This window comes from Halosolutus gelatinilyticus, from assembly GCF_023028105.1.
Classification (GTDB): Archaea; Halobacteriota; Halobacteria; order Halobacteriales; family Natrialbaceae; genus Halosolutus; species Halosolutus gelatinilyticus.
In genome coordinates this window covers 173,015-230,685 of sequence record NZ_CP095492.1, presented here as the reverse complement: position 1 = coordinate 230,685, position 57,671 = coordinate 173,015, and the positions used below count along the sequence as shown (strand labels likewise).

General features: G+C 61.3%; 47 protein-coding genes and 7 pseudogenes (2 of these 54 running past the window's edge). 18 read left to right on the top strand and 36 right to left on the bottom strand.

Going from position 1 to position 57,671, the window contains the following annotated elements; translation table 11 throughout:
• Nucleotides 1–703, bottom strand: the 5' end (the start) of a protein-coding gene (locus tag MUH00_RS20160; RefSeq protein WP_247004633.1) for a cytochrome ubiquinol oxidase subunit I. 743 nt of this gene lie to the left of the window's left edge; the window shows 703 of its 1,446 coding nt (coding positions 1–703); the start codon lies at nt 701–703; the stop codon falls past the left edge of the window.
• A 438-nt stretch (nt 704–1,141) separates the two neighbouring features.
• On the opposite strand from MUH00_RS20160, the gene MUH00_RS20155 reads away from it, so the two are divergent.
• Nucleotides 1,142–2,029: a universal stress protein gene (locus tag MUH00_RS20155; RefSeq protein ID WP_247004631.1), complete on the top strand. Its 888-nt coding sequence runs from the start codon at nt 1,142–1,144 to the stop codon at nt 2,027–2,029.
• A gap of 58 nt (nt 2,030–2,087) precedes the next feature.
• Here the strand turns inward: MUH00_RS20155 and MUH00_RS20150 are convergent, their stop codons facing one another.
• Complete coding sequence (locus tag MUH00_RS20150) at nt 2,088–2,348, bottom strand: hypothetical protein (RefSeq protein WP_247004628.1); 261 nt, start codon at nt 2,346–2,348, stop codon at nt 2,088–2,090.
• A gap of 128 nt (nt 2,349–2,476) precedes the next feature.
• On the opposite strand from MUH00_RS20150, the gene MUH00_RS20145 reads away from it, so the two are divergent.
• Nucleotides 2,477–3,538 carry a CNNM domain-containing protein gene (locus MUH00_RS20145; protein WP_247004626.1) on the top strand — a complete coding sequence of 354 codons (1,062 nt, stop codon included), beginning with the start codon at nt 2,477–2,479 and terminating at the stop codon, nt 3,536–3,538.
• Between the two features lie 1,081 nt (nt 3,539–4,619).
• On the opposite strand, the gene MUH00_RS20140 is transcribed toward MUH00_RS20145, so the two are convergent.
• From MUH00_RS20140 to MUH00_RS20125, 4 genes are all read right to left on the bottom strand, one after another.
• Nucleotides 4,620–6,407 (bottom strand): archaea-specific SMC-related protein, encoded by a 1,788-nt coding sequence (locus tag MUH00_RS20140; protein WP_247004624.1) that lies wholly within the window; start codon nt 6,405–6,407, stop codon nt 4,620–4,622.
• Nucleotides 6,404–7,159: a rod-determining factor RdfA gene (gene rdfA, locus MUH00_RS20135; RefSeq protein WP_247004622.1), complete on the bottom strand. Its 756-nt coding sequence runs from the start codon at nt 7,157–7,159 to the stop codon at nt 6,404–6,406. The genes MUH00_RS20140 and rdfA overlap by 4 nt, the downstream gene beginning before the upstream one ends.
• 227 nt (nt 7,160–7,386) lie before the next feature.
• Entirely contained in the window at nt 7,387–8,481 is a 1,095-nt protein-coding gene (locus MUH00_RS20130) for an AI-2E family transporter (protein ID WP_247004621.1), read from the bottom strand.
• Between the two features lie 116 nt (nt 8,482–8,597).
• The gene (locus tag MUH00_RS20125) at nt 8,598–9,887 is read right to left on the bottom strand and encodes a cation:proton antiporter domain-containing protein (RefSeq protein ID WP_247004619.1); all 1,290 of its coding nucleotides are present in this window, start codon (nt 9,885–9,887) and stop codon (nt 8,598–8,600) included.
• A 516-nt stretch (nt 9,888–10,403) separates the two neighbouring features.
• Between MUH00_RS20125 and MUH00_RS20120 the strand changes: the two genes are divergently transcribed.
• The 3 genes from MUH00_RS20120 to MUH00_RS20110 all read left to right on the top strand — a co-directional run bounded on the left by MUH00_RS20120 (nt 10,404) and on the right by MUH00_RS20110 (nt 14,931).
• Complete coding sequence (locus MUH00_RS20120) at nt 10,404–11,981, top strand: ABC transporter substrate-binding protein (RefSeq protein WP_247004617.1); 1,578 nt, start codon at nt 10,404–10,406, stop codon at nt 11,979–11,981.
• On the top strand, nt 11,978–13,306 hold the full coding sequence (locus MUH00_RS20115; RefSeq protein WP_247004615.1) for an APC family permease: 1,329 nt from the start codon (nt 11,978–11,980) through the stop codon (nt 13,304–13,306). Before MUH00_RS20120 ends, MUH00_RS20115 begins: the two co-directional genes overlap by 4 nt.
• 290 nt (nt 13,307–13,596) lie before the next feature.
• Nucleotides 13,597–14,931, top strand: a complete 1,335-nt coding sequence (locus MUH00_RS20110) for a permease (protein WP_247004613.1) — start codon at nt 13,597–13,599, stop codon at nt 14,929–14,931.
• Nucleotides 14,932–14,959: 28 nt separating this feature from the next.
• Here MUH00_RS20110 and MUH00_RS20105 read toward each other — a convergent pair whose 3' ends face one another.
• Nucleotides 14,960–15,208 carry a universal stress protein gene (locus MUH00_RS20105; RefSeq protein ID WP_247004725.1) on the bottom strand — a complete coding sequence of 83 codons (249 nt, stop codon included), beginning with the start codon at nt 15,206–15,208 and terminating at the stop codon, nt 14,960–14,962.
• Nucleotides 15,209–15,722: 514 nt separating this feature from the next.
• Nucleotides 15,723–15,854: pseudogene (locus tag MUH00_RS20100) on the bottom strand (hypothetical protein); the annotation flags it as partial.
• Nucleotides 15,855–15,989: 135 nt separating this feature from the next.
• On the opposite strand from MUH00_RS20100, the gene MUH00_RS20095 reads away from it, so the two are divergent.
• The 3 genes and pseudogenes from MUH00_RS20095 to MUH00_RS20085 all read left to right on the top strand — a co-directional run.
• A complete protein-coding gene (locus tag MUH00_RS20095; protein ID WP_247004723.1) occupies nt 15,990–16,280 on the top strand; it encodes a UPF0175 family protein in 291 nt (96 codons plus the stop codon).
• Nucleotides 16,281–16,790, top strand: a complete 510-nt coding sequence (locus MUH00_RS20090; RefSeq protein ID WP_247004611.1) for a PIN domain-containing protein — start codon at nt 16,281–16,283, stop codon at nt 16,788–16,790.
• A pseudogene (locus tag MUH00_RS20085) lies at nt 16,790–17,036 on the top strand (HVO_A0114 family putative DNA-binding protein); the annotation flags it as partial. The gene MUH00_RS20090 and the pseudogene MUH00_RS20085, both read left to right, overlap by 1 nt.
• A 266-nt stretch (nt 17,037–17,302) precedes the next feature.
• Here MUH00_RS20085 and MUH00_RS20080 read toward each other — a convergent pair.
• The 3 genes and pseudogenes from MUH00_RS20080 to MUH00_RS20075 form a co-directional block, all read right to left on the bottom strand.
• Nucleotides 17,303–18,826 carry a sensor histidine kinase gene (locus MUH00_RS20080; protein WP_247004721.1) on the bottom strand — a complete coding sequence of 508 codons (1,524 nt, stop codon included), beginning with the start codon at nt 18,824–18,826 and terminating at the stop codon, nt 17,303–17,305.
• A gap of 153 nt (nt 18,827–18,979) precedes the next feature.
• A pseudogene (locus tag MUH00_RS23035) lies at nt 18,980–19,246 on the bottom strand (ATP-binding protein); the annotation flags it as partial.
• Between the two features lie 222 nt (nt 19,247–19,468).
• Nucleotides 19,469–19,588: pseudogene (locus MUH00_RS20075) on the bottom strand (tyrosine-type recombinase/integrase); the annotation flags it as partial.
• A 324-nt stretch (nt 19,589–19,912) separates the two neighbouring features.
• Here MUH00_RS20075 and MUH00_RS20070 point away from each other — a divergent pair.
• Nucleotides 19,913–21,544 carry a prolipoprotein diacylglyceryl transferase gene (locus MUH00_RS20070; RefSeq protein WP_247004609.1) on the top strand — a complete coding sequence of 544 codons (1,632 nt, stop codon included), beginning with the start codon at nt 19,913–19,915 and terminating at the stop codon, nt 21,542–21,544.
• Nucleotides 21,545–21,857: 313 nt separating this feature from the next.
• Here MUH00_RS20070 and MUH00_RS20065 read toward each other — a convergent pair whose 3' ends face one another.
• A complete protein-coding gene (locus MUH00_RS20065) occupies nt 21,858–22,496 on the bottom strand; it encodes a helix-turn-helix domain-containing protein (protein ID WP_247004607.1) in 639 nt (212 codons plus the stop codon).
• A gap of 84 nt (nt 22,497–22,580) precedes the next feature.
• Here MUH00_RS20065 and MUH00_RS20060 point away from each other — a divergent pair, with 84 nt between their 5' ends.
• Together MUH00_RS20060 and MUH00_RS20055 are read left to right on the top strand one after the other, a co-directional pair.
• On the top strand, nt 22,581–23,177 hold the full coding sequence (locus MUH00_RS20060) for a plastocyanin/azurin family copper-binding protein (protein ID WP_247004605.1): 597 nt from the start codon (nt 22,581–22,583) through the stop codon (nt 23,175–23,177).
• Nucleotides 23,178–23,573, top strand: a complete 396-nt coding sequence (locus MUH00_RS20055) for a DUF6220 domain-containing protein (RefSeq protein WP_247004604.1) — start codon at nt 23,178–23,180, stop codon at nt 23,571–23,573.
• 461 nt (nt 23,574–24,034) lie between these two features.
• Here MUH00_RS20055 and MUH00_RS20045 read toward each other — a convergent pair whose 3' ends face one another.
• Nucleotides 24,035–25,426 (bottom strand): GntP family permease, encoded by a 1,392-nt coding sequence (locus MUH00_RS20045; RefSeq protein ID WP_247004603.1) that lies wholly within the window; start codon nt 25,424–25,426, stop codon nt 24,035–24,037.
• A 267-nt stretch (nt 25,427–25,693) separates the two neighbouring features.
• Between MUH00_RS20045 and MUH00_RS20040 the strand changes: the two genes are divergently transcribed.
• Complete coding sequence (locus tag MUH00_RS20040; protein ID WP_425603071.1) at nt 25,694–25,909, top strand: hypothetical protein; 216 nt, start codon at nt 25,694–25,696, stop codon at nt 25,907–25,909.
• A 275-nt stretch (nt 25,910–26,184) separates the two neighbouring features.
• On the opposite strand, the gene MUH00_RS22930 is transcribed toward MUH00_RS20040, so the two are convergent.
• Nucleotides 26,185–26,532: a nucleotidyltransferase family protein gene (locus MUH00_RS22930; protein ID WP_256464816.1), complete on the bottom strand. Its 348-nt coding sequence runs from the start codon at nt 26,530–26,532 to the stop codon at nt 26,185–26,187.
• A gap of 121 nt (nt 26,533–26,653) precedes the next feature.
• Nucleotides 26,654–26,839 (bottom strand): annotated as a pseudogene (locus tag MUH00_RS22925) (NTP transferase domain-containing protein); the annotation flags it as partial.
• 320 nt (nt 26,840–27,159) lie between these two features.
• Between MUH00_RS22925 and MUH00_RS20030 the strand changes: the two are divergent.
• Both MUH00_RS20030 and MUH00_RS23265 read left to right on the top strand, forming a co-directional pair.
• A complete protein-coding gene (locus tag MUH00_RS20030; RefSeq protein ID WP_321576106.1) occupies nt 27,160–27,984 on the top strand; it encodes an ABC transporter substrate-binding protein in 825 nt (274 codons plus the stop codon).
• Nucleotides 27,981–28,614: pseudogene (locus MUH00_RS23265) on the top strand (aldehyde dehydrogenase family protein). Before MUH00_RS20030 ends, MUH00_RS23265 begins: the two are co-directional and overlap by 4 nt.
• 593 nt (nt 28,615–29,207) lie before the next feature.
• Here the strand turns inward: MUH00_RS23265 and MUH00_RS20020 are convergent.
• The 12 genes from MUH00_RS20020 to MUH00_RS19965 all read right to left on the bottom strand — a co-directional run bounded on the left by MUH00_RS20020 (nt 29,208) and on the right by MUH00_RS19965 (nt 42,068).
• Nucleotides 29,208–29,708: a DUF8154 family protein gene (locus MUH00_RS20020; protein ID WP_247004601.1), complete on the bottom strand. Its 501-nt coding sequence runs from the start codon at nt 29,706–29,708 to the stop codon at nt 29,208–29,210.
• Complete coding sequence (locus MUH00_RS20015) at nt 29,701–30,381, bottom strand: nucleotidyltransferase domain-containing protein (protein WP_247004719.1); 681 nt, start codon at nt 30,379–30,381, stop codon at nt 29,701–29,703. Before MUH00_RS20015 ends, MUH00_RS20020 begins: the two co-directional genes overlap by 8 nt.
• 867 nt (nt 30,382–31,248) lie before the next feature.
• Nucleotides 31,249–31,440, bottom strand: coding sequence for a DUF8074 family membrane protein (locus MUH00_RS20010; RefSeq protein WP_247004600.1), 192 nt, complete (start codon nt 31,438–31,440; stop codon nt 31,249–31,251).
• Nucleotides 31,441–32,346: 906 nt separating this feature from the next.
• Nucleotides 32,347–33,579 (bottom strand): aminotransferase class V-fold PLP-dependent enzyme, encoded by a 1,233-nt coding sequence (locus tag MUH00_RS20005; RefSeq protein WP_247004599.1) that lies wholly within the window; start codon nt 33,577–33,579, stop codon nt 32,347–32,349.
• 60 nt (nt 33,580–33,639) lie between these two features.
• A complete protein-coding gene (locus MUH00_RS20000) occupies nt 33,640–34,647 on the bottom strand; it encodes a hydroxyacid dehydrogenase (RefSeq protein WP_247004598.1) in 1,008 nt (335 codons plus the stop codon).
• A gap of 91 nt (nt 34,648–34,738) precedes the next feature.
• Complete coding sequence (locus MUH00_RS19995; protein WP_247004595.1) at nt 34,739–34,960, bottom strand: hypothetical protein; 222 nt, start codon at nt 34,958–34,960, stop codon at nt 34,739–34,741.
• 51 nt (nt 34,961–35,011) lie between these two features.
• Entirely contained in the window at nt 35,012–36,412 is a 1,401-nt protein-coding gene (locus tag MUH00_RS19990) for an ABC transporter ATP-binding protein (protein WP_321576105.1), read from the bottom strand.
• On the bottom strand, nt 36,409–37,488 hold the full coding sequence (locus MUH00_RS19985; RefSeq protein WP_247004593.1) for an ABC transporter ATP-binding protein: 1,080 nt from the start codon (nt 37,486–37,488) through the stop codon (nt 36,409–36,411). The genes MUH00_RS19990 and MUH00_RS19985 overlap by 4 nt, the downstream gene beginning before the upstream one ends.
• A gap of 2 nt (nt 37,489–37,490) precedes the next feature.
• On the bottom strand, nt 37,491–38,582 hold the full coding sequence (locus tag MUH00_RS19980; protein WP_247004591.1) for an ABC transporter permease: 1,092 nt from the start codon (nt 38,580–38,582) through the stop codon (nt 37,491–37,493).
• Nucleotides 38,569–39,576 carry an ABC transporter permease gene (locus MUH00_RS19975; protein ID WP_247004590.1) on the bottom strand — a complete coding sequence of 336 codons (1,008 nt, stop codon included), beginning with the start codon at nt 39,574–39,576 and terminating at the stop codon, nt 38,569–38,571. Before MUH00_RS19975 ends, MUH00_RS19980 begins: the two co-directional genes overlap by 14 nt.
• 221 nt (nt 39,577–39,797) lie before the next feature.
• Nucleotides 39,798–41,627, bottom strand: a complete 1,830-nt coding sequence (locus MUH00_RS19970) for an ABC transporter substrate-binding protein (RefSeq protein WP_247004588.1) — start codon at nt 41,625–41,627, stop codon at nt 39,798–39,800.
• 195 nt (nt 41,628–41,822) lie between these two features.
• Nucleotides 41,823–42,068 carry a hypothetical protein gene (locus MUH00_RS19965; RefSeq protein WP_247004586.1) on the bottom strand — a complete coding sequence of 82 codons (246 nt, stop codon included), beginning with the start codon at nt 42,066–42,068 and terminating at the stop codon, nt 41,823–41,825.
• 107 nt (nt 42,069–42,175) lie between these two features.
• Here MUH00_RS19965 and MUH00_RS19960 point away from each other — a divergent pair, with 107 nt between their 5' ends.
• Nucleotides 42,176–42,808: a YIP1 family protein gene (locus tag MUH00_RS19960; RefSeq protein ID WP_247004584.1), complete on the top strand. Its 633-nt coding sequence runs from the start codon at nt 42,176–42,178 to the stop codon at nt 42,806–42,808.
• Nucleotides 42,809–42,857: 49 nt separating this feature from the next.
• On the opposite strand, the gene MUH00_RS19955 is transcribed toward MUH00_RS19960, so the two are convergent.
• The 5 genes from MUH00_RS19955 to MUH00_RS19935 all read right to left on the bottom strand — a co-directional run bounded on the left by MUH00_RS19955 (nt 42,858) and on the right by MUH00_RS19935 (nt 48,801).
• A complete protein-coding gene (locus MUH00_RS19955; protein ID WP_247004582.1) occupies nt 42,858–44,135 on the bottom strand; it encodes a neutral/alkaline non-lysosomal ceramidase N-terminal domain-containing protein in 1,278 nt (425 codons plus the stop codon).
• Nucleotides 44,136–44,669: 534 nt separating this feature from the next.
• Nucleotides 44,670–45,755, bottom strand: a complete 1,086-nt coding sequence (locus tag MUH00_RS19950; protein ID WP_247004580.1) for a Gfo/Idh/MocA family protein — start codon at nt 45,753–45,755, stop codon at nt 44,670–44,672.
• Nucleotides 45,756–45,758: 3 nt separating this feature from the next.
• Nucleotides 45,759–46,739, bottom strand: a complete 981-nt coding sequence (locus MUH00_RS19945) for an LLM class flavin-dependent oxidoreductase (protein WP_247004578.1) — start codon at nt 46,737–46,739, stop codon at nt 45,759–45,761.
• A complete protein-coding gene (locus tag MUH00_RS19940) occupies nt 46,736–47,149 on the bottom strand; it encodes a fumarylacetoacetate hydrolase family protein (protein ID WP_247004576.1) in 414 nt (137 codons plus the stop codon). The genes MUH00_RS19945 and MUH00_RS19940 overlap by 4 nt, the downstream gene beginning before the upstream one ends.
• A gap of 161 nt (nt 47,150–47,310) precedes the next feature.
• The gene (locus MUH00_RS19935; protein ID WP_247004574.1) at nt 47,311–48,801 is read right to left on the bottom strand and encodes a sulfatase family protein; all 1,491 of its coding nucleotides are present in this window, start codon (nt 48,799–48,801) and stop codon (nt 47,311–47,313) included.
• Nucleotides 48,802–49,442: 641 nt separating this feature from the next.
• On the opposite strand from MUH00_RS19935, the pseudogene MUH00_RS19930 reads away from it, so the two are divergent.
• The 3 genes and pseudogenes from MUH00_RS19930 to MUH00_RS19920 all read left to right on the top strand — a co-directional run.
• A pseudogene (locus MUH00_RS19930) lies at nt 49,443–49,532 on the top strand (integrase core domain-containing protein); the annotation flags it as partial.
• A gap of 70 nt (nt 49,533–49,602) precedes the next feature.
• Nucleotides 49,603–51,180, top strand: coding sequence for a sulfatase family protein (locus MUH00_RS19925; protein WP_247004572.1), 1,578 nt, complete (start codon nt 49,603–49,605; stop codon nt 51,178–51,180).
• A 179-nt stretch (nt 51,181–51,359) separates the two neighbouring features.
• On the top strand, nt 51,360–52,364 hold the full coding sequence (locus MUH00_RS19920; RefSeq protein WP_247004571.1) for a zinc-binding dehydrogenase: 1,005 nt from the start codon (nt 51,360–51,362) through the stop codon (nt 52,362–52,364).
• A gap of 145 nt (nt 52,365–52,509) precedes the next feature.
• Here the strand turns inward: MUH00_RS19920 and MUH00_RS19915 are convergent, their stop codons facing one another.
• The 4 genes from MUH00_RS19915 to MUH00_RS19900 form a co-directional block, all read right to left on the bottom strand.
• A complete protein-coding gene (locus MUH00_RS19915) occupies nt 52,510–53,526 on the bottom strand; it encodes a Gfo/Idh/MocA family protein (RefSeq protein ID WP_247004569.1) in 1,017 nt (338 codons plus the stop codon).
• Between the two features lie 152 nt (nt 53,527–53,678).
• Nucleotides 53,679–54,473 (bottom strand): IclR family transcriptional regulator, encoded by a 795-nt coding sequence (locus tag MUH00_RS19910; protein ID WP_247004568.1) that lies wholly within the window; start codon nt 54,471–54,473, stop codon nt 53,679–53,681.
• Nucleotides 54,474–55,640: 1,167 nt separating this feature from the next.
• Nucleotides 55,641–56,984 (bottom strand): hypothetical protein, encoded by a 1,344-nt coding sequence (locus tag MUH00_RS19905; RefSeq protein ID WP_247004566.1) that lies wholly within the window; start codon nt 56,982–56,984, stop codon nt 55,641–55,643.
• A 639-nt stretch (nt 56,985–57,623) separates the two neighbouring features.
• Nucleotides 57,624–57,671, bottom strand: the end of a protein-coding gene (locus MUH00_RS19900; RefSeq protein WP_247004564.1) for a hypothetical protein. Its footprint extends 102 nt past the window's final position; the window shows 48 of its 150 coding nt (coding positions 103–150); its start codon lies off the right edge, out of view; it ends in the stop codon at nt 57,624–57,626.

The following is a 57,671-nucleotide window of genomic DNA, read 5'->3' as shown; positions in this document are numbered from 1 at the left end:
TAGTCCACGCTTTCGAGCTCGGCTTCTTCCACACGAGATACGCCGAAACGCCTCCAACCAGCAGCGCGACGGATATCACTGACGCGTTAATCATGTGGACGTACATCCACGGTAGTCGTGGAGTGAAGAACGCAGCAACCGGGTCGGTAAGCGTGGCGATTTCCATCCCGTTCCGTGTGACCATCTCATATCCCCGTGGGGTCTGCATCCAGGCATTAACGACTAGGATCCAGAATCCCGACAGCCACGCGCCGACGCCGACCAGTACCGACGAAAGGACGTACGTCCGATCACTTACTCGTTCGCGTCCGAACAGCAACACGCCGAGGAAGATGGCCTCGAGGAAAAACGCCATCTTTGCTTCGAAGGCCAGCGGCCCACCGATCAGTTCCCCGGCGACTGCCGAAAACCGCGGGAAATTCGTTCCGAACTGGAAGCTCATCGGAATTCCTGTGACTGTCCCCATGACGAACCCGACAGCGAAGACGTTCGTCCAGAACGACCGTAGCTTGCTGAATCGCTCGTCGTCGGTCGAGACTCCCTTCCAGGTGAAGTATATGATAAATGGAGCGAGCCCGACAGATAGCGCTGCGAAGATGATGTGAACAGTAATTGTCCAGCCAAACTGTGCCCGACTCGCAATCTCCGGGGAGAGAAACGCCATCCAACCCGGATCAGCAGAAAGGAAGGCTGTGGTGGGCATGCAGTCGAGAGTACAGCTCTCGAGCGTATGAGTACCGCTATGCGTCCTGCTTTCGGGTACTGTACTACGGTGTTTTATGTGCTCGCGGCCGTAGTTTTTGTACCAGATGGCAACCGCCAGACGCGGTTGGCTGATAGCGATTGTGTGATTGATTTCGGGCGCAGTGGCGCTGTTCAGATCATCGAAAGCAACGGATTTCTCCCCCTCAGGTTCTTTTTCCGCGGAACGAAGGGATCTCTTCGATCCTCTATCCGAGCTCACCGAGATAACTGAATTCTGCCGTAGGTTCCACGAATTCCGTCGCCGTACTCCGTCACTCTACTCTGAATAGCGCCCGCTGAGAGTAAACCAAATGGGACAGACGTGGTGCTGCATCTAGCTGTCGAACGAGCTCCACGGTTACCTTACACGTAAACCCCATCGGACCGAACGACACGTATGGACGATCCGATCCTCGTACCGATCGACGGTAGCGATCCTGCGACGGCGGCCTTCGACCACGCGATCGATGTTGCCGCCGAGACGGACGTCGTACTGCACCTCCTCTACGTCGCGAATACGAACGAACCCAGCCTCGTCCGCCTCGGCGAGCAGGTCGTCGACGTACTCGAAGAAGAGGGCGAAGAGATCGTCGACGAGGCGCGATCGCGCGCCGAAGACCGTGGCGTCGCCGTCGTCGATCACGTCATCCAGGGAGACCCCCGCGACGTGATCGTCGAGTACGCCCACACCAGTGACGTCGGACTCGTCATAATGGGCGCGCATGGTCGGCACGGAATCGGCGAGTACGTACTGGGGAGCACCACAGAGCATGTCGTTACTGAGAGCGAAATGCCAGTCCTGACGGTTCGCGCGGGGGAGGATGTGCGACGGTCGTATCCGTACGGTGCCGTGCTCGTTCCAACAGACGGCAGCGATCACGCACAGATCGCACTCAACCTCGGCGCCGAGGTCGCGGCCCGGACCGGTGCGACGCTCCACCTCCTGTTCGTCTACGACGAACTCCCCGAGACGATCGATCCGCGATCAGCCCGAATCCCCGCGGACGTTGAGGAGAACGTCAAGGAGCTGTTCGCAGAGGCCTCCGAAACCGCGGTCCAGGCGGGCGTTTCCGACGTCGTCACTGCGATCGAATCCGGTTCGGTGCCCCACGAGATCGCCTCGTACGCCGACTCGAACGCGATCGACCTCGTCGCGATGGGAACCCACGGCTGGTCCGGTATCGATCGAGTCCTGCTCGGGAGTTTCGCCGATCGTGTCATCCGCACCGCGCCCGTCCCGGTGCTAACCTGTACGGAGCGGACGGACGAGTCTAATTCGAGGTGAGGATCCGACTCGAACACGAATTCGGGACGTCGGTTCGCGAGACCGCCAGCGGGCGGTACTACGATTCGATCTTCTCGGCGATCTCCTTCGCCTGTTCCTCGGCTTTGTCTTCGCCGACGTTCTTCTGGATGAGAACCGACTCTACTTTCCAGTCATCGCTGCCCTCTGCTTTCCCCATTCGCACTTCGCTTCCCTCCGAAACGGAGTGGGCCGGATTTTCTGCCCAGTCGGGCGTCCGAATCTCGTCGAACTCGTCGGGATCGCGGAAGCGAACGTGGATGTACTCGTCCTCGGTCTCGACTTTATTAACACTGGCCATGTTACGATCGTCCATCCCGATGCCGTTAAGATGGACGGCAGGATGTGCAAGGCTGGCCTCGCGCGAGACGCGAATCCGACGTCGCTGCCGGCCCCAGTCACTTACGCGTCCGTCTGGTATGGACGACAATGACGCCGATCGAGATTAGCGCCCGCCTGCTCGCCGGCGGCGCGCTGATTCTGATCAACGCCTACTTCGTGGCGATCGAGTTCGGGCTGACCCGCGCCCGCCAGTACCCCGAGTCCGAGTTCGACACGCCCGGCCTCCAGCGCGCCTGGGAGATGACCGACGACCTCGAAGTGTACCTGACGACGTGCCAGATCTGGATCTCGGGGACGAGCATCGCGCTCGGGATCGTCGCGGAGCCGGGACTGGCGGCGCTCTTCGAACCGGTGTTCCGGGGATCCTCGCTCGCGACGATCGGTGCCGGGTCGTTGCTCGCGTTCTTCCTCATCAACATGGTCCACCTTACCCACGGCGAGCAGACGCCGACGTACCTCGGCGTCGAGCGCTCGAAGCAGGTTTGCCGGTACGGCTCGCGGCCGCTGTACTGGTTCGCGTGGTTGATCTCTCCCCTGATCCGCTTCGGCGACGGAGTAGCGAAGGCGACCCTGCGCCTGTTCGGGATCGAGATGACCGGCGCCTGGCTCGAAGCCGAAGCGGACGTCATCGAATCGCGGGCCGATCTTCGTCACCGGCTGGGGGAGGTCCTCGAGAAGGGAGCGGTGTCCGAAGACCGGCGTGATGAGGTGCTGAACGCTCTCGAAATCGGGGAGCGACCGGTGCGCGAGGTGATGGTCCCGCCCGAGGACGTCATCGCCCTCTCGACCGAGGTGCCGGCCGAGGAGAACCTCCGGCGGATGGAAGCGCAACCCCAGACTCGATATCCGCTGGTCGGCGAGGGCCTCTCGGACTTTCGGGGAATCGTGTACGTCCCATCGCTACTCGAGCGCCGCGGGTTCCTCGACGACGAGGACGACGGCCGTATCGACTTCGAAGCGGCGGCGGTCCCGCCGATGACGCTCTCGCCCGATACCGACGTGAGCGACGCGATCGACCAGTTCCAGGCCGAACACCAGGAACTCGCGCTGGTAATCGAGGACGGCGCAGTCGTCGGACTGGTGACCATCACCGATCTGTTGGAGTCGATCGTGGGTGACGTCGAAGATCCGATCGACCTGGAGCAGTAACCGATTCCTCGGACGCTCCACGATCGTGCTTCGCCGTCGCCAGCAGCAGCTAGGTATCACGGCAGGAACCAGCAGACAACTCGTATCACAGCAGGAATTACCCGCCGAGCTAGATCGCGTTGACAGACCCTTAGTCCTTGTGACGATCGACTGCCGTCGAATCCGTACGGTGAGCTGACGAAGGGGGGCCGTTACTCCTCGGAGACGATCGCGAACGCCGGGGGATTCGATGCGATCGGCCTGTCCCCGGAGTGCGGCTTCGACGATTCTCTTGAACGCAGATCTGAACCGATCGCGGCCGAATCGTCGCTTGATCTCCGCCGTCCCGATGCGAAGGTCTCGCTGGAGCGGCCTCGACGAGAGAACTCGGTCGATCCGATCGACGGCGTCCGCGGGATTGAGAGACGCATCGCCCTCCGACTTCGCGACGGCTTCGGCCGTCGGCTTCTCGCCGCGCGTCCACTTCCCGTACCACCGACAATACGTGTAGCGCACCTATCTACCAGTAAACACGTTCAGGGTGTCGTCAGTGATCCCGGTACGCGAGTGAACCGTAACGAAATCGCCCCGTTCGATCGTCGTCTCTCCAGTGGGCGTGATGGCCTCGCTTTCCCTATCGATCCGGACGACCAGTGCATCCGCGGGTATCACCGGTCCCGATCTTCCGGACGCCGGAAAAGCGGTGTTGATCGTCAACATGTGGGTCGGTTGACTGGAGGTTATCCCGGTCGCCGTGGTGATGGGCGCAGCGTTTCGGCGGTCCGATCTGTACAGGTGATCGATCGGTTCCGGGCCGCAAGCAAGGGGTCGCGCTCGTCGAAAGCGACGGCGACGACGCCCTCGGACCGCTCACCTCGCGGTTTTTCCGTCCGCTTCGTACTGACGGCTTCGCTCCGGACGAGTGCCGAATATTTACAGTCGTACTTTTGTGAGACACACGACAATTGACCGGCCGCCGTCGTCGAGTCCGGTAAGCGGGGGCAGTGTCCTGCGGTCACTCCGCGGAACGGCGGCTGCCGGTCGATCGCGGTGCGAGGATTCGACGAGTCGAAATCGCCGCTCGTGAGGAGAGGGGCGCCGATCAGTCGCTTCCCGCGTGGAGCTCTCGGGAGACGACGTCCCACCCCGCTGGATCGATCTCCCGTCCGCCGATCGACTCGGACTCGGGATAGGCGGTCAGCACGATGAACGGCGCCCGCTCGGAGATGAGCTCGGCGAATCTCGCCAGGTTATCCGAGGCGAGACTCCCGAGTCCGTCCAACAGAATAACGGGCACCAGGTCGTCGACCTCGAACGCCTCGTGAGCGGCGAGCGCCACCACGAGCCCGACCAGTTCGACTTCGCCCTCGCTGAGCGCATCCACGGTCGTTTCCCGCCCTTCTCGCGCGATAACGAGCTCGAACGACCCGGTTAATCGGGCGACTTCGAAGCCGATTTCGAACTCGTCGACGAGCTCCCGCATCTCGCGTTCGAACGTCTCGCGGGTTTCGCGCTCGATCGTCTCCTTGCGCTCGCGAAGCGTCGTCAGTTCGTCGGAAATCTCGGCGCGCGCGTCCTCGAGTTGCGGTCGTTTCGATGCGCGTCGGTCCGCTCGGTCGAGTTCGTCGGACGCGTCGTCCAACTCGGCTTCGAGGTATTTGATCTCGCTTTCGACCTCGGCGCGTTCGTCGGTGGCTTCCTGCACGCTCTCCTCGAGGTCGTCGATCTCCGTCTCAAGTTCGTCGCGTCGATCGCGCGCCGTTTCGAGTTGCGAGTTCTTTGTAGAAATCGTCTCTTCTGCCTCCCTGAGATCCGACTCGAGACGACGCTTCCGTTTCCGCTGGCTCTCGATCGCACTCATTCGTGATTGGAGTTCGTCGACGCGATCGCGGTACGACTCCGCATCGTCCTGCAACGTCCGAACGCGCTCGCCGAGTTCGGCGATCGACGATTCGATCGCGTCGCGAGTCGTCTCCTGGCCACAGATCCAGCAGTCGGCCGCGTCGTCGGTCAGCGATCGGGAGACGCCGGCGAGCAGATCGAGCCGATCCTCGTCCAACATCCGCTTGTTCGCCTCGTAAATCGACTGCAAGAGTTCGAGATCCCGCTCGCGATCGCGGAGTTCCGACCGCGCCGTCGAGAGCGACGCCTCTAACTCGTCGCTCTCGTCGACGTCGAGCGCGTCGAGCTCCTCTCGGAGCGTCGATCGTCGTTCGCGCGCGCTCCGAAGCGTCTCCTCGAGTCGGCGAATCCGACGTTCCAACTGATCGCGGTCGGCTCGCGCCTCGCTCAGTTTGTTGCCTGATTCGTCATCGCCCGCGGCGCCTGCCGCGTCGAGTTCCTCGCGTCGGTCGCGAAGATCCTCGAGATCCGATTCGAGCGCGGCCACCGTCGATTCGAGCGAGGGGAGGCGTTCGGCTGCCGTTTCGGCTTGCTCTAGCTCGGCGTCGACTTGCTCCCGTTCGCGTTGCAACTCGGCGATCCGTTCGTCGATGTTCTCGAAATCCAGGGGCCGAGTCAACACGTCCTCAAGGTTGTCTCCGTTTCTAACGGCTTGCCGAACGGGATTCGTTTCGTCGAGGAACGCGAACAGTTCGGCGCAGACGCGACCGTATTCATCGGTCAAAAACGGCGACCCGGAACTCACCACGCGACCGTTCTCGCGCCGCAGTTCGACCCGGTACGCGTCGTCCGAGGTCTCTAACACGGCGTGCCCGCGTTCCTCGCCTTCCGTGAGGGGAGTTGCTGTTCCCATGGCCGTTTCGATGCCGGCTAAAAAGCTCGATTTACCCTGCCAGTTACTGGCTCGGATCGCGTTTACGCCGCGAGAAAGTTCTGCTCGTCCCTCTCGAATCCCGGCGATGTTAGCGAGCGAGAGGGCCCAAGTCATATCGCGCCACCCATCGCAGCGACGAAATCGAGCGTGTAAACCAAGTCGTCGGTGAGCGAGACGCCGATCTGAGCCAGTCCAGGAGGAAGTATCGCCTGTTGCACGCCGCTGGGCGCTTCGTCGCCGTCGGACTCTCGCGGAACGGTCCGACCGTGATCCTTACAGATGTAGCCTCGTTCGACGGCGTCTTCGATCGGGATCCGAGTGGGGCACTCCGGACAGGTCAACTTGACCTGGATATCGACGTCGGCGCTCGCCGCCCCCGGGAGGCGCCCCTTCGACGAGAGCGAGTGCAATGCCGCTCGCGCTTTCTCTCTCGTTTTCGACCGAGCGACCTCAACGCTCTCGAGTTCCCAGTCGGACGTCGATCTCGCCGGTTCTTTTTCGCCGTCGAGACACCCGTTCAGGTGGCGCCGCATCGTGCTCCAGGAGACGAACTCGTCCTCCAGCTCGTCGGTGTCGATAGAATCCGCCGCGAGGTCGGCCGCCAACTCGTCGTGACGGAGATCGCGATCGCCGGTCAGGATCTCGTACTCGGCATCGATCCTGTACGCCGCGATATCGCGACCTTGCTCGTCGTATACGCCCCTGAGCACCTGTTTATTGAACCACTCGGTTAGGGCCTGATACCCCTCGCTCTCCAGTCCGTCGACGCCTTTCCACCGGGCGAGCAGATACTCATCGAGCGTCTCGTACCCGTCACGCGATGGCGTGAGATCGTAGCGCTCGATGAGGTCGTCGACTTTACACATTGTATTGGCTACGCAATTCGGTACCCAGACTTATTAGCGCTATCCCGACTGACAAGTACTGAGTCCCTGTCAGCCCCACTCGAGTGCGTATCGAAGTCAGACGGTCCCCGAGGGATGATCGGACCGCGATCCGAAACCGAAGCGGGTCCGTCGACGGTCGAGACATCGCACGCGGGACCGATCGAGTCGCCTCGAAAAACCAGGGGCTGCTCCGGTCGACGCTCGACTTACGAGGAGAGGGCACTGGTCGCGAGGCGAGGGAACCGCTCGTGGGCGAAGTGAACGGCGAGCACCACGACGATCGGGCCGAGGAACAGGCCGTACCAGCCGAACGCCAGCGTCCCGAGAAAGTAGCCGAGGAGGACGAGCCCGATGTGAATCCCGCTGCGCGCCGAGAGCAGCGATCGGGCGAAGAAGTCCGGGATCGTGTCGACGACGGTGAGCGAGAGCGCGAAGAACGCGATCGGCTGCCAGAGCGGCGTCGAGGTCGCGAGCGCCAGCGCGAGGAGGTACAGGCCGTACGGGACGTAGACGATCTTCATTCCCACGACCGGGATCAGCGTTCCGATGCCGATCAGGACGGCCAGCAGCGCGGGCGTGCCGACGACCTGCCCCGAGGCGAGCAGGTTCAGGCCGACGTAGGTGCCGGCGGCGACGAGGGCGGCGACCCCGACCACCGCGAGGTTACCGACGAAGATCGTCTCGAGGTCGTCGTCGACGCCGTCGAGGAAGGAAACGAGATCCTCGTCGCCGTCGACGCTGCGAACGAACCACTGGCGGAGTCGTCCGTCGTCGCGCAGCAGGTAAAAGAGGAACGTGAGCATGAGAAAAAACCGCGCGAGCACGCCGACGGCGACGCCGGCGACCGTCGAGAGACGATTGAGGACGTCCGGAAGTCCCTGTCGGAGCACCGACGCGACCGACCGGCCCGTGTCGGACGCGAGGGCTTCCCGAAGCCGATCGACGTTCCCTTGCCGGGCGATCGCGAGGTACGGATCGAGCGCCGATCGGTAGGCGCCGATGTCGCTCCCGGCGAGGAACTGGTTGAGCTCCTGGAGGGCGACGAGCCCGGCGTAGCAGACGACGGCCACCATCGGAACGACGATCAGCAGGATCGTAACCGTCGCCGTCACGTTCGGGTGGTTCAGGTGGCGATCGAGCCGGCGGTAGAGCGGCCGGGTGGCGTAGTAGAGAAAGATCGCGAAGAGGAGGGTCCCCAGGTACGAGAAGAGCGCGAACCCGATCGCCAGGGCGACGACGAGTCCGAGACCGATCCAGATGATCCGGTGAGCGTCCCACTCCCACTGGCTAAGGGCGCACATAGTCGGCCTACGGGAACGGGCAGCAAAAGCCTCCGGCGTGCGACTGCGAAGCTCGTCGGGGGCCGCCTTCGCCTACGTCCTCGGCGTTTTCGTCTCGACGTCGCTGGTGGCGGCCGTCACCCGTCGGCGAACGCGGATTCCGGCTCCGGCTCGCTCCCGTCGGCCGCCGACTGCGATCGGTCCCGATCCGTCGTCCGGCCGAACAGCTTCGTCAGCGGAGAGGCCGTGAGACCGTGGACCAGCACCGAACTCGCAACGACGAGGCTGGTCGCCGTCCAGAGGATCTCATTCCCGATCAGGCGGTGGGCGACCGTCACGTAGAATAGGGCTGCGATCCCGATCGGGCCGAACCAACCCGCGAAGAGCGCGCCGCGATCGTCGACGGAATCGACGAACCGATCGAAGACGAAGACCATCGGCAGGCGACGCAGGAGGAGGATTCCGACCGCGAGCGCCGCGCCGGTCCAGCCGAGTGCGAGCCACTGCTCCCAGGGGAGCGCCAGACCGAAGGCGACGAAGACCGGGAACGTAAACAGTCGAAGGATGGCTTCCTGGACCTTCTGCTCGTCGAGTCGGTCCCTGGCCTGGGCGAAGCGATTGAACAACAATCCGGCGACGAACACCGCGAGGACGCCGTCGCTTCCCAGCAGCTTGACGCCGCCGAGGACGGCGAACGAGAACGCGATCGTGATGGTGAGCAGCGACGATTCTTCGAGGAGGGCGTGCTCGCTGGACTCGCGCTCGATCCAGCCGACGGCCGCGCCGACGGCAGCCCCGATCGCGACGGCCGCGCCGACTTCCCACAGCAACGTCTCGAACAGCCAGGCGGCCAGCGCTCGGCCGGGCGAATGCTCGAGGACCAGAACCGGGAGGAAGACGAGCAAGTACGCCAGACCGTCGTTGGCGCCGGACTCGGCGGTCAGCAGGTTGCGAATCGGTTCGGGGATGTACCGCTCCGCAATGTCGCCCGTCACGATCGTTCCCGCCAGCACCGGATCGGTGGGCGTGACGATCGCCCCGACGAGCAGCGCGGTCCAGAGCGGGACGTCGAGCAACGCGTAGACGAGCCCGCCGCTGACGAGCCACATCGCGACCAGTCCGGGAACGAGGACGACCGTCATCGCGAGGTCGTTCGCCCGGAAGTACCGTCCGGGAAGCCTGAGCGCCGCGGCCATCACCGCGAGTCCCATCGTGAGCCTGGCGAGCTGTTCCAGGACCGCGAGCGGTTCCCCCAAGCCCGAGAGGTGAAGGAGATCCAACCCGGACGGACCCAGAACGACCCCGAGTGCCGTCGCCGCGATCGGCTCGGACGGGAGGTACGACCGGTCCTCCAGAAGCCCGGCGGCGAGGCTCAACAGCACCGTCAGTCCGCCGATCGAGACGAGGGCGACGTTCAGTTCTTGCATGCGTCTGGAGCCATTCGTCTTCCGAAGCGTCGAGAGAGACGAATACTCGAACACCCGAGCACAGCCGTCGTTGGGTCGGTCGGTGGGATAGGGATTCGGCCTGCGCTCTCACACCGGGCGACCGACCGATCCGGGCCGCGGATCGTCCGCCACGGCGACGTTCGTCGGCGCACCGGTCCGGGAGGAACCACGATCTACCGCCCCGGCGCGCGGCAGCTCACGCCGAACGAACGGATCCGACGGCCGTTCGGAATCGGTCATCTCGGTCGACAATAGCAAGCAGAAGCCTGGCTATCGTCGTTCTCGTACGTCGAAGCGAAATGGTGTTTGCTCGGGCCGTAATTTCGCGGCGTCCCGCGGCACGCCGCCGAGACGCGTGACGACGAACGGGAAAGTGGCCACGACGATCGCGGACCGACGGACGCGACCGCGACCGGGGGCGTCCGACCGGCTGTCGCGATCCCATCCGAGTCGATCTCGAACCGAGAACCCGAGCGATGCCGCTCAAATCAAATAATGGACGGAGATACCCACTCGACGAACCGGCGAGATTTACTCGCGGGAATCGGTGCCGCGGGCGCCGCGGCGCTCGCGGGCTGTTCGGCCCTCGCTCGAACGCCGCCGGGTCCGCACCTTCGGATCGGGACCCTCAGACCGCCGGTTACGCTCGATCCGATCGAGGCGAAGTACGTCGGTTCGAAGCAGGCGATCAACCGGATCTTCGACGGGCTCTACGCCTACGGTCCGGACACCGAGACCGTTCCGAAGATCGCGGCTGGCCGGCCGACGACGGCCGACGACGGACGGCGGATCGACGTGACGATCGACGAGGCGGCGCGCTTTCAGAACGATCGCCGCGTCAGGCCTGAGGACGTCATGTACTCGTTCGAGGCGCCGGTCGAAGAGGGAACGGCGCCAGCCTGGGAGGTCGACGCGATCGAGTCGGTGGAGGCCCTCGACGATCACACGGTACGGTTTCACCTTCGGCATCCGTTTCCGACCGTTTCGTACGCGCTCACACGGCCGATCGTCCCCAAGGAGGCTCGGGAAGCCGATCGGGCGGCGTTCGCGAAGAAACCGATCGGGAGCGGGCCGTTCGAGGTGCGAAAGTTCTCCGAAGAACAGAAGACCCAGCTCGTCCGCTGGGGCGAGTACTGGGGCCGACCGGAGCCGGAGATTGCCCAGCTAACGATGGTGTACGTCAAGTCGCCGCTCACCCAGATGATGAGCCTCCGAACCGGGCGAAGCGAGGCGATCGAGCCGGTAAATCCGCAGATTGCGGACGACATCCGCGACGTGACCGACGCGGACGTGTACCGGCAAAACGGGTACCGAACCTACTACTTCGGGTGTAATCTGAACGAGGGACCGACGACCGACCCGAAAGTCCGGGAGGCGATCAGCTACTGCATCGACGTGGACAAAGCCGTCGACGAGTTCATCAAACCCGTTGGAAATCGGGTGTACAGCCCCTTACCGGGACGGATCGCGAACGACTGGAACATGCCGATCGGGGAGTGGAAGGAAATTCCCAACCGGAAAAGTACGGACCGGGCGAAACAGCTGTTTCGGGAGGCCGACGAGACGCCCGGGCGCCTCAGGATCTTGACGTCGAAAGACCCGACGTGGAAGGAACTCGGCGAGGCGATCGCCGGCGGCATTCGGGACGCCGGCCACGGTGCGCTCGTGACCGCGAAACCGTGGAAGCGCTACCTCGAATCGTACGTCTCGGGCTCGGAGCGCGACTACTCGGTGTTCGTCGGCGAGATCGCCGGCACGGCCGATCCAGACTCGTTTCTCTACCCGACGTTCCACGAGAACATGCTGGGAGTAACGAATGGGATCTTCTCCACCGACGACGAAATCATGAAACCGCTGTCCGAGGCGCGATCGATGACCGACCGCAAGCGCCGGCGATCGCGCTACGAGACGGCGATCACGAAACTGCTCACCGATCGCGTCGTTCTCCCCATTTGCTCGTTCGAGAACAGCTTCGCCACGGCCCAACGAGTGCGAAACTTCGAGGTGCATCCGATCGCCGAAGTCAACCCCAGACTCGCGGGCGAGGACGAGGTCGTGAGGGTCCGATCATGAGCCAGGACTTCGGCGTGGGGACGGCCGTCGCCCTCGGCGTCGGCGGCATCGTCGGCGGAGGGATTTACGCGGCGATCGGCATCGTCGTGGCGGCCGCGGGCGTGCTGACCTGGTTCGCGTACTCCATCGCGACCGTGGTCGTCCTCTGTTGTGCTTACTCGTATATCAAGCTCAACGATCTGACCGAAGAGAACGGCGGCTCGGTGACGTTCATCGAGGAACTCACCGGCCGGACGAGGATCGCGGGCGTGGTCGGTTGGACGCTCGTCGTGGGTTACATCGGGACGATGGCGATGTACGCCTACGCGTTCGGCGCGTACACCCAGATGATGCTCGGCGTGGAGTACGTCTGGGGGCTGCCGAGTCGGCAGTTCCTCTCGATCGGCGTCATCGCCGTCTTCGTCGGAATCAATCTCCTCGGGGCCGGCTCGACGGCCGCCGTGGAACGGTATCTCGTGTTCATCCAGGCCGGCGTGATCGCGGCCTTCGGTTTCATCGCACTCTGGTTCGGCTTCAATAATCAGCTGCTCCAGCCCGGCCTCTCGTCGCTCGTACGATCGCTTTCGAGTCACAACTTCAACCCGATCCTCGCTGCGTCCATCGGGTTCGTCTCCTTCGAGGGGTGGCAGCTGCTGTTCTACGATCAGGAGCAGTTCGACGATCCCGACGAAACGCTCGCGAAAGCGACGTTCATCTCGATCCCGATCGCGGCGTTCATCTACATCCTCGTGGGGTTCGTCATCACGAGTTTGCTTCCGGAGGAGGTAGTCGCCGCCCAGCCCGAAGCGGCACTGCTCTACGGCGGCCTCGTGATTTCGAAGTGGCTCGCGCTCGCCGTCGGGATCGCCGGGCTCATCTCGACGGCGAGTGCCATCAACTCGACGCTGTTCAGCGAAGCGATCTTCGCCAAGAACCTCATCTCCGACGGCATCCTCCCCGATCGGATGGGCGATCCGGATGCGCAGGCCGCCCCGGCGCGTGCCGTCCTCGTCATCGGCTTTTTCACTGCCGCGTTTACCACGCTCGGGAGCCTCGAATCCGTCGTGGAGTTCGCCTCGCTCGCCTTCATCGCCGTCTTCGGCGCGATGAGCGCGACGGCGCTGGCCAAACGCGACGAGGCGGACATCAACCCGGTTCCCCCGCTCGTCGGTACGATCGGCTCGGGCGCGTTCTTCGTCATGCTCCTCTGGTACCTCTACTCGCAGATGCCGTCGGTGTTCTGGCTCGTCGTCGTCATCGCCGTTCTGGTCTTCACCGTCGAGGGCGTGTACTTCGAGCGACAGTCGATCAAGGAAGGACTCCGGGAGGTAGAAAAGCAGCTGTAACTCGACTGGCCGATCGCGGGCGGAGCAGGGGCGACTCGGACGAACCGAGCCGCCCGACGAGGAATCCGTCCGGTCACACGCGAAAGGAATAGAGACCGCCTGCAGTAGGAGAGGGAGCCCTCTGACAGGACGCGATCGAACCGGCGTTTCGTCTCCGAAAGCTCCAGCGGATGGAGTTGTCGATTCGAAATCTCTCCGGGCGATCGCTTAACTAACGAAACTGGACCGGCGATCGAACCCCCGCTATCTCAGTCCCAATCCCATTAAGTGACCGCGCCGTACTCGGGGATATGGACCGCGAGGAGTACCCGATACTGGTAGTCGTCGCGCTCGCGGTAGTGGGTATCGGCATCGGTACGACGCCGAAACCGCTCGCGCAGTTCTTCGTCGACGGGACGCGCGAGTTCGTCACGACGACGATCGCCATGGCGTGGATCACGTGGTGGGCGCTGGTCGTCGGCTTCGCGATCGCCGGCGGCGTGGAGGCGTGGACCTCGACCGAGGCGGTCTCGGACCTGCTGGAAGGACACGGCCCGCGGGAACTCGGCTACGGCTCGCTGTTCGGGTTCGTCTCCTCGTCGTGTTCCTACAGCGCGATCGCCACCGCGAAGAACCTCTTCAAGAAGGGTGCGTCCGCGTCGGCCTCGCTGGGGGCGTTCATGTTCGCCTCGACGAACCTCGTCGTCGAGATCGGGATCGTGATGTTCCTCCTGTTGGGCTGGCAGTTCGTCGTGGCCGACTTCGTCGGCGGGCTGCTCCTCATCGGACTGATGGCGCTGGGGTTCGTCTACGCCGTCCCTGACGGCGTGATCGAGACGGCCCGGGAAACCGTTCGGGACGAGGGAACCGAGACGGTGCGGGACCCCGTCTGCGGGATGGAGGTCGACCCCGACGAAACCGAGTACGCCACGGAGGTCGACGGGCGGACCTACTACTTCTGCTCGAAGTCGTGCATGGAGAGCTTCGACCCCGAGGAGGCGGAGACGACGATCCGCGAGCAGGCGACGTCGCTCTCGGGGTGGAAAGCGCTCGCCGACAAACAGTGGAAGGAGTGGGGAATGCTCTGGGACGAGATCGCGATCGGGTTCGTCTTCGCTGGCTTGGTCGCCGGGTTCATCCCCCGCAGCGTGTGGACGTCGGTGTTCTCGGGACCGGTCCTGGGCGTGCCGACGTACATCCTCTGGACGTCCGCGGTCGGCGCGCTCATCGGCGTCGCGACGTTCGTCTGTTCGGTCGGAAACGTTCCCTTCGCGGCCGTGCTCTACACGAACGGCCTCCCGTTCGGGAGCGTCCTCTCGTATATCTACGCCGACCTGATCGTCCCGCCGATCGTCGACGCCTACCGGGAGTACTACGGCACGACGTTCGCTGCCGTCCTCTCCGGGATGATCTTCGTCTCCGCGGTCGTCGTGGGGGTCGTCGTCCACTTCCTCTTCGCCGGACTGGGGCTCGTTCCGCCGCAGTCGAGCGCGACCGTCGCGGACGTTTCGATCGAGGTGGACTACAAACTGGTGCTGAACGCGATCGCGACCGTCATCTTCGCCGCCCTCTACTGGCTGCACCGATCGGACCTCGCCGAGAGCGGCGCCGGCGGCCAGCAGGCACACGCACAGACGACCGACTGACGGATCGGCCTAAGACGGCGCGGCGGAGTCAGGCGTCGGTGCCCGACGTCGACGACCCGAGATCGGTCGCTCGCGCGCCCTTTCCGACCCACTTCCGAACGAACCGTTTCAGGGCCGACTGGACGGGGCGGTGTTTCCGCGTCATGACGACCGTTCCGTCGAACTCCTCGCCGATCGTCTCCGGGATCTCGCCGAACAGGACGCGCTGGAGGATGCCCTCGCCGGTCGCCCCGATGACGATCGTGTCGAACCCTCCGTCGCGGGCGTATTCGAGGATCGCGTCGTCGATATCGTCCTCCGACGCGATCGCGGTATCGACGTCGGTCGACGCCGCCGTCCGCGGCCAACGCTTCCTGGCGCTCCGATAAGAACGACTCGGCGGCGTCGCCGACGCCGTCGGTTACGACGTGAAAGAGCGTGACGTCGGCACCGACGTCCGCGTACGCGGTCGCGAAATGCTCCGCGAGGTCCGCGTGAGGTCCGCCGGCCGTGGGCACGAGGACACGACTCGACGCTGTCGCTCCGTCGGTCTTCACCACGGCGACGTCGCACGGCGCGTTCTCGACGACGGTGTCGATGTTGGAGCCGAGTGCGTAGTCCGAGAACCGTTTGCGCCTCCCCCGCCACCCCAGGACGATGAGATCGCTATCGCGCCGGTACGCGACGTCGTTGATGCTCGTTCCGACGTCGTGGCCGATCGTCACGGTCTGGTGTACGGGGACGTCGTCAGGAACGTACTCCAGCACCCCGTCGAGGAGGTCGCGCTGCTCGTCCGCATAGTGCCGACCTTCGGACAGCGGCGTCTGTTCGGGCACCGTCGCCACGCTCGTCAGCAGGAGTTCGCCGTCCTCGCGGCGGGCGATCGCGCTTCCCGCGCGGATCAGTTGCTCGGCGTTACTCGGGTCCGCGAGGGGAACGAGCACCTGGTAGTCGCGCTCCTCCGCCGCCCGTTCCTCGGTGATGAATCGCGTTTCCTCCCTGAACCATCTCGAACGATGGAAGCGAGGGCAACCAGAATGAGCGAAACGCTTGTATACATTGCAAACATAGCATACACCATGGGAACGATATCGACTCGGGTTCCGGATGATCTCGAGGGGAAACTGGAAGAATACCTCGAAGAAGAACGGCTAGATCGGAGCACAGCAGTACGAAAACTCCTCTCGGAAGGGCTCGAAGAGTGGCGTCAAGAGCAAGCGCTCAAACGGCTCGCTGCTGATGAAATTTCGTTCACGAAGGCCGCCCAACTTGCAGAGATGTCCGTCTGGGAGTTTGCCCAGCTCGCAAAGGATCATGACATCACGTGGGTATCGGGCGATCACCTCGAAGACGATCTCGAGGAACTGTGAATGTGGGTTTTCGACGCGACGCCGCTAATTTACCTCGCAAAGGTCGATCAACTCCATCTCGTCTCCAACCTCGATGGAGAGTGTCATCTTCCTCAACAAATTCACTCGGAGGTCGTTACCACCGGTCTTGAAGGGGGGTATACCGATGCTCGTCGTATCGAGCAGTGTATTGATGCTGGGCTTTTTGAAGTCATCGCAGTTGATGACTCTCAGCTTGTGGGCCGGTTAGAACAAAACCCAAATTTGAGTGACGCTGATGTGGCAGTCCTTGGATGTGCTGCATCACTTGATGCGATCGCCGTCATGGACGAAGCCTATGGGAGAACGGCTGCAGAAATCGAAGGTATCGAGACTCGGGGGACAGCCTACATCGTTCTCTTGTGCGCTAAGCAGGGACACATTACCGTCTCCGAAGCGCGTGAGACAATTGATTCAATGATCGAAGAAGGCTGGTACTGTGCACCAAATTTGTACACAAAACTCGTTCGGAAACTCGAGTCATTCAACTAATAACGGCGCTATACATCGCTATCGGCGATCGAGAACAGCTCCGTGAGGACACACTACAGTTCGTCACGGATTCGGAAGAAGGAGTTGCAGATGAAGGTGCCGAACGGTCGATCCTCCAGTTTGGAACCTGTGACGACCTCGTTTCCAACCTCACACCGCTTCGGCTTGAGTTGATTCAGGCAATTGTAGAACAGTAATCCAACGAGTATGCGCGAGACTGCTCGCCTTGTCGATCGTGATGTCTCGTGTAGCACTAAAATCCGAAGCGAATGCTGAAACGACGCGAAAAACTCAAGCCACATCTCGAGCGGACATGTCTCCTGCTACGGTGATAATCGAGAGTAAAGGGTCGGACGTTGTGTCTCCGTCAATGTTATACAGTAGTTCTCACTCGCAACGATCTCACTTTTAAGCAGCGTCGGGGATCACAGTGGCGCAATCGACTCGAGCGGTGAGTTTCAAAGTAGGTATCGAGATCGGCTGCAGCGCTGATCGAGCGGCATTATAGAGCCTTACTCGTGGTCCATTGCCGCCGGCAGCGTAAACGAAAACGTGGATCCCTTGCCTGGTTCCGACTCGACCCAAATCTCGCCGCCGTGGCGCTCGACGATCCGCTCACAGAGCGCTAACCCGATTCCGGACCCGGACCGATTGTTTCGCGCGTTTAAACGGTGAAACACCTCGAAGATCTCGTCTTGGTTGGCAGGATCGATCCCGATGCCTTCGTCTTGAACTGCCACAGTCCACCCCGTGCCGTTTCGCTCGTTAAAAATCCGTACCCGAGGCCGTGTGTCCCCGCTATACTCGATCGCATTTTTCAGCAGGTTCTGGAACACTTGCCGTAATTGATGTTCATCCCCTACAACGCGGGATAAGTCCTCGACCTGCACGTCAGCGTTACTCTCAGTAATCCGAACATCAAGATCGTGGCAAACGTCCGAAACCACATCGTTGAGATCGATCGGTTCGAGCGGCTTTCCTTGTGTCTCGACCCGTGAATACTGAAGTAATCCATCAATCATCGCGCGCATCCGGTCGGCCCCATCAATAGCGAACTCGAGGAACTCTCGTCCATCCTCATCTAATTCGTCGTCATATCGACGTTCAATAAGTTGGAGATACGACGAGACCATACGAAGAGGTTCTTGCAGATCGTGTGAGGCGGCGTAGGCGAACTGCTCTAAGCGCTCGTTCGACTCCTCGAGATCGGCGACCAACTGTTCGAGTTCTCGCTGATACTGTTGCCCTTCGATCGCTTCAGCGAGGACATTGGCAACGCTTTGGACGAAGGCGATGTCTTCGTCGGTGAACGTTTTCCAAGTGGTGTCGTGAGTACCCAACACGCCCCAGGGGTCGTCTGGCGGGCCGATGATGGTACTAATACCACTGCGAATGGTGTCACTCGTCGGCAACTGGGGACCGTTAAACCGTGTTTCGGTCTCGAAGTCCTCGACGATAATAGGGCGATTAGTTGTCAGCGTATATGCAGCATGAGATCGGGCTTCGACGGCTGGGACCGTTGTCTCTCCGACAATGCTTTCCTGCCAGCCGACGCCTTCGCGAAGCAGGAATTCCTGATCCTCATCATCGAGCTCAAGCACTTTACAGTACGTAGTATCGAGAACGGCCGCTACTTGACGAGATGCTTCGTGCATGAGTTCGTCCAGGTCGTTGCTTTCGAACGCGAATTGGCCGAGGTCGGCCACAGCTTGTTGTTGTCGAGTGCGGCGTTTGAGTAACTCCTCGCGTTTTTTCCGCTCAGTAATATCCTGGAGTGCCCCACGGACTGCAACGACCTCGCCGTCTTTCATCTCTGAATCCGCTTGCACCCGAATCCAGCGGAACTCGCCGCCGGGAGGGCGAAAGCGAGCCTCCACGGTAAAAGGAGCACCTGTATCGAACGCATCTTCGATGACGCTTTCTATCATCGATTGGTCGTCCTCGTGGTAGGCGTTAATGGTTTCATCGAGCGGGAGTTCTTCGTTGGGGGGGACTCCCAGAAGTTCGTAGAGATGGTCGGTCCAGTACACGTCCATCGTGTCCGGATAAATCTCCCACCCGCCCACATCAGCGATGCGCTCGCTTTTGTGAAGGAGATCAAGGGTTCGCTCGAGCTCAATCTCTCGAGATTTCGATCGCGCATCGTTGACTCCTCCGGCAAACGCGGGGACGAGAACAAATGCTGTGACAGTTAAGATCGCCCGAATGGGGGTATTGATACTTGTAGCCGACAAGAAGTGGTAGGTCCCGAGGAGGGCACCCATAATAATGACCGCGCTGAGACTCCATGTTGTGATCGTCGGATAGAATTCAGGTTTAATATCTGTTCGGGGCAACCAATACCCGCCACAAATGAGAACAACGCCTGGGCCGCCGACAAAGAAAGCGAAGATCAGCGCCGCTAAAACAGAATCCCCTCCAATGATTTCCCGATAGCCTAACCAGATGGCGAACACGACGTACAGAGTACCGAGGGTGATGATGGCTGGTCTACCATCGAAATCGGATACGATCGATTTCCACGAGTCCACGAGGAGTGATTGGCCGCGACCCTATTAGGGTGTTATTGTATGACAGAGCGTTGAAATCCTATCAACAAGAGCTAAACAAATAAATTCCTGTAAATCCACAGGTCAACAGTTTCCGGTTAGAAAGGGATAATCTCCCGGGTAGGCGAATTACTCCCGAACTTCGTCGATCGACTGAGCCACGTCCCCAGCGTGGAGATCGCTGTATGCCTCGTGCGTTGTCTCGACGGACTTGTGCCGCAGTGCCGACTGTGCGGGTTCTGAGTGTCCCTAACAACGTCCGCACGAATTTGCGCATGGATAGACGTCGACGAAGGTAGGAAACTATCACGCGATGTATTTAACCACGTGAAGGATATAAAATAAATCTTTTACCATAATATTAACAATAACCATCTCTCGATTACTAAACTAGAAAACATGGGATTACCGTAAGGCCCAATGATCGGAGATCGTATCCTCCTGTCAAAGAGATCAGGTCTGTACCGGCCGGATCTCAGAAATCCAGGTCGCCGTTTCATCCGTTTAGACAATATTTCTGAGAGGAACAGAAGTCGGCGTTTTTGTGAATCAGCCACGAGGAGTTTTCCGGATATGGATAACACTAACCACCATAATGCTAGCCGTATATCGACCGACAGCAAGATAATCCGAAACTGGGGAGAGGCCCATGATGCAGTACCAGTAGAAGATATTACGAGTACTGAAGAGACGGAGCGTTTCCACATCATTCCAGCAGATGGCGTGGGCGAGGCGCACGAACAACTCGAGTGGGATCCGTTTCTCGAGATGATTGACGAATGGAATTACGTCGTCCTCTATCACGGCGAGCAGGAGGCGAATCCGTTTGAGATCGTTAAACGCGACAGGGCGATCACTCGAGCGGACATGGACGCGGACGAATTCGAGGAGCGATTGTTAGCGGGAAGACCTGTAACGAGCACGGTCACGGAGACGACCGTCGTCGAGAGCGTTGTTGTTGAAGAGACGACGATCGAGAGCGAGCTCGTAGGCAGCGAAGTGATCGATCAGCGTGTATTGGACGTCGAATTCATCGGACGCGAGTGTACGGGCTGTGAGTTGATCGTAAACCAGGATTTAGATACTCGAGAGGTATTCGACGCGGATCGATATCTCGATATGCGCGACGGACTGGAAGGCGAACCTGGACAGACGGCTACAGGGACGCTTTTCACCGACGAGATTCCGTACCATCCCGAAATCGATATCGAGGAGACGTGGTCGGTCACCCTAGAACTCGTCGAGCAGTTCACGGTAGAGAGCCACGTCGAGGACATGGATATCACCGAGACCGATACCATCGAAGATCATGATATCGACGTCAGCGGGTTCCACCGAAAACTCGTTGAAAGCGGGCTTCTCGGCACGGGCCGTTCGCCGAAAGAGGTTATGAGAGAGTTCGATATTGAAAGCGAGATAAACAAAGACGACCGGATACAAACGTACTTCGAGCGTGAACAGATTATCGAAGACGAAGTCATCGAGCGAAAGCGTCTCCATGCTGATGTCACGGGCGGCGATCTCTTAGAGATGGAAACGTTCCGGAGCGAGGAGTTCGAACCGATCCAAAGCGAGGATTCCGAGGCTGAACGCGCCGCTGCCGACGAACCAGCCAACCCGAGTGAAGCCGAAGCACCCGACGTCGGTGAAGCGAGGGTCGACAAGCAAGACGTAGAGATGGAAACTATTCACGGCGAGGACACCGAGGCCACACCTGCTCGTGACGACGAATTCGCCGACGAGCGTGAGGCCGAGGTGCCTGAAGCCGAGGAGATAGCGGTCGACGAGGAAAAAGGGATGGGAACGGTCCAGAGCGAGGGCACCGAGGTCAAACCCGCTACTGACGATGAATCTGCCGACGAACGTGAGACCGAAGCATCCGAAATGACTGGAACTGAAGCGCCCGAAACTGAGGAAATCACTGTCGACGAGCAAAATGAAACAACGACCCCGGTCGATCTTACTGACGCCGAGATCGGTAAAACGGTTGTCGATGCGTCAGGAGAATCTATCGGACGGGTCACCGAGGCGGAAGAAGCAGAAGCGATGATCTACATCGACGCCCATCCGAGCATCACTGATCGGATTCGGGCGAAATTCAACTGGGGCAACGTCGACAAAGGCGATCTCTCCATCCAGGCCGACCAGATCGAGCGCGTCACTGACGAGCAGATCGAACTGAAAGGAAAGGGAGAGCCGGATTAACACTTTCCCGATTCCACAGTTACGGCCGGGTACAGTTTCAACACACATCAATCTACTTTGGTAAACTACATACACGTCACTCACTGCTGTCGGATCTAATGATAATGTCTTGATTAAAGCGTCAACAGCAGCAGCAGACCTAGTCGTTGCACCCTACCACGAACTTGACAAGCGCGGTGCTCACCAACCAGTTCCGGAAGGTCGACTCGACAAGCAATGGGTACTTTCCAAGCACCCAACACCGGCGGACGCACAGAAGGCCGAGATGGGCACCACCGCCTCCGAAGGGCTCGTCTACGATTCGATAATTCGTTTAGTCGACGTTCATCCCTGATGCAGCGATAAACTCTGAGATGATGTGGCCCTCGGCGCGATGAAGGATGTCACTAGCAGTGGATTTGCTGATCTCGAGTTCCGCCGCTAAGTCGGTAAGCGAACACTCGCGAGGACTATTGTAATATCCATGGGAGAACGCTTTGGTAACTACCCGTCGCTGCCGATCGGTGAGAAGAGTTGTCGGATCGGCTATAGAAGTGATCGAGACGACGTCATAGGTTACGTCGTTCATTTCAAAAGCTGCTTTGAGCTGTGAGAGTTGCTCTTGAGAAGTAAACGTCTCGACAATTACCCACCCGTTCTGAATTTTGAGGGGATAGTTCGGGAGAATTTCCGTGGAATGGAGCATCTGATATGGTGTCGGTTGCTGCATGACGTGTTGGATCAGCAACGATTGTTCAGTGCAATTGAGTACGTCGTATGATTGTACATGCGGGGCCTCCTCGAAATCCTCGATGATGGCTTCGGCATTCTGCGTTTCAACCTCCATAAGCACGCATATACCTGATTCAGTCCCAAAGGAGGCGAGCACCTCGAACTCGTCGTCGGGATGTTTCCTGAAGAAATCGTCGAACTGGTCGCCAGGCGGTTTGATTTTGATCGTTGCCCGAGGCATATCTGGATGTTGTGTGAGTGAATCATAAACACTACGTACATGTTCGATACCACTTTTACAGAGAATTGGCTCCTGCTGTGGGGTGTGAATCAAGAACTGGATGACGGCTGCGAGCCAGACCGGGAATCATCGATAACCGCGTCCCGTAATACTGGGAAGCACGAACGCCGTACCTGTACTACCGGAGTCGACCGGCGCAATTCGCTTAAATCGGCGGGAGGGCTCGCAGCTACCGAATTACTTGCGGGTTGTATCAATACTGGATCTGAAGGGAGTCCCGATCAAAATGGCGGGGAAAACGGAAATAGCCAACAGAGCGTCGAAGAGTGGCTTTCAGAGACGAACAACTGCAACGGCATCACCGACAAAACTGGGTCCAGCACGGTCACCGTTGAGGTAGGACCAGATAGTGACGAGATGACGTACGCACCAGTTGCGATTCGTGTTCGATCGGGAACGGCCGTCAAGTGGGGATGGATCGGCAGCGGCTCTCACAACGTCGCCGCAAAAGACGATCTATGCGATAGTGGCGACCCCGAGAAACAAGCGAGCTTCAAGTACGCGTTTGATGCCACCGGAACCACGCTCTACTGCGATCCACAGGAATCGGCTGGAATGAGAGGCGCCGTCATCGTGGAGAGCGGAAATTCGGCGGCTACTACAAGCAACTCGGGTGAGTAGATGGCGGAACCAATGTGGGTTCAGCTGGGACGCTACGGGTATCTCATACTCGCAGGCTTCTTTGTAATCTGTGTCCTCGTGCAGATATACATCGCAGGAATGGCGGTATTCATCGATCCGTCGAATTGGTCCCTTCACACGACCTTCGTCCACGCCTTCGTGCCCATGCTCTTCATATTGGTCGTATTGGCCTTGATAGGCCGGCTCCCTCGATCTCTGAAAGTTGCTCCAATCGGGTTGTTTCTACTGGTCGCGTTTCAATATATGACAGCAGCGAGGTACGGTTCGCTCGTTGCAGCGATTCACCCAGTGAACGCTGTAGTAATCTTCGTTGTATCCGCTCTCGCAGTTAGGCGGGCGTGGAAATCGATTCCAACGAGTACGCCGCTCCGATAAAACAGCGCGGCCGCCGATCGGCCGATGCTTTTGTCACCGCCCTTGAAATCCGCAAATACCTCATAGAGGTACGGACTTCTGTACTACACTCACCGATCTTGAGCTTCAAATCGAGACGATCGAAGACGGGTATCCAGAGTGGCATCCCGCCCCGTACTCCTTCACGGGATGCTTACGCTCTTCCTCTACCGGGAAATCACCGGGGATAGTTATCCCGCCCTCGAACGACTCCCCAGAACTCGCAACCGTGCTCGGAATCGACCGAATTTCTGAGGAGTCAGTTCTCTCGGACGTGACACAACCGCTTCAATGACGATATTCGTGAACGTGTCATCCACCGAGGAGTGCCTTGACGATGTTCGGCCCAGAGTTGAATCGCTCTATTGTGACATCTGCCGGAACGACTTCGTAGTATTCCCCCTGTTCCTCACGTAGTGTTGCACATTCGATAAATCGAGAGTTCACGCGAACGGAAGGATCGTCGCGAAGACAAGCGTGCTGATCAGTCCGCCGACACCGATCAAGATCGTCGCCACGGTCCACGTCTTGAGTGTTTCTGCTTGCGTAAGTCCACCGATCTCCTTGACGATCCAGAAGCCGCTGTCGTTGTACCACGAACAAAACGTCGCCCCTGCGCCGATCACCATGACGAGATAGGCGGCGTTGACCGTCAACTCGCCCGTAAACGGCGCCATTATTCCGGCCGTGGTGACGATCGCGACAGTCGCCGATCCCTGCACAACGCGCACTCCGGCGGCGATCACCCACGCCGTCACGAGAAGGCCCAGCCCGATGTTTTCCAGTCCGCCCGCGATGTATTCGCCTGCACCTGCTTCGGCGAGCATCGCGCCGAAGGCACCGCCAGCAGCGGTGATCGCGGCGATATTGCCGCCGCTCTGGAGCGCGTCCGTGAGTTCGTCCGAAAACGATTCGTCGCTGAAATCGGTTACGCGATAGAACGTGAACGCCGCCGCGAGCGCGGCGACCGTCAGCGCGAAGTTCGGATCGCCGATGTAGCTGGTGACGGAAGCCGCTGGCGTGTTTTCTCCGACAAACGTTTCGACGGCGGTGTTCGCACCCACGAGGAGGACTGCGAGGAGAATCGGAAGCGAGGACTCGAACAGTCCGGGGAGGGCACTGGTCGGTGTTTGAACTTTCTCTTCTATCTCGTCGACTGTAGTTCCCATCGCGTCGCGCAGCGGAATGTCGATACGCCGATTGATCCAGTATCCGTACCCGAGACCGGCAACGGTTGCTGTCGGAAGTCCGGTGAGGAGACCGATAAGGATCGTTGTCCCGAGGTTAGCGTCGAGTTCGGTCGCTGCGAGCAGCGGGCCCGGCGTTGGCGGGACGAAACCGTGGGTGACCGCGCCGGCGGCGCCGACGGCGACGATATACAGCGTGTAATTCTTGCCCGTTCGGGAGCGAGCCGCCCGCGCAAGGGGAGCGAGCAGATAGAAGACGTTGTCGAAGAACACCGGGATCGCGATTACGAAGCTACTGCCGAAAAGCGACAGTTCGGTCTTTCCCTCTCCGAAGAGTGCGTTAAACCCGCGCACGATCCGATCCGCTGCACCGCTCTCGATCATCGCCTTTCCGATGACCGCCGCCATCAGGATTGGGATGCCGATGTCGGCCATCCCCTCGCCGAATGCAGAGGCGTAGTCAGCGGGGACATTGGCGAAGGGAATCGCGGGCGAAACGGTGCCAACGGCGAATCCTGAGATAACGAGCGCGACGAACGGCGGCAGATCGAGAACGACCAGGAGAAACACGATCGCTGCGACTCCCACTGCGAGCGATATGAGCGGCGCCTGTCCCCCCAATTGCATGGGCACGACGGCGAATTCCATGTTCTGGGATACGGAGATACGTCATTTATATTTGGTCACTGTTAGCACTAGGAAAGAAAATCGAGAACCTTTACCGTCTATCGTTTGTAGCGGGGTTCTGGTATGCTGGGCGGTTTTGTGAGACACGTGGATTTCCAAACCCAAACCAAATCAGGTCGGCGCGTCTGCCCGGGTCGGGCACGTAAGCCGCCCGGCCTCATCCCGTTCGCTCGCTGAGCAGGAAGTGCTAGCGTGCGGTTGAGGAATATTACTGTAAAAGCCTCGGACTTGGAGGAGGCCGACGCACTCTGCGATCGTCTGTCGGTCATTCAGGACGGTGAAATCGTCGCTACCGATTCGCCGGACACGTTCAAATCGCAGATCGGCGGCGATATCCTCGAAATCACGCTCGAAGATCCGACCGCCGAACAGCGAGCACACGCCCAACGAGTCGCCCACGAACAGTCCGGATTCAGGCTGTTCCATGGACAAGTTGAAGTGTGAGATCGAGGGCGGCAGCCGCAACATCGACTAGTGGACTCAGAAATAGTTGCCTCTGGCAGGCACAAGCGTCGTCGGATCCAGACCCAATCGACGAACTCCGCGAGTAGTACGGCGCAGGCGAGATCGACGAGGTGGGGTTCGAGCAACAGGTCGCGTTCTACGTCCACCGATCGCAACGAGCAGATCCGTATCGTGTCGAGGATGTCCCCAGGATCGTCGAGGCGATGTCGAAGCCCGATCGAAGACCTGCGGTTGCCCGCCGGTGCCGATCGAACTCACCGCTGGCGTCGTAAATCAGTGGCCGTGTCGACGTCGATGCAAACGCCGGGATCGCCGGTTTCGATGAGAGCGCTATCGTCGCTTGCCGCCAATACGGGGAGACCCCCGACGTCGCCCGTGACGTCGAGAAGCGCATCGAAGTGGCTGCGGTCGAATAGCACCGGGTTCCCGCGGCGGCCGTCGAAGGCGGCGGCCAGCACCGTCCCCAGCTCCGCTCGATACGCGTCGACGAGGAGCTCGACAGTGGCTGCATCGACGGTCGGCATATCTCCGGGAAGAAACACCACTGCGTCCGTCTCCAGCGTTCCGACGATACGGATCGCCGTCTCGACGGACGGCGACAGTCCCTCGCCGTAGTCGGGGTTGCGGACAGTCCGCGCGTCGAACCTGGAGAGCGGGACAGACTGTTTCCACCTCGTATCCGAGGACGACGACGGCCTCCGTGAGGGCCGCGTCTACGAGCGTTCGCGTCGCGTGCCGGATCAGCGACTCACCGTCGAGTTCAGCGAGTAGCTTGTTCGCCGACTCGAACCGCGAACTCGTCCCGCCGGCGAGGACGACGCCGACGATCGTCGGCTCGGCAGGATCGGTCTCCTCAAGCGCAGCAGCGATTGTTTCAGGCCCGTAGCAGGGGAGGTCGTTGGAACTCATTCGCATATCGTGTGACTCCGCCGAGCGAGATCACGAGGGACATCGGATCGACGGTCGGCTGGTCATACGACTCGTACGTGAATCGCGTACAAATATCTCATCAGTGATTCAGACTCTTGTCGGCGATCACTCCGCGTCGAAATCGATCGGAGAACGATCCCACTTGCAGGCTGCTGATGCCGATCTCGGTCACGGGGGATTGCGTATTCCAAAATATGAATATGCGAACGATCCGTCTTGCGATATCTATGGGGATACAACGTCGTGAATTCCTCGCTGGTGCCGGAGTCGCGACGGTGTCGTTGTCGGGCTGTTTGAGAGTGCGGAGTGGCGACGGTGCGCCCAGCGTCGGTGAACTCACCGTTGGCGTGACGACCAGTACATACGATTCCGGCCTTCTGGACGTTCTTCACGCGGAATTCGAGTCGAGATACGGGGCAACTGTACGGGCCGTTTCCGGGGGGACCGGGGAGACGATCGCTCACGGCGAACGCGGGGACGTCGACGCCGTCATGGCCCATGCCAGGTCGCTCGAGGACGAGTTCATCCGATCCGGACACGGGATTAATCGGCGCGACTTTACGTTCGGCGACTTCGTCGTCGCCGGCCCGCCGGACGATCCGGCGGGGATCGAAGAGCTGACGACCGCGCACGAAGCGTTCGCTCGAATCGCGGAGACGGAAGCGGCGTTTCTCTCCCGCGGCGACAACTCCGGAACGCACGTGAAAGAACTGGAGCTCTGGGACGCGATCGGAACGTCGCCTACCGGCGAGTGGTATTTAGAGACGGGACAAGGGATGGGAAAGACGCTCGTTCAGGCCGGTCAGCGGAGGGCGTACCTGCTTACCGTTCGCGGAAACTACATCGATATGCGAGACGACCTCGATCTCGAACGCTTCGTGGAGGGACCGGTCACGGGCGGTGATCCGACGCTGGACAATCCGTACGGGATCATTGTAGTCAATCCGGCGAGACATCCGAACGTCGAATACGAACTCGCGATGTTGTACACGGGATTTCTTACCGGAATCGAAGGCCAGAGAATCATCGAAGACTACACGATCGACGGCAAACAGGTATTCTACCCGGACGGGCTCTCAGAAGATCCGAATTTTGAGCAGTACAGTCCCGCAAACGAGAGCTGACCCGACTACGGCTCGGCCGCCTCGACGGCGTTCGAGGAGACGATTACTGCACGGACGTCTGGGAAGCCTACTACACCGCGGATTCGAAACGTTTCTTCGTCGCTCGAAACCTCGATAACGGCAAACCGATTTCGGAAGCGGCCCTGGACGTTCGAGGTGCGGCCGAGCGGTTCAGATACTTCGCCGACATCGTCCGCGAGAACGCGGGCGAAACGGTGACCGTGGGCTCGCGATACGGACAGATCGTCAAAGAACCCTACGGCATCGTTGGGCAGATCATTCCGTGGAACTTCCCCCTCTGGATGGCCTCGTGGAAGCTCGCGGCGGGAAACTGCTCGGTACTTAAGCCGGGAACAGACGCCGCTGTCCGCGCTCCGACTCGCGGAGTTCGGCGACGACATCATTCCTGATGGTGTCGTCAACGTCGCCCCCGGATACGAGGAGGAGACGGGCGAAGCGGTGGCCGGTCACCCCGACGTAGCCGTTACTAGCCACTCTTCCGGAGTTAGAATCAATCGGTCGTCTCGAACGTTGGGGCATTCGTATCGTCGAACCGGTCGCCGTGGATCGGCGTCGGTCCCGAATGCTCGCCACATCTCCCCGCCCGAACGCCCGAGTCAGTGTGGATAACAACGCTTCGGAGCTATTTCACCGTTCTCAGTGGTTAGTACGCGATCGATTCCATCGAAGCGAGTCGGTAGCGCGGCCGGGACGCTCCATTGATTTCCGGTTGACTAGCTCGTCTGGAACCGCAAACCGTCCAGCGGATGTGTACCGTTGGCTTGCTCGAATGGATCACCTCTGACGAACGGATTCACATCATGCCGCGGTCCGATATCCGATCGACGCTTACCAGTCACATCCAAGAACAAAACCGATCGAATCGCTCTGTGCATTCGCCGAGTCGAGACAGAACTGTTGTCAGAGGCACATCTCGACTCGGCACTTCTCTCCACTCGTTCGAACGAGTTGAACCTTATTCAGGGAGTACTGAATTCGAAGCCGACATCGATTTTATCACGTCATCCGCCTGGTCGGAGGCCGTTTCGGCATCGAAATTTCCGATATCGGCGCGGATAGGTGCTCTGACGTCCACGATCTGAACAATAGGTAGATAAGGTATCTTCTTTATAATAGGTGAGGAAGGTAGCTTAGTTACCTAGGGTAGCTCTCGTTGGCCAAGAATCAATCGGACGTTCCGGGACACCCGTCGAGCGATCGTTCTATGGATTCGGTTCGGTGCAGAGACACTCGTGACCCTGAGAGGACCGTCCAGTGACGAAGGCGTGGATTTCGCTGGCCAGCGCATACATCGCGTGGGCCCGTTCTGCTGAGGCGAGACCGTCCTGATAGTACGTTTTCGCTCGATGGTCGCGCCAGAGATCGGCGAGATCCTCGGCCACGAATTCAGCAAAAATGCCAACTGCAGCTGCCTCCCGGTACACGCCCGGATGTGTTCCGGGAAGATCAGCCGGCTCCATCGTACCGCGCTCGAGGAGTCGGAACTCGACCGTCCGTTCGATCGCGACAAACGAGGCTTCGATAACGAGCGTATAGTATCCGGCGTCGTGCAGGGCTTCGGCACCAGCGAGCAACCGACAGGCCTTCCGCAACTGGAGGAGGGCCGCGTCTGCCACGTCCAGGCCGAGTTCGATTTCTTCCGGTCGTCGGTCGAACGCCGCCTGTGCGTTGTCGATGAGGTGTTCGATTCGCGTACTACTCATCGGCGATCACCGCCTTCCGAATGGGTTGGAGTCGGTCACTGCCGTACACAGTCACGCCCTCCGTAAAGATTTCGCGGAGCTTCGGGCCTACCCGACGTGCACTCTCCGCGGACTCGACGTACGGTTCGAAATCGAATCGGTCACCATCAAATCGTTGCTCACTGAGATCGGCGACAATATCCGTAACGACACGTCGAGCACTCGTCCGGTCACCGTCAACGACGACGAACAGGTCGATGTCACTCTGCCGGTCAGCTTCGCCTCGGGCGACGCTTCCGAACACGATGATGCCGAGAACAGCAGTGATATTGTCGGCGTCGCTAACTGCCTCTTGGACGCGGTTTATGAACGCTCGAATCGGCGCGTGGAACTCCGATTGGGCAATAGCGAGCAGTGGATCGTCTTTCTGGAGTCGATCTGGGTTAATCGAGACGTAGTTTCGTTGCGGTGTCTCTCGAATCCGAACGGTACCGATGCTATCGAGGAGGTTGACGGCCCGCCAAACCGTCGACCGAGTGACGCCTGTCGCGTCGACAAGATCCGGGATCGTAAACTCCGTTTCGTGAGCGTCGGCTAGGAGCCGGAGAACGTCGTCTGCGACCGCGATACGAAAGATATCGGTATCTGCATTCGGATAAGCATCGATGCAGATTGTTATATCTTGTTTCGTCATATCGGACACTGTCTGTTCTTGTGCAACTACGTATAAATAGATGGCGGCAACAGCCTGTATCTCGTCCGATATACTGTCACAAGCGACCGCTTTCTCGGCCGGATTCTCCGGGAGATAGTCCCAGGTGATGGCCCACGAGAGGAATGCGGAGATGTAGTCGTAGTACGTCCACGCCGTCGAGGGGTGATCCTGCCGGTGGCCTCGTCCGATCGCTTCGCTTCGACGCGGCGGGGAGGTAGCCGGCGTACCCCGCGAGTGTGCGCTTCGAGACCACCCCGGTCGTGGTGACGTCCCAATTGGCGTAAAAACCGATTCAATCGGTGACGACGGCTCGAAGTTCTGCCGATAGTTCGGCGAGACGTTTGACTTGGTTTTGAGACACTCTGTAAGGATGTCTTCGAGGGCCATACCCTGGGTATGGCCCCGGAATCTGCGGTTTCTGTCAACTAGGATGACCGTACGGCGTTTATGATAATAAATCTAGTTGTGATCACTGGTCTAATCTAAAGTACTGTTCGTCACAGTCATATCGGCCAATTTCGGTTTTCGGCGCTTCTATCTCCAGAGAACGATCGGAACAACACATAATAAATCGAATACTGATATATCGAATCGTCGTACTGCAGAAGTTGAGACGATGGGACAGGCGCCAGCGGAGGTGCTTAGACAGTGCCCCGTTTTCGAGCTGTCACGGGAAGAGACAACGGGTGCTACCCGATCGCGGGGTTTGACCTCTTGACGGACGATCGTCCGACGGGCGATCACTGTCAATGGAACGCCGTCAGATGGTGGTAGCGAGCACAGGCACATCTAACGACTCGAGGATCGTTGCCGTGACTAGCTTCGGAGATACACCGCTGTGATGGCTCACTCGGCTTGGTTGAACCGTGACAGCATACTGTATCGGAAGTACCCAGTCCAGAACAGCGCGAGAACGAAGGCCACGCCGACCAATAGCCATTGATCCCCGGGTTCGAACTGCTCCGCGACGAAGACGCCGCTGACAATGACGGCGAGGTTGTACACGAAAACGGCGAGATCGACTTTCGCGTCTGGCATACCCCGTCCTTTCTGCGAATCCCGTATAAATACCGGGTTCCATCCGCTACGGGATTCGTTTGCCACCCTCATACCACCTTCCGCGCTTCCGCGTCACCGGTGCGTTCCGCGACTTACTGGCCATGTCGAGGTGTTCCCTTCCTGATGGGGTTCTACAGTTGCTTGTAGTGTTCACGGATATGACGGACTCTCTCGCTGTAGAACGTAGTCTTGCGGTCGGAGAGGAAGGCACAGGCGGCGACCCACCGTGCGCCCGTGTCGATGGCCAGTACGCCGTCGTACTCGTCTTGGACAGTACAGATCGCTTGATGACGAGACGGACGTCCCGGCCACCGTCTCGACGCGCGAGTTCGCTGTCTCGAATATCGTCCTCACGGACGAACTGTTCATCCCAGTTGTCGGCTTCATGCCACGACTAAAGTCGTGGACTTGTGCCTCGCTACCACTGTAAGACTCCGCACCAGTGCGCGCTCGCTACTGACCCGCCTTCGCGCGCTTTCGGTGCCGTCGTGGATCAACCGGGACGCAGCTCCGATTTTCGGCGTCGGACCGAAACAACACGTTGGGCGCATCCAGATCGGCGGTGTCATACAGCGGCGCCAGTTCCACGGGATCTACCCCTCTTCTGTGGCGATTTCCCGAACGGTTTTGGCAGATACCGGTTACCCCCTCGGTATCATCCCAAGATCCAACTCGGCGAACAATAAGCCCAGTGATACCGTCTGTCGATGCCCGATTCGCGGGGATACGGACATCGCTAACAGCAATCCCGATCAATCCGCGATACGTTTGGGCGGCTCCCGGTACGCACCGATCTCCGAAGGGTCGACCCTGGTACTATCGATCAGCCGAACGACTCGCGACTGCGTCGGATCGTCGAACGGGTTCAGTAACGAATCCATCCCGTCAACTGAGATATAACTTGATCCGCTCGGCGACGTACTCGGCCTCGTCGTCGGTGAGGCACATCGGATTCACGGTGAACGCCGACTCGTGGAGGTGGTCGGGACCGACGAACACGCGCGGGTTCTCCCGGCGGAGTTCACCGACGAGGGTCTCGGCGTCGATCCCCGCGATGTCGGGGTCGATTCGGACGAACACTTCGGGCGCGACGGCGGTCTTCTCTCCCTCGGTGACCGTGACCGTCAGGCCGTTCTCGTCGCGGAACTCGTCAGCCATCAGTTCAGCCCGGTCCGCCCACTCGCGCGTGCGAACGTCGTGGTCCTCCTCGACGAAGAGTTCGATCGCACGGATGAGGCCCGCGAGTTCCTCTTTGCCGACCTTCAGCGGCCGGCCGGCGCCTTGACGGGGCACGCCGCCGAAGCGGTCGAGGTCGATCAGGTCGGTCGGCGGTTCCCACACCTCTTCGGCAACGTGCATGTCGAGGTGCTGCATGGCGGCCGACTCGATCAGTTCTTGCTTGCCAGCGAGGATTCCCGTTGTCTGGGGGCCGCGGATCGCCTTGCCCCCGCTGAAGACGACGAGGTCGGCGCCCTCGTCGATAAACCGCGAGAGGTTTCTCGTCGGGGGCAGCTCCGCGGCCGCGTCGACGATCACCGGCACGTCGTGCTCGTGGGCGACGTCGACGACGTCGGACAAGTCCGGCTGGGAGTACGACTTCTGCATGTACGCGACGGCAGCCGTGTCCTCTGTGATCGCGTCCTCGATCTCCCACAGCTCCGTGTTCTTCGACCCGGTGCCGAGGTGGTTGTCGTTGTTTCCGACGTCGACGATGCGGGCGCCGGCGAGTCGGATCGCGTGGTCGTACCCGTTGCGGTGCGATCGCGGCATCACGACCTCGTTCGGGGCGTCTCCGGCGTGGGGGAGGCGGCTCATCGTGCCGAGGTCTTCGCCCGCGATGCAGGCGGCCGTCCCGAGCGTGAGACACGCAGCGGCGCCGCTGGCGACGTAGCCCGCCTCTGCGTTGGTGACCTCGGAGATGAGTTCGCTGGCGCGGGCCTGGAGGTCCGAGATGCGGACGAACGACTCCGCCGCCCGGGACATCGCCTCGACCGCCTCAGGACGGATGAGGCTCCCGCCGATGCGAGTCTTCGTGCTCGCGGCGTTGATGACCGGCGGTACGCCGAGTTCGTCATAGATGCTGTCTGTGTCGTCGAGCTGCTCGCTTTCACCGCTCATGCAGCGATCACGTCCGACACATTTCCGGGCCGGGTGATAAAGGAAACGGTTGTGGGCCGGTCACTCGGCTTCCAGCCAGTCCTGGGTCATGTGTTCGTACCGCTCGCGCGAGACCCGGTTTTCCAGCGGCTCGCCGCCGTCGAACCGCTCTATCTCGTCGATCACGGTTTCGGCCAACCTGTACCGAGTTGGTGCCCCGGCGACGTGCGGTCCGAGCACGACGTCGTCGAGGTCCCGAAGCGGACTCGATTCGGGGAGCGGCTCCTCCTCGAACACGTCGAGTGCGGCCCGAATGCGGCCCGTCCGTAGCTCGTCGACGAGCGCGTCTTCGTCGACGATTGCACCACGGGCCGCGTTCACCAGCAGGCAACCGTCTGGGAGCATCGACAGGAGCTCTGCGTCGAGCATGTGGAGCGTCTCCGGCGTCTTCGAGGCGTGGATCGATACCACGTCCGACGACTCCAGTACCGTATCGAGCGCCGCCATCGTGGCGAACTCGAACGCCGCGATGTCCTCGGCGCTCGCGTACGGGTCGTACACTCGCACCGTCGGATCGAACGGCGCGAGCAGCGACAGCAGCTCCTCGCCGACGTCACCGAGGCCAACGAACCCGATCGACGACCCGAAGAGCGTCTCCGTCCGCTCGCAGGTCCCCGGCCACGCTCCGTTCTTCATCGCAGCGTCGAAGCCGGTTGTGTCGCGCAGCGCCGTAAGCATATACGCGAGGATCCCCTCAGCGACGAACGGCGCCATGGCGCGGTTGGCGCTGACGACGGGGATCCCGCGTTCGTACACCGCTGGCGACGCGATCGAGGTGACACTTCCGCCGACGTGGCCGATCAGTTCGAGCGAATCGGCGCCGTCAAGCACGTCGGCCGAGAGCGTCGGACTGCCCCACCCGGTGACGCAGACGTCGACACCGCGCAGGCGCTCGCGCAGTTCCGCGGACGTGAGCTGGTCGTCGTCGTTCCAGTCCACGATACCGACCGATTCGAGCCGAGATGCGACGTCCGACGGGAAGAGAACGTCACGCTGTGGACCCGCCGGTAGTGTGACGAGGATGTTCACACCTCGTAATGTTCGATACGTCGTATAAGTGTGCTGGTCGGTTCGTCCGTCTGTCCGTCTCCGTCCCTCCAGAGGTTCCACTCCTGCCCGCTCAGAAGTCGCCGCTACGGCACTTCCGAATCGTGTACCCTAGCACGCCTAGCATCGGGACGATCAGGACGATGTTGATGATCATGATCTCGTAGGTCCCCTCGTCGGGTGATGTCAGGTACAGCGAGAGGAGCGTAAAGACAAAAAACACCACGCAGAGTCCGAAGAGAAGGCCCCAGACCGGCATCCCGGCGCACATAATCTCCCAGAACCGTTCTTTCATGCTAATCCGAGCAATCGGGGGCGGTGACCGTAAAGGTACCCCTCGGCGCCGTCAGTCGTCGGCCACTCCGGACGTCGTCTCGGCGGCGCCGTCAGTGTACTCCTCCCTGTGGAGCAGGCACGCTGCGACGTGTTCCGTTCCGACCGGCTCCCGGGGCGGCGTGATCTCTTCACACGGTGTCGTGAACAGCTCCCGGAGCCGATCTACGGCGGCCTCTTCGTCTCCCCGAACGTACGCCCGAAGTCCGTCGCTCAGCACGTCCTCCGCGCGCTGCTGTGAGAGCGGGTCTTCGATGCCGTACTCGCGACGGATCTCGCCGACGAGATCGCCCTCCGGCACGTTCGGTGTCTCGTCATCCTCGGCCTCGATACCGGCGTCGTCTGTGACGCGTCGCTCGAGTTCCGCGAGGTCGATCTCGTCCGCTTCGAGGTCCTTGCGGCAGTCGAGGACCTTCCCCCACACCTCCTGATTGAGGTCGAGGTCGTCGGGCTGGATCACCGCGGGACAGCGGGTATGGAACCGGCAGCCGCTGGGCGGATCGACCGGGTCCGGGATGTCGATCTTGCGGATCGGCATCTCGTCAGACCGGTTCATCGACTCGAAGTCGGGTGTCGCCCACACCAACGCCTTCGTGTAGGGGTGTTGGGGGTTCTTCGTGATCTTCTCGGCCGGGCCGATCTCGACCAGTTCGCCGAGGTACATCACGCCGATTCGACCGCCGACCTTCTCGGTGAGGTACCTGGCATTCGAGAAGTCGTGAGAGATAAAGAGGAACGACGTGTCGAACGCGTCCTGGAGCTCGTGCATGAGGTCCATCATCTCGATGCGCAGGGAGACGTCGAGCGCGCTGATGGCCTCGTCGGCCAGGATGAGGTCGGGGTTCATCAGCAGCGCCCGGATCAGCGCGACCCGCTGTTTCTCGCCGCCCGAGAGCTGGTGCGGGTAGCGGTAGGCATAGTCGTCCGGCGGCGTCATGCCGACGCGCTCTAATAGCCCCAACACCCGGGCAGCGCGGTCCGCCTTGGAGAGGTGCTTCTCCCACTTCTTGAGCGGCGACTCGAGGTTGGCTATCACCTTGCGGTTCGGATTCAGGGCGCCGCCCGGATCTTGGTGGATGATCTGCAGCGACTTGCGGATCTCCCGGAACGGGATGTCGATCTCGCCCTCGCCGTCCTTGGCGTCCCAGACGTCCTGTCCGCGATACTTCACGGAGCCGCCCGTGGGTCGCTGGAGACCGATCGCGGTCTTGCCCAGCGTCGTCTTGCCACAGCCGCTCTCGCCGATCAGGGCGATCATCTCGTTTTCGTGGATGTCCAGCGAGACGCCGTCGACGGCGTGGACCGTGTCTGGTTCCGAGAACAGGTTCAGGAAGCCGCCGCCTGACTCCTCCTCGAAGTGGACCTCGACGTCCTCGAGCGACACCACAACGTCGTCGCCGCGATCGGAACTCATTCGTCGTCACCTCCAGTGTTGGTCTCGGGCATCGTGAACGGAATCTCCTCTCTCGCCTGCTCCCAGTGGAAGCACTTCGCGTGGTGGCCGTCCCCGACGTCGTGGTACCCGGGATCGTACTCTCGGCACTCTTCGGTCGCCAGGTCGCACCGCGGGTGGTACGAACAGCCGTGGGGCACATTGACTGGATCCGGCGCCGATCCCTCGACGGGCCGCATCTCCGAAAGCGGCGTGCTCATGTTCGGCGTCGCGTTGAGCAGCGCGCGCGTGTAGGGGTGGGAGGCGTCGCTGAGTATCTCCTCCGTCGGCGCCACCTCGATGAACTCGAAGGCGTACATCACCGCGATCCGGTCGGCGAGTTCCGCGACCAGCGGCAGGTCGTGGGTGATGAACACCATCGTGATGTCGTACTTCTCCTTGAGGTTGGTGAGCAACTGGAGGATCGACCGCTGCATCAGCAGGTCGAGCGCGGCCGTCGGCTCGTCCATCACGAGCACTTTGGGTTTAAGTACCATGCTCAGCGCGATCAGTGCGCGCTGGCGCATCCCGCCGGAGAGTTCGTGAGGGTACGAGTCCATCACGCGCTCGGGTTCGAGGTACAGGTCCGTGAGCAGTTCGTAGGCCCGGTCCATCCCCGCCTCGTGCGCGGCGTTGTGGGCGTCGAGCGTCTCCTCGAAGTGGCCGCGGACCGTCATGGAGGGGTTGAACGAACTCATCGCTCCCTGGAACACCATCGAGATCTCCGACCATCGGATCTGCTTGAGTTCCCGGGTGCTGACCTCGAGAACGTCGATCGACTCGTCAGTGGTCGGCTTGTACTCGATCGATCCGCCGAGCACGCCGGGATCGACGACCGCGTCGAGTAGCGCCGAGGCGAACATCGACTTGCCGGAGCCGGACTCGCCGACGATGCCGATGATCTCGCCGCGCTGGATGTCGAGATTCGCGTCGTCGAGGACTCGCGAGACGCCCCTGTCCATGTCGAAGGTCACGCTCGCGTTCCGCACTTTGAGGATCGGGTCGTCGGTCTCGATGGCCTCGTTTCGGATCGCGTCGGTCGATTCGCTCACAGTCATGATTATATCCCTCCCTGTACGTCAGGCACCGTAACGTCTTCGTCCTGTTTGGCGTCGGACTCGTCGTCGCTGCGCGTGTGTTCCGCGTGGCGGGCCCGGATCCGGGGGTTGAAGATCCGATCGAGTCCCTGTCCGAGGAGCAACAGCCCCAGTGACAGGAAGATGATCGTGATCATCGGCGGGTAGAACCAGTGGAACAACGACTTCGTGTAGATCGCTCCCTGGCCGTACGCGTTGTCCATCATGACGCCCCAGTTGAACCCGGTGTTCGGCAGGAGCCCCAGGAAGTACAGCCCGACCGAGGCCATGATCACGTTTCGCGCAGTCGAAACGAAGTTCACGACGATGAGCGGCATGACGTTCGGGAGGACGTCCTTCGTGATGATCGCGGGCGTCGAGATCCCGATCGTGCGCGACGCCTCGACGTAGGGCTCGTGGCGCAGTTTCAGCACCTCGGAGCGAAGCGACCGCGCGAAGCTCGCCCAGCGGTTGACCACGAGGATGATGCCAATCACCCAGGGCTCCGTCGGCTGGAGGATCGCCGCGAGGACGACGACCAGCGGGAGCGCGGGGAGCGTCATGACGATGTCCGCGATCGCCATCATGACCTGGTCTACCGATCCGCCCTTGTATCCCGAGAGCAGTCCCCAGACCACCGAGAGGACGATCGAGAAGATCGCTCCCGCGAACATCATCTCGAGCATCGCTGGCGTCGCGTGGACGATCTGGGCGAAGACGCCGCGCCCCAAGGAGTCGGTGCCCAGGGGATACTCCCAGAACGGGATTCCGAAGATCACGGTCATGTAAGCCGAGTCGAACGGGCCGACGAGTTCCGGCCCGGCGCCTGCGTACGGTCTATCGACGAGCTCCACGCCGACGGTTCCAATCAGCACGAACAGCGTCGTGATGGTGATCCCGATCCGCGCGCGCCAGTCTTTCCAGATGATCCGCCCCGGGGCGAAGACGTACTCGTCGATCAGCGCCCGGTACCGTTCTGCCCGGGACCGCTCGACGTCCGCGGTCGTCTCGAACAGCGACTGCTGCGGGGCAACGCTTCCACCGTCGGTCGACGTGTCTTTTTCAGAACGCTTCACGGTCACCACCTCCTGCTCGCGGGTCGATGAACCCGTACGTGAGGTCCGCTATGTACACTCCGACGATCACGCCGGCCGTGATGAACAGGAACGTCCCCATCATCAACGGGTAGTCCCGGGCACTGATACTCTGGTACATGAAGTACCCGACGCCGGGGTACTGGAAGATGTACTCGAGGATGATCGAACTCCCGAACAGCGTGCCGAGCGAGATCATCAACGACGTGTACATCGGGAGGAACGCGTTTCTAGCGACGTACCGGAGCGCGATCCGCCGCTGTGGCAGCGCGCGGAGCTGGGCGACGCGGAGATAATCCTCACCGAGCACCTGGATGGCGTTTCCACGCATCTGGAGCGCGACTATGCCGAACCCGGCGATGACCAGCGAGGCGATCGGAAGCGCCCCGTGGCCGATGACGCTCCAGATGAACTGAGGGTTGAATCCTTCCTCGATGCCGGAGCCGTAGTGTCCGCTCGTCGGGAACAGGCTCAGGTTGTATCCCAGGAGCCACAGGAGGACGACGGCGACGACGTAGAACGGCACGGAGGTCAGGAGAATCGACGTTCCCGACCAGGACACGTCGAACCGGCTCCCCTCCGCGTACGCCATGAACGCTCCTGTGGTGATCCCGATCAGGTAGATCAGTATGATCGAGACGATCGAGATGAAGATCGTCCAGGGCATAGCGTTGCCGAGAATCTGCGCGACCGGCTCGTTGTACCACGTCGACGTGCCGAGATCGCCGGTCGCGACGCTCGTTATATAGTCCACGTACTGCTGCCAGAGCGGCTGTTCGGGGTTTATCGACGCGTAGAGCTCTACCTGACGCGCAACTGCACTCGGATCCTGACCGGCACTTGCGAGCTGCGCTCGGAGACGATCGACCGGACTACCGGGCATCAGTCGAATCATCGCGAACGTAAACGATATCACGGCGTAGAACGTCAGGAACGCCATCCCGGTTCGCTTGACGAAGTAGCGTGTCGATACCATGTCCACTAGGTGAGCTCCGATCGCGCGTTCTGGTCGATACACCGTTCCGGACGCCCTTCGATCGGCAAACGCCGATCGTGATCGCCGGACATGCTATTGAAATCCATGGTGTGGGATAGTTTCTGTAGGATCGCGTATTCCTATATGTGTTGTGGTACCGTACGGCAGTACGGACGGGAAATATACCCCTCTCACGCCGACGAGACGAACTGGTGGCCTCGTTACTCGTCGGGGGCGGAGATAGCGCCGATCTGCGGGAGCGAGTACGTGAACGGCATGAGACCCGAGAGGCGATCCTCGCCGAGCTGATCCGGATAGCTCCACGAGCTGTTCATGTACCAGGGGTAAGCCCCCGCGCCGGCGGGGAGCTTGGGCACCGTCTGGTTGTACGCCCAGGAGAGCGTCTCGGAGATCTCGGTCACGCGCGCCTCGTCGGTCGTGTGCTGTAGCTCTTCGAACAGCGCCACGGGGTCGACCTCGATCGTGTCGCTGCTGTCGGGCTCGCCGATTGGCGGCACTTCGAGACCGGGTTCGCCATAGGGCTCTTGCAGATAGTACGAGAACGGCTCCTCGCTCTGGTTCTCCGCGTCGTAGCGGAGCCAGGTGAGCCGCCAGCCCGTGACGACGTTGGAGAAGCCGATGTACCCGCGGGCGAGTTCGTAGTCGAGTTGCGGGATGGTCTCGCCGAAGTACGTCGTCCCTTCGACGGTTTCGACGTTGGATTCGATGCCGAACTCCGAGAGGTTTGACGCGGCGTACTCCATCCCGTCCTGCTGGTACTGGACGTTCGACGGCGCTTTCCAGGGGGCGACGAACTGTTCGCCGTTGGGCTTGTACCACTGGCCGCCTTCCTTCGTCAGGCCGGCCTCCCGGAGTAGTTCGGCGGCCCGGTCGTGATCCTGCTCGTAGGTCGTCAGGCTGTCGTGGAAGCCGTCGCTGACCGACGACGTCATGGGCGGGGACATCCCGTCGAAGTTGTTGTCGATCTCACCCCAGCTCCCGTGATACTGTCGGGTGACCCCCTCGAAGTCGATGATGTGGGCGAACGCCTTCCGCACGCGGGCGTCGCGCCACATGTCGGCGTGTTCGCCGTTCCGCCAGTTGAAGACGAATGCGTCGGTCCACCCGGAGATGATCGGAATGTAGTCGGCATCGTCGGGGTATGCGTTCTCGAGTTCGTTCTGGTCGTCGATCTCGATGCCGTCGGTACCGTCGATTTCCCCGTTGATAGCCGCCTGATCCAGGCTCGGCCGTTCCGAGAAGAAGCGGCTAAACTGGCTCTCGTAGTCCAGTTCGTCGGGATAATCCGAGAGATCGACGTCATAGTTTTCCTCCAGATTTTGCTGGATATCGGACCAGGGGTAATCCTCGTAGACGGTGAACCGCGCTCCCTGCGTATCGATCTCGTCGAGTTCGAAGGGGCCGCACGCGTACGGTTCCAGGTCCTCGCCGCGGACGTTCATCTCGACGAGCTCAGTTTGGACGTTACTGATCTGGTCCTCCGAGCCGGCGTCTTCGTACTGATCGATGATGCCGCCGTAGAGCTCTTCGTGGGCGAAGATCAGAACCCCGACAAGCGAATTGCTCAGGAGGCCCGCCGGGTTGTACGTGTCGTCCATGTCGATGACGAGAGTCGTATCGTCCTCGGCGTATACGTCTTCCCGGGCGTCGTCGATGTACTGCGAGATCGGTTCGTTCGCGAGCACCGCCAGCTTGAAGCTCCGAGCGTAGTCCTCTGCGGTGACCGGATCCCCGTTGTGCCAGGTCAGGGAGTCCTGCATCGTGGCCCGCAGTTGCTGGTTCTCGATCGTCCAGTCGGTTACGCCAACCGGAAGGTACTCTCCGTGCGTTCGAACGTCGATCGCCCCGGTCACGTATACCGCGTAATTCGAAGACCAGTCGGGAGTGAGCGTGAGGTTGTGCGGATTGAACTGCAGGTCCTCTTGCGTCCCGAGGATCGCGGAGACGAACTCGCTGGAGTCGCCGCCGCTGCTACTCCCGAAGCAACCCGCCAGCATCCCGGCGGCGCCTGCGCCGGTTGCACCGATCATTTGCCGCCGACTGATTCGCGGACCTCGAACTGAAGGAATACTATCTCCCGGATTGTGATGCTCTCCCATGGGATATACTGGTATGAGAGACGATACTTAACAGTTTCGGTTAGTTGATGGACTACCGTGATGGACTACGTCGTACTCGGACGTAACGGCTGCAGCGACCATCACGACGATTTCCGGGAGCGCGGATCAGTGTCCGTACCGACCAAGGAGCCAGAAAATCACGTACACGACGACCGTGATCAGGCAGACGATCAGGCTGATCGCGCCCGCGACGCCCGCCTCGACGTACTTTCCCGTAGCCTGGAAGATCATGCCCAGGACCAGCAGCGCGACCCCGAACGCCAGCGGATAGACGACGATCGCGTACTCCCTGGCGGTGTCAATCGCGCGCTCTCCCAGCGTCAGTTCGTCGGCGACGCTCTGTGTTGCCATACCTGACTGCTGACGGTCGACCACGATAACTGTTTTCACCGGAGCGGCAGTTCCGGCGGTTCCTGCGACCGTAATGTATACTACGTTGGATACGGCAGTTTCCGGTGATGGATTCACGACTGGTTACCAACCCGCAAGCGTTCGTCGAGCGACAGTCGAAGTACCCCGGCATCCGGACCCAGAGCCTGATCGTGCTCTGCGTCGGGCTGGCGTTCGCCCTGCAACACCTCGGCAACGTGTTCTTGCTCGACGAGGCTTACGAGCGCGTCTCGGCCCCTATCTGGGTACTCACAGTTACCGACCTGGCAGTGCCGTTCCTCATCTGGGGCGCCGTCACGGTCGCGATCTACGTCGTCGCTCGACTCTTCGAGGGGTACTTCCCGCCGGGTCTACTCTTCCGTCTTACGGGCTGGGGGATGGCCCCGTTGATCGGCGCCGGACTTGTGCGGAACGCGGGACTGCTCTACGCGCTTCGTGACGCGACGCCGCCCGCAGAATTGTCGTTCTCAGGATTCCAGCGCTCCTACGAGGTCTACCAGACCTACATGGATGGCGCGACGACCGATCCGGCGCTCGCGATCGGCGTCCTGCTGGCAGTCCCGTTCGTGCTGTACAGCGGGCACATCTGGGCGACCGTCGTCGAGCACATCAGCGACGTCACCCGCCGCGAGTCGTACTACGTCGCGGCCATCCCGACGGCGCTGTGCCTCCTCTGGGTCGCCTCGCCGTACCTGCTGTAACCGCCGCTCTCTCGTTCTCACTGACGACCGAAGACGGCGGATCGCTGAATTAGAGGGCGTCGTCGGCACCGACGAGTCGTCGCGTCGCCCTGCGGAACTCGACAATCGCTTCGGGAGCGATCTTCGCCGTCCGGACTTCGTACCCGATCGACTCGAGGTCCGCCAGCGTCGGCACGTAGCCGACGTAGTCGTTCGCGTATCCGGCCGGGATGAGCGTCGAAACACGCGCCTCGGCCTTGAGGTCAAGGCCGTGTCGAACGAGTGCTTCCCCCGGGATACCGAGCACGCCGAGATCGCCAACCTCCACGTACGGGATGTGGGTCGGTAGCGATGTCGCGTCCCACTCGGCGATCGCGAGCAACGTGCGAGCGTACTGCCGGTCCCGGAAGACCTTCTCGCGGCCGACCTCGTCGCCAGCGCGCTCGAGTTGCTCGAGCTGCTCGTCCAGCGACGCGACGTGTTTCCGTATCTCCTCGACGGGGGGTGTGGACTTGACCGGCAGCCCAACGCGCGCCTCGTCGACCCAGATCGGCGCCCGCCGGATCGCATCGTCCGACGACTCCGCGTCGTCGATCGCGCGGAGGACGGCCTCCCCGACGGTCGTTCCGATCCGCTCCATGTACTCATAGACGGCGTCGCCGGATCGTTCGGGGTCCATTCCACTCGGATTGATTTCGCCCGCGGCGCCGTTCAGGAAGAGGACCGTCGCGTCGGCGTGCTCGCGTTCGATCCGTCGCCGGGCGTATCCCGGCCAGTCCGCCGACAGGAGCGTCTCATCGCCGGTCGTACACACCGGATGGCACGCGAAGTTGTACACGACGGTCCGCTCTCCGCTAGCCGTCTCGATCAGTAGCGCGGTCACTTCCGGATCGACCGGACCGGCGGGCATCCGGACGTTGCCGCCGATGCCGCCGGCGGCGCGGCGGTTTCGCGGCGCGTCCGTCTCGCGGGCGTGACCAATCCGGAGGCCGGCCGGTTCGACCCGTTCGGCGGCGCTGGCGAGCGCGTCGACAAGTCTCCGCTCGATTCGATCGACGGTATCGCTGACGTCGGTGTCGGCGCTGAGCACGGGGCTGACGTCGAGCGCTCTGGCGGGTACGTGGGGGCCGGCGTGGGTGTGCGTCGCCGCGAGCACAAGTTGATCGAGGCGGACGCCCCGCTCCTCCAGCGACCGGCGGACGCTGCGCGTGAGCTCCCGAGAGACGTTCAACAGGTCGACGGACACGATCCCGACGGCGACTGCACCGTCATCCAGCACGAGCGCGGTCGCCTTGAGAGGATCGTGGACGCCGGTAGAGAGGCCGGTCCTGTTGCCGTACCCACTCATCTCGACGGGACCGTCGGGGTGATATCTTCGGTCACCGATCCTGCGTAGAGCGTCGCTTCGTGGGGCTGCATCTACAATTTCACCCCCTACATCGCTCTCCCGATGCGTCCGCGACCACTCCCGTGGTCGACCGCGTCGGACGCCAATGTGGGAGCGATTCGTCGGTGACGTCAGCCGGGTAGCGACGATCCTTCCGGTTTGCTTCGCCAGTGATCGTTCGTCTCACGTTTCGAACTATCCCGCCTGCTATATATCGGTGTCCCCGATGGCACCTGACCCTCACCAGTGAACTATCGTGCAACTATCGTCCTAATACGACCAATAACAGTTCGAGTCACGGCGGTAACTGGCTTCCCCCGGCGATCAAACCGTCTCAGCGGCCAGGTCGTCTCGAAAACGATCGGTGCCCCGCTCCGGTCGTCGACAGGCGTGCCTCGGCCCGACCCCGCCGACGGAGACGCTACCGGCGTTCGACAGGTCGCAGCGTATCGAGTGGCTCTCCCACTCGTGCGAGCGCCGTCCGAACGACAAACGTCAGTCCTGTTCGAGCGCCACTCTGCGGTCGTCCCCGACGCTCTCCCACTCTCCGGACCCGGCAGACGCGTACACGGCGTCGAGCACTTCCAGCACGGACGCGGCGTCCTCGAGCGAGACTGGGACGGGGCGGTCGTTCTCGACGGCGTCGAGGAACGCCCGCAAGAACTCGAGGCCCCACTCCCCGCCGTAGCCGGACGTCGGCTCGTAGTCGTAGGTGATCGTCCGTTGGGGGGTCCCGTTCCAGCTGTCGTCCGTCGACGCGAGTTCGACCGTCGTCTGGCCGTCGAACCCGAAGGTCGCCCCGATCGGGTCCCACTCGGCGCGTCCCTCGTCGCCGTAGACGGCGATGTTCGTGTCGTAGCGACCCTCTCGGAGGTAGTAGCCGCAGTGTAGCGTCCCGATTGCCCCCGACGCTGTCTCCAGCTGGAGGAGACCGCCGTCCTCGACGTCGATGGCGTCCGATCGGTGATCGAGCGCGGCGTTGACCCGTTCGATTTGGTCGCCGAGGATCCAGGGGAGCAAGTCGATCCAGTGGATGCCAAGCCATTGGACGATCCCTCCGCGACTCGCCTGCGGGTCGAAGAGGTAGTGGTCCGTGTTCCTGAACTCCGGCCGGGACGCGAGGAACCGCGCCTCGAAGGCGCGGACGTCGCCGAAAAATCCTCCTCGAACCCGATCGCGAAGCTCTTGCGCGATCGGGTGGCCTCGCCACGAGTACGAGACTCCGACTGTCGCGTCCGACTCGCGAGCGGCGTCGACCACGGGCCGCAATTCATCAGCGGTTCGCGCCACGGGCTTCTCGGTGAACACGTCTACGCCCCGCTCGACGGCATCGATGATGACGCCCGGCGCGTCCGCGTTCGACAACGTCACCCAGATCAAGTCGGGCGACTCGTCCTCGAGGAGCGCCGCCGGCGACCGGTAGAGGGTGACGTCGCCGAGCCCCTCGACGCTGTCGGTGTCGATCTCCTCGTCCGGTTCGCACGCGCAAGTGACTTCGACTGGCAGTTGCGCGAGGCTCTCGAGGTATGGCTCCGTATGATGGTGATTTAGTCCGATGTAACCGACGTCAATCGTACTCATGTCTTACTTGAAGGCTGGAAGGATGTCATCGCCGAGCCGCTCTAGGCACCTGACCGCGGACTCCTGGGGCTGGCCCGGGAACTGGCACCGCAGGACGACGTGATCGACGCCCAACTCCTCGTACGTGCGGAGCTGCTCAATACACTGTTCGGGCGTTCCGATCACGAACTTCTCCTCTAACTCGTCGTAGTCTACCTCCACTTCGTGCTCGTCGAGGTACGTCTGGCCCCACCGGGCGTAGAGCTGGTAGAGGTTGAGCAGATACGGCTCGATCGCCTCGCGAGCTTCCTCCATCGAATCAGCGACGTAACAGTCCCGCATCAGGATCACGTCGTTCTCGCTGCGGTCCTTGTCGAACTCGTCGAGTGCGTCCTCGTAGACGCCGATCTGTTTCACGAGATCTTCCGCAGTAGAGGACGCACTCGCGATCCAGCCGCTGCCGCGGTACGCGGCGCGCTTGATCGCGATGTCTGCGTGACCGCCGACCCAGACCGGGATGTCGCCGTCCGGTCGCGGGCTGACGAACGCGCCGTCGAACGACCAGTTACCCCCGTCGTGAGTGACGCTATCCTCGGACCAGAAGCGCTTCAGGAGGTGCATCGACTCGAGCATCATCGACACGCGATCGTCCATCGTGACGCCGAACGGTTCGAGTTCGTCTTCGCGGTAGCCTAGCGCCGCGCCGAACGTGACACGTCCGCCCGAGATGCGGTCGATCATCGCGAGCTGTTCGGCGAGGTGCAGCGGGTTGTACAGAGCGGGCAGCACCGCCGTCGTCGCCAGTTCGACTGTGTCGGTCCGCTCCGCGAGCGCGGCCAGCGTCGTGATCGCCTCGGCGAACCCCTCCTCGTGGACGTGGCGTTCGCCGACCTCAATGGAGTCGAATCCGCGCTCCTCGATGACGTCGGCCTGTTCGAAGAGGTCGGTCACCTCGAACTCGCCGTCTTCGGTGTAGTACTGGTTCAGGAAGACGCCGAACTTCATGACTCCGTCACCTGGCTTTCGAGGACGCCGACTCCCTCGACTTCGACGGTGTCACCGATGCCGGCTTCGTCCTCGTCGACGTCGCTGGCCTCCTCGCCGAACTCCCCCTCGTAGCGGAGGTTCGTTACGCCGTCGTGGTACGCGATCCTCTCGTCCGGATCCGTGATGCTGGACGGCGACTTGGCGAAGAAAATCGGTTCGTCGGGGACGTCGTATCCCCTCTCTTCGGTGTGGCCAGCGTAGTTGAGACTGATGCCGACGAGATTGCTCGGTCGCTCGATCGGAGCGCAGAGACGCACGCCCGCGTGCGAGTGCGTCGCGCCGTCGCTCCCCCCACGGAGGGCGTTGAGATCCGCGTCTCCGCGGAGGAAGTTCTCGGAGGGCGCGTCGAGGTCGTCGATTTCCGTCATCCCCCCCTCAGCTCGGTCGACTACCCCCAGTCGAGTATCCGAGCGATCGCCAACGTCGAATCTACAAACGTGCATTGACAGGCCCAGTATTTTGCTCGCTGGACTATAAGCCTACTGTCCGTTGATCTCTCTCTCCGAAGCGTCCCGTACGGGCCCGCTCCTTATCCGTGCCTGCGTTCGAGTTCCTCGGCGTGACGCTCCCTGCCGGTCTCGCGGAGGCGTCGCGCGTACGCCTTCAGCCGACCGCGGACGTGGTACGGGCCGCCTTCCCGGATTACTTCCCACATGGGGTCGGTTACGCCACGCGGAGCGGCGGGCGTGCCGCCGTTCGTGCCGTACGCGGCTTCCCGCATCCGCTCGTCGTGCCAGCGCTGTAGCTTGGCCTCCCCTTCGGCGACGACGTCCGGGCGGTCGTCGGCGAGGTTCGTCGTCTCATGGGAATCTTCCTCGAGATCGAACAGCATCGTATCTTCGAGGGCGCCTTTGAACCCGTCGTGGTACGTCTTCAGGAGCATCCACTCGTCCCACCGGACCGACCGCTGGCATGCCCACGCACCCTGACTGAGGACGAGATACTCCCGCCCCGCGTCCTCGCCCTCGGTCAGGCTGTTAGCGAACGACTGGCCGTCCCATCGTTCGGGGACGTCACCGCCGACCAGTTCGGTGACTGTCGGTGCGAGGTCGATCTGGTAGTGAAACCCGTCGTCCGTGCCGGGTTCGATGTTTGGACCGTGAACGATCAACGGAACGCGCGTCGTCTTGTCGTCCGCCGTCTGATGGTCGCCGTAAACATTGAGTTCGCCCATTTGTTCGCCGTGGTCGGCGCTGATGACGATCACGGTGTCTTCGAAGACGCCCGCGTCTCGGAGGCGGTCGAAAATCCTCCCCAGATAGTGATCCATGTAATGGATCCCGACGTCGTAGCCGTCCACGTACTGCTTGAAATCCTCTTGCGATCCGATCGTTGCGGGCACGCGGGGCAGGTCGAGGTCGCCACCGAATCCCGGCGGGACGCCGTGGACCTCTCGCGCGCTGTGGGGGCCGTACCCCGAATAGTGCGCCTCGATCACATCTTCGGTCAGCCACTCCGGCGCCGGTTCGTCCTCGAAGGGGTTGCCGTACTCGGTCGGCGTATCGTACGGCACGTGCGGGTCCCAGAAGTTGACGTGGAGGAACCAGTCGTCCGATTTGGCGTTGGCGTCGAGCCACTCCTCAACGAGGGGATAGATCTCGTCGGCGCGGTCCATCCCGTTTCTCCCCGGATCGATGTACTCCTGGATCCCTTCGAGCACGTGCCATGCGTCGTGGCGCTTCGGAAACGGACTGATCATCGCAGTGTAGATTCCCGCTTCGTCGAGGACTTTCGGCCACGCGTCGAACGCGTCGTTGCGCCGGAACCCCCGATCGGATCCGAGCGGACGGACCTCAGCGTTCACACCGCCGTGGTTGATCACTCCCGTGTGGATCCCGAACCGGCCGCTGAACAGCGCCGTCCGAGAGGGGAGGCAGGGCGCGTCAGACACGTAGTAGTTGGTGAACCGGCGTCCCCGTTCCGCCAGATAATCGATGTTGGGAGACGTGTCCCTTTGGTATCCGTAGCAACCGAGGTGATCGGGACGAAGCGAGTCCACGTCGATGTATAGGATTCGCATACCGGCCGTTTGCGTGCTCCTCCAATCAACGTTTCCTTAGGACGAGTAGCCGATCGACTCCGTTCTGACAGAGAAAACAACCGCGCCGGCTGACGTTGCGTGCGCTTCTCCACTGTTCTTCCTGATTTTGTGTCGGGGACTGGGCCTCTCGCGGCCGCCCCGGACTTGTTTTCTATGAGAAAACGCAACTATTCGAACCGATAAAACCCTCGAAAACCGACGACATGGCTCGGATATCTACTGATTAGGTAGTGACCGTGTTCGATACGCCGCGATCGATCGGGAGTGTCGTAAGCCGGACCGCCACCCGAATTACAATCATACTATCGTAAATATTGTGGGGCGAATGTCCTCGATCGCCGAACTGGACTCTTCGTTGGCGGGTCGGACCTCGTCGGGGTGAGACGAGGCACAAATCTCATCCGTGAGACTAGTTATTTCGTTTTGTCATGGAAAACAATTCTGTGGCGGTAACGCGACGAGCGATCGTCCGCGCCAGAGGGGCGCGGAGACTGACGGAACCTCGACAACGGCATCGTCTAGTTAACGCAGTTTGAGAAGCGAGCAGGTCGTAGAGTTGGGTTGGTCACGCAGCTCGCAGACCTGCTCAGCGAGTGCTACGCGGCGGTCTTCCATAACTCGTGGGCGGTCGGGCCAGCGTCAGAAACTGGCTTGAAGAGTTCGTACATTACTATAACCCGCAGCGACCACACCAATCACTCAACGGATAAAGGCCAGCGGAGGTGCTAAACTAGACGGTGCCTCCACAACGTATTTGCAACTGTACGGAGAGTTCGGCACGTGAACGTACTGATCATCGACATCGACTCGCTGCGAGCGGACCATCTGGGCTGTTACGGGTGCGATCGCGGGACGTCGCCGACGATCGACGAACTGGCCGACGAGGGTATCGTCTTCGACAACTGTTACGCGTCGGACACGCCCTGCCTCCCCTCGCGGACGGCACTGGCCACGTGCCGATTCGGCGCGAACAGCGGCGTCGTCACTCACTACGGCGATGGACAGTGGTACGCCCACCCTGGGATTGGGCACGATCCGGACTACGACCGGCCACTGAGCTTCCGACTGCTCGCCGAGGAGGGCGTCCATACCGCGTCCGTGAGTAGCTTCTCCCAGCGCCACCTCGCCTACCATTTCAGCGGGTCGTTCCAGGAGACCATTCAACCGACCGCGACCGCCGGGACGACCGCGACCGAGGACTGCAACGACGTCACGCCGATCGCGACCGACTGGATTCGACGGCACGCCGACCGGGACGACTGGCTCCTCCACGTCAACTACTGGGACGTCCACCACCCCTACGACGGAATCGACGAGTTCGTCGATCCGGTCCGTTCCTCCGGCCCGGCCCCGGACTGGCCGGACGAAAGCGCGCTCGAGGAGCACCGTCGGACGACGGGCCCTCGCTCCGCGACGCAGTGGCCGACGGCCGACGCTTATGACCGTTCGACGGGCACCGACGATCTGCTGGATCACGGCGAGTGGGGCATGCCGGTAGAGTTCGACGACAGGGCGGCGGTCGAGCACCTCGTCGACGGCTACGACGCGAGTATTAGGAAGGTCGACGCGGAGGTCACGACGCTCCTCGAGGCGTTGGAGGACGCCGGGATCCGCGAGGAGACGGCGGTCGTCGTCACCGCCGACCACGGCGAGGCGCTCGGCGAGCACGGCGTGTACGCGGAGCACGCGCTGCCGCATCCTCCTTGTCAGCAGGTACCCATGATCATCTCGTGGCCGGGCGAGACCGACGAGGCGGCGGGGTGCCACGTCGACGAGCAGGTGTACCAGTTCGACCTCATGCCGACCGTCTGCGACCTCTTCGACGTCCCCGTCCCCTCTGGCTGGGACGCCCGGTCGTTCGCTCCCGCGCTCCGGGGCGATGCGTTCGACGGCCGCGAGACGATCGTCTCCGGTCACGGGATCTACACGTTCGGACGTGCGGTCTACCGCGGTAAGTGGATGTACGCCCGGTTCCTCCACCCCGGCGTCTTCCACTACCCGGGGATGTACAACGATCCCGACCTGCCCGACGGCGGCCGCGAACTCCTGCACGACCTCGACGCCGATCCCCATATGACGACGAACCTCGTCGAGGACCGCCCGGAGAAGGCGGCCGAACTGCGCAGCGAACTCGACGCCTGGATCACCGACCGCGTCTCCGACGGGTGGGCGGAGAGACGACCGCCGTCCTCGCGGGGGACCGAACCGCTGGCGACGATGACGTCGTGGGGGCCGTACCTCTACGTTGATCCCGAAGCGACGCTGGTGGCCTACCGCGAGGGCGACTGGTCCGAGAACCAGGTCGCCGCAGTCGAACGGTCCCTACGGGAGTATCCCAGAGACCGCCCCCCGAAGTGATCGGTGGGAACGACCAGTTCGTCGCGCCCCGACGGAGAGATCCGGCCGTGGGTCGCGGTGAGGACGTTCCCGGATGTCTCAACGCGGTCAAGTAGGTGGCGGTCACGGGAGGGGGAGGTGACGATCACGGCAAATTTATTACGCACGTGTAGAGATAGTGAGTCACAGGTAACCCGCTAATGGCAAGCAACGAGACCATCGTATTCGACGAACCGAAGTCAGTGGAGATCCGGGACCGTCAGCGGCCCGACCCGGGGCCCGGAGACGTCCTGATCGAAACCAACCGCACGCTCGTGAGCACCGGGACCGAACTCACCGTCCTGTCGGGCGAGTACCCCGACGACTCGCAGTGGGCGAACCACGCTACCTACCCGTTCGATCCCGGGTACAACAACGTCGGCGAGATCGTCGAGGTTGGCGACGACGTCGAGGCCGTTGACGTGGGCCAGCGGGTCGCTACCTACGGCTCTCACGCGGAGTACACCGTCGCCGACGCCGACGCCTGCCGTCCGATCCCCGACGGCGTCACCGACGACGAGGCGGCGTTTTTCACGATCGCGGAGATCGTCATGAACGGCGTCCGGCGGAGCGACCTCACCTGGGGCGAGACCGCCGCTGTGTACGGCCTCGGGCTCCTGGGACAGTTCGCGGTCCGATACTGTCGCCTCGCGGGCGCCCGGCCCGTCGCAGCGCTGGATCTCGCGTCCGGGCGACTAGAGTACCTTCCCGAAGACGGCTCCGTTCTCCCCGTCGACGTCGGCGAGGCCGATCCGGAGACGGAACTCCGTGAGGCGTCCGGCGACCGACTCGCGGACGTTGTCTTCGAAGTGACCGGGAATCCGAACGCGATCACCGACGAACTAGACGTGCTGCGCGACCAGGGTCGCTTCGTCGTGCTGAGCAGCCCGCGTGGCGAGACGTCATTCGACTTCCACGACCACTGTAACGCGCCGAGTTACCGGATCATCGGCGCTCACAACTCGTCGCACCCACCCGTCGAAACGCCGGCGAGCCCGTGGACGAACCATCGCCACTCCGAACTGTTCTTCGACCTCGTTCAGGACGGCGAGCTACGGGTCGACACGCTCGTCAGTCACCGTGCCGAGTACGCGGATGCGGCGTCGATCTACGGCGCGCTCCTCGAGGATCGGTCGGACGCGATGGGCGTCCTCCTGGAGTGGTGACAGCGGCCTTTGCCAGCGCGCCCGTCGCCGGTAGCCACACACCGTATCGAACCTCGCCCGTCCGAGCTGGGATGATCTGTCGACTACCCGGAACTGGCCGCCAGACGTTCGCGACGGGCACGAACAACTCCCTTCGACCGGCGCGCTAGGCCACGTGATCTGGGTACTCGACTTCGACCGGCATCCTGCGCTCGGCGGACTCGTAGACTGCGTCGAGGACCGCGACGGCGGCCGCCGCTTCGGACCCCGTGACCTCCGGGGACCGTCCAGTTTGGACCGCGTCGGCGAAGTCGCGGATCAGGCCGGCGTTGGGATCTGACCCCCAGAACACCGACGCGATGCCTGGGTCGTCACCGCCGTCCCGCGTCAGCTTGTACTTCTGGTCGAAGCAGTCGACCGAAATCGTCCCCTCAGAGCCGACGACATCGAGCGTCGCGTCGCCCCAGAAGTCCCACTTGTCGGGCCGACTCCACGATCCGTCGAGCGTGAACACCGCCCCATCGGACAGTTCCATCGAGAGGACGTTGACGTCCTCGACGTCGAACGAGTGAAAGCGCGTGTCGAGTTCGGCGTACACCTCGGCGACGCGCTCGTCGGTCAACCAGTGGACGAGATCGACGATGTGGACGGTGTGGTCGATCGCCGCGCCGCCGCCAGCCGCGTCGGGGTCCGTGAACCACCCGCCGGGCATCCGACCCCGGTTCGTCCCCGCCAGGTACTCGATCGAGCCGATGCGCCCACGTTCATAGGCGCGCCTGGCTCGCAGCGCCGGTTCGGAGAACCGGAGCGGCATCGCGACGCCGAGTTCGACGCCCGCGCGTTCGCACGTCTCGACGATCGACGCGGCCGTCGCCGTCTCGGTCGCGAGCGGCTTCTCGCACAGCACGTCGACGCCCGCGTCCGCCGCGGCGGCGACCCACTCCTCGTGGGTTGTATTCTCTGAGCAGACGATCGCGGCGTCGATCGCTTCGAGGAGGTCGTCGCGTTCTCGATACTGCGTGTCGTGGCGCTCCGCGAACTCGCGTCCGCGGTCGGGGTCGTCGTCGCTAACCCCGGCGAGCGGGACACCCAACTCGTCCCGAACGGCAGACGCATACGCGTCCGCGTGAACATGTGCCGCCGAGAGCATCCCGACCCGCAGATCGTCGCTCGCCCCGGTCATAGTTTCGCTCTGAAGCCGGTATCGCCCATCACTCGATACGAATGCATGCTCGAATGTGATCCGTTACTGGGTAATAATCGTTTGGTCTAGACGCCGAGCCCCGATCGGCCCGGTATCGACGGCGCGTGATCGCAGTTCGGAGCGAGTCGGTCTTACAGGCCCGAATTGTACACGGACGTGGAGTTCACTTCGATGACGTTCGAGCGCTGTTTAATCATCTCGACAATTTCCTCGTTCAAGGTCTCGTCGTCGAGTCGGTTGACCGGTCCGATGACGCTGATGGCGCCGTAGATGTTCTCCTCGTGGTGCAGGATCGGGACGCCGACGCCGACGAGCCCCCGGATGGTCTCTTCCCGGTTGTAGGCGACGCCGTCCTTGCGGATCGTCTCCAGTTCATCGAACAGTTCGTCGCGGTCCGTGATCGTGCCCTCCGCCACCGCTGGCAGCCCGTATCGATCGATGATCTCGTCGATCTGGTCCTCGCTCATCTGGGTCAGGATCGCCTTGCCAACGGCCGTGTGGTGGAGGTACGAGCGGTGGCCGATGTACAGCGCCGTTTCGACCGCCTGGTCGCCAAGCGACCGGTAGATGCAGACGTCTTTCCCGTGTTCCTCGACCGAAAACAGCGCCATCTCCCCCGTCTCTTCGGCGAGTTTGTCGACTTCCTGTTTGATCGTATCGTAGATGGCGATCCGGTTCCGGGCGTGATGGGCGGTGTCTAGGAACCGAAACCCTAGCTGGTAGGTGTCCTCGTTGTCTTTCACGACGTAGTTGTTCTCCTCGAGCGTCGCCAAGTGGTTGTGAACTGTCCCTTTCGTTATGCCGACGTGGTTCGCGAGCTCGGTGACGCCGGCGCCCTCGAGTTCCTGGAGCGCTTCGACGATGTCGAGCGTCTTCTGCACCGCATTGACCGTTTTGCGATCCGTTGACGGCCGCTTTGGGGGCATATCCTGTGTATGGCCATCGCCTCACTTAAACGTTTACCTCAAGTAAACGGTTACGTCGCTATCGCCGCTGCAGCTTCAGGGCCGGGTCCGTGCACCCTCAAACAGCACGCCGTTGTCAAAGATTGTGCAACAGAAGGCTTGACGCAACGGAACGCGACACCGCTGATGAGACGAAGTGCGTGACTGGAGCCAAGTCCCTCCAGCGAACCTGATCTCTGCGCAGCGCACCACCCAGAAGCAGTCCATCAGTCTTGCACACCTTTCTGGTTACTGTCTGGTCGTGGACGACCACAGTAAGGGACCACCGACTGACCTCGGGCTCGGGTTCTGGCCCAGTTTGTGCCCTGGTTCAGATCGGTGGCTCCGAAGTGGTCCTGAGAGGGCGCTGTTCAGATTAGAGTTTGAAGAAGCGAGGCGGTGGAATTCGTGGTGCTTATACCTGAATTCAACCGCCTCGCAGGATCTAGCATCGAGATCCAGTTAGATTTTATGGAGCGTGAGCAGACACCGCGCGAGGCAACAACCAGAACTACATTTGACGAGTCGATTACTCTCCACCATACTCTCCTGCGAGCGTTCACTAGCCGTTGCCGCGTTGCGCGCGGTCGTCTTTTGCCTGCGCCACCGACCCGGGATGGAACTCCGGACGCCGGCGTAGTGGGCCTCCCGGTCGACCCATCGTTCACGGTCCCGAAATGGTGACCGGTCAACGCGACTGCAATCAGCGGACAAGACCCCCTCTAGCAGGGCGACCACGCTCGAAACGCCTGCAGCAGTTCGCACTAACCGATTTTACGGGGGTGAAATTCTGGAGGGATCCGATTGGATTGGGGCGCAGGGGATAGGAGAGTACGCAAGACGTTTCAAAAGGCAGTCAGTGCTAGCCACGGGACCTTGCATGAGCATCGGGACTACGGGAAGATTCACTCCTCGGATGCAGCGGTGTGTCCTCGTTGTGGAGCGACCGAAATCGCGTGGTCGCGACTGGCGTTGACACACAAAGAGAGTATTCTTCGCGATGTCGAGTGAAAGTACAAGATATTGAAAATTCTTCCCTGCATAATCTCTGAATTATGGGATTTCAGCAGTAATTCTGGTGCATACTTGAAATTTGTAGAAGAAGTCAACCTCCAGATGGTGTTGGTAGTTATCTGAAAGTGATTCAGACTACAGTCGTGGCGACTGGCAGCCCCCCCTCCCCCCTTCTCGAAGGTTGCGGGTTTCGGCTTCGCCCTCCTCTTCAACGATGGTTTCACCGGCCACATCGATCGTAGACTCGCTGATCGTCGCGCTCGAGCGCGTCAGCGTGATTCCGTCCCGGCCATTTCCGGTCTGCTTGATACAGACGTTTTTGAAACTGGAGTTCGATCGATCGACAACATCTACTGCAGACCACCCATCCGCGTCACCGGTAATACTCACGTTCTGTGCATGGATCCCACCAGAGTAGTTGTTCCCCTCATTTGATTTGACGAAAATGGCCGGCGATTCAAACGGTGCATCCGTCCGGATCCGAGTGTTCTTGACATGGAGTTCCCCTGACGTTTGGTTGCTCACGATGCCACCGCTTGAGCCCACATCGGCGGACATGACGACATCACAGTTGTCAACCGTGACACCGCTACCGTCGGCCTGCCGAATCCCACGCATATTTGTTGTGTACCAGGTATCGACGTCCTCGGTGACCTCAACGCGGGCGTTCCTCACGTAACTTTTGGATGTGCCGAGTCGGACCTGGGAGATATTGTTGTTCGCGTAGTAGCCGCCTTCGACCTGGATGGCCGCCGGATCGATAGGATTCGAGGCATACAATCCATTGTCTGTGAATCCTTCGACGTGGCAGTCCCTGAAGGTGATCGTTCCACGGGTGAGCGGACTGACGAACATACCGTTTGTAGTGAACGTCTCCGTCGGTGATTCGGCTCCGTCTGGCGCTCGCACGTTCTGGACGAGCCCGTACTCGTCCGGCTCGAGAACCCAGAACAGCAACGGACCATGGGGGTTATCGAAGACACCTTTCACGCGGACGTCGCGCATCACGAAGCCGCCAGACGGCACGAGCTGGAAACGGCCACCGGTCCGTTCGGCGGTGACGTCGAGGGTGAACCCTTCGATCAGGATGTTGCGACCGTACCGTACCTCGAACCAGAGTCGATCGAAGTAGCCCCCTTCGCTTCCGAGACCTTCGGGTGCGACGAATACGGACTTCCCGGAACCGTCTCCCCTAAACCCAAAGTTCTCGTATCGGGTGTAGAGGGCTGAATCAAACTCATCTACGTCGGTCGGATAGTTCCGATACTGGGTCAACTTGTATCGGCCTTCGGGGAAATATAGCAACGTATTGTCGTCGGCGTGCTCGTGGATCAACGGCGTCACGGGCTCTTCACCGGTCGGGTCTGCACCGACCTTCACCATGTTGATGACAGTGTCGAACCCATAGTCGTACCGGCCGTCGGATGCGACTGCCGTCGATCCAAATGTTGCCGCGCCAATTCCGACTGCACTGGCCATTTTCAACCAGTCTCGTCGTGTGAATTTATTATCATCTTTCATGACTGCTGCGAACAATCATACCTCATCGCTTAATATAAATATTTGGGTGAATTAACAGATAACGTGTAATTCTCGGCTCAGCTGATGCTGTCGACCGGCCATATCGGGACGGGTTTGTGGAATTCACAGAGCGATATTCGGACAGACACTGCCTAACCGAACGCCCACTTGACCGGCGAGATGACGGTTTCAAACGGACTTTCTGGCCGCACAGAGACCGATCCATCGATGCGCGTTGTACGCAAAGAACTCGCGGTACTGATCAGATCGCACTCCCGCCCTTGCTACGTCGACCGCGTTCTTCGCCATCCGGACAGTGGCGATTCGTGGCCACGTGAAGTTGTCCCGACGATGCGTTTTCGATCGATCAGGCCTGCACTGGCGAGTGCAACCCCGACGAAGAGGCTGGCCAGTCGAGCGGGGTTTGGATAGGGACGTACGTCAGCAGATCACCCGTTTCGGGGGATCGGTAAGGGCGTTCGTCACCTGGCAAGTGCCTCCGTACTGCCGCCGGGCACCGAAAGACGACCGGCGCGGAGCCATCTGCTCCGTACAGCAAGTCGCCAACGATTGCTTGCGAGAGTCCCAGCAATCGAACTACTCGTTTGTCTGTAGGTCTCCCTTCGCATCCCAGATTTGCGTCAT

Bases quoted from the DNA above. Each gene is read 5' to 3' on its own strand.
- MUH00_RS20155 (WP_247004631.1), top strand. From the start codon at position 1,142: ATGGACGATCCGATCCTCGTACCGATCGACGGTAGCGATCCTGCGACG.
- MUH00_RS20150 (WP_247004628.1), bottom strand. From the start codon at position 2,348: ATGGCCAGTGTTAATAAAGTCGAGACCGAGGACGAGTACATCCACGTT.
- MUH00_RS20145 (WP_247004626.1), top strand. From the start codon at position 2,477: ATGACGCCGATCGAGATTAGCGCCCGCCTGCTCGCCGGCGGCGCGCTG.
- MUH00_RS20140 (WP_247004624.1), bottom strand. From the start codon at position 6,407: ATGACTTGGGCCCTCTCGCTCGCTAACATCGCCGGGATTCGAGAGGGA.
- rdfA (WP_247004622.1), bottom strand. From the start codon at position 7,159: ATGTGTAAAGTCGACGACCTCATCGAGCGCTACGATCTCACGCCATCG.
- MUH00_RS20130 (WP_247004621.1), bottom strand. From the start codon at position 8,481: ATGTGCGCCCTTAGCCAGTGGGAGTGGGACGCTCACCGGATCATCTGG.
- MUH00_RS20125 (WP_247004619.1), bottom strand. From the start codon at position 9,887: ATGCAAGAACTGAACGTCGCCCTCGTCTCGATCGGCGGACTGACGGTG.
- MUH00_RS20120 (WP_247004617.1), top strand. From the start codon at position 10,404: ATGGACGGAGATACCCACTCGACGAACCGGCGAGATTTACTCGCGGGA.
- MUH00_RS20115 (WP_247004615.1), top strand. From the start codon at position 11,978: ATGAGCCAGGACTTCGGCGTGGGGACGGCCGTCGCCCTCGGCGTCGGC.
- MUH00_RS20110 (WP_247004613.1), top strand. From the start codon at position 13,597: ATGGACCGCGAGGAGTACCCGATACTGGTAGTCGTCGCGCTCGCGGTA.
- MUH00_RS20095 (WP_247004723.1), top strand. From the start codon at position 15,990: ATGGGAACGATATCGACTCGGGTTCCGGATGATCTCGAGGGGAAACTG.
- MUH00_RS20090 (WP_247004611.1), top strand. From the start codon at position 16,281: ATGTGGGTTTTCGACGCGACGCCGCTAATTTACCTCGCAAAGGTCGAT.
- MUH00_RS20080 (WP_247004721.1), bottom strand. From the start codon at position 18,826: ATGGACGTGTACTGGACCGACCATCTCTACGAACTTCTGGGAGTCCCC.
- MUH00_RS20070 (WP_247004609.1), top strand. From the start codon at position 19,913: ATGGATAACACTAACCACCATAATGCTAGCCGTATATCGACCGACAGC.
- MUH00_RS20065 (WP_247004607.1), bottom strand. From the start codon at position 22,496: ATGCCTCGGGCAACGATCAAAATCAAACCGCCTGGCGACCAGTTCGAC.
- MUH00_RS20055 (WP_247004604.1), top strand. From the start codon at position 23,178: ATGGCGGAACCAATGTGGGTTCAGCTGGGACGCTACGGGTATCTCATA.
- MUH00_RS20045 (WP_247004603.1), bottom strand. From the start codon at position 25,426: ATGGAATTCGCCGTCGTGCCCATGCAATTGGGGGGACAGGCGCCGCTC.
- MUH00_RS20020 (WP_247004601.1), bottom strand. From the start codon at position 29,708: ATGAGTAGTACGCGAATCGAACACCTCATCGACAACGCACAGGCGGCG.
- MUH00_RS20015 (WP_247004719.1), bottom strand. From the start codon at position 30,381: ATGACGAAACAAGATATAACAATCTGCATCGATGCTTATCCGAATGCA.
- MUH00_RS20010 (WP_247004600.1), bottom strand. From the start codon at position 31,440: ATGCCAGACGCGAAAGTCGATCTCGCCGTTTTCGTGTACAACCTCGCC.
- MUH00_RS20005 (WP_247004599.1), bottom strand. From the start codon at position 33,579: ATGAGCGGTGAAAGCGAGCAGCTCGACGACACAGACAGCATCTATGAC.
- MUH00_RS19995 (WP_247004595.1), bottom strand. From the start codon at position 34,960: ATGAAAGAACGGTTCTGGGAGATTATGTGCGCCGGGATGCCGGTCTGG.
- MUH00_RS19990 (WP_321576105.1), bottom strand. From the start codon at position 36,412: ATGAGTTCCGATCGCGGCGACGACGTTGTGGTGTCGCTCGAGGACGTC.
- MUH00_RS19985 (WP_247004593.1), bottom strand. From the start codon at position 37,488: ATGACTGTGAGCGAATCGACCGACGCGATCCGAAACGAGGCCATCGAG.
- MUH00_RS19975 (WP_247004590.1), bottom strand. From the start codon at position 39,576: ATGGTATCGACACGCTACTTCGTCAAGCGAACCGGGATGGCGTTCCTG.
- MUH00_RS19970 (WP_247004588.1), bottom strand. From the start codon at position 41,627: ATGATCGGTGCAACCGGCGCAGGCGCCGCCGGGATGCTGGCGGGTTGC.
- MUH00_RS19965 (WP_247004586.1), bottom strand. From the start codon at position 42,068: ATGGCAACACAGAGCGTCGCCGACGAACTGACGCTGGGAGAGCGCGCG.
- MUH00_RS19960 (WP_247004584.1), top strand. From the start codon at position 42,176: ATGGATTCACGACTGGTTACCAACCCGCAAGCGTTCGTCGAGCGACAG.
- MUH00_RS19955 (WP_247004582.1), bottom strand. From the start codon at position 44,135: ATGAGTGGGTACGGCAACAGGACCGGCCTCTCTACCGGCGTCCACGAT.
- MUH00_RS19950 (WP_247004580.1), bottom strand. From the start codon at position 45,755: ATGAGTACGATTGACGTCGGTTACATCGGACTAAATCACCATCATACG.
- MUH00_RS19945 (WP_247004578.1), bottom strand. From the start codon at position 46,739: ATGAAGTTCGGCGTCTTCCTGAACCAGTACTACACCGAAGACGGCGAG.
- MUH00_RS19940 (WP_247004576.1), bottom strand. From the start codon at position 47,149: ATGACGGAAATCGACGACCTCGACGCGCCCTCCGAGAACTTCCTCCGC.
- MUH00_RS19935 (WP_247004574.1), bottom strand. From the start codon at position 48,801: ATGCGAATCCTATACATCGACGTGGACTCGCTTCGTCCCGATCACCTC.
- MUH00_RS19920 (WP_247004571.1), top strand. From the start codon at position 51,360: ATGGCAAGCAACGAGACCATCGTATTCGACGAACCGAAGTCAGTGGAG.
- MUH00_RS19915 (WP_247004569.1), bottom strand. From the start codon at position 53,526: ATGACCGGGGCGAGCGACGATCTGCGGGTCGGGATGCTCTCGGCGGCA.
- MUH00_RS19910 (WP_247004568.1), bottom strand. From the start codon at position 54,473: ATGCCCCCAAAGCGGCCGTCAACGGATCGCAAAACGGTCAATGCGGTG.
- MUH00_RS19905 (WP_247004566.1), bottom strand. From the start codon at position 56,984: ATGGCCAGTGCAGTCGGAATTGGCGCGGCAACATTTGGATCGACGGCA.